The organism is Gordonia sp. UBA7860 (assembly GCF_002500165.1).
Lineage (GTDB): Bacteria > Actinomycetota > Actinomycetes > Mycobacteriales > Mycobacteriaceae > Gordonia > Gordonia sputi.
This window is the reverse complement of the sequence record NZ_DLSO01000174.1, coordinates 1-43,615: the sequence shown is the minus strand read 5'-3', so window position 1 is coordinate 43,615 and position 43,615 is coordinate 1. Positions and strand designations below refer to the sequence as shown.

Genomic DNA, 43,615 nt, shown 5'->3' with positions numbered 1-43,615 from the left:
CGAGCTTTCTGTGGCCTCAGGAGTCCCCGCGGTCGCAGAGCTCTCCGTGGTCGCAGGGCTCTCCGTGGTCTCAGGACTCTCGGTCGTTTCGGGCGTCTGCGGCTCGCCGGCGGCCGAGGTACGGCCACGGCCTGCGACGCGCGGCCGGTAGGCGGAGGGTCGACGGGACGGGCCGTTACCCGACTTGCGCGGTGGACGTACCATCAGTTCCCCCCTCCCTGTTGCTGACTGGGTTGCTGGCCGGACTGCTGACTCCCAGAGCCGGACTGTCCCGGGTCGTCGACGCTGATCCCATCGAGCGGGGAGATGTTAGACGCCTTCCAGGTGCCGTCCGTCTTGGTCATGCTGACCGAGAAGCCCATCGTCTGGGTGACGCCCGCCTCGTTCTCGCGCTTGGCCGTGGCGTCGACGTAGATCAGCACCTTGGCAGTGCCTGCGTCGGCATTGACCTCGGTCGGAGCTGAGCGCTTGAGCCGCGACGTCAGCGTCGCAGCCTGTGGCCCGGCCTGCGTGATCTGCTGATTGAGCGTCGTCACGTCCTGCGCCGTGATCTGCTCCTTGGCCTTGCCGGTCAACGAGCTGTCGACGCGACGCTTCCAGTCGGCGGTGTTCTTGGGGTCGACGGTCGTGACGTTGATGATCGCCTGCTCGGCACCCGACACCGCCTCATCGCGCGCGGTCTGGATCGGCTTCTCGACGAAGTACACCTCGTAGGCGCGGTAGCCGAAGAAGGCAACGCATGCTGCGGCGATAAGCACCGCGACGATAGCGAGCACACCGACGAGCGGGTGACTACGCCACGTGCTGTCGTTGGCATTCGTCGGCTCCGACGCCTTTGTCGGATCAGTCATGGTGGTCATCGCGCGTCACTGTATCGAGCACACCTGAGAGAGAGCCAATTCGATCGACGCACATCGTCGACGACGCGGCGCTCTCCCAGGTCAGCCACCGAATCCGTCGGTTCCGAACCCGCCCGGCTTGACCGGACGGACGCCCATCATTGCCGCCAGCTGCGTGGCCAACGGGGTCAGATTCAACTTGTCCGGATCCTTCTTCGGGGTCGAATCCCAGGGCTGGGTGATATTCGGGTTCGCGTACTCCACGCGCTTGGCGCTGCGCACACCGGTCGGATTTCCGAACGGGACGTCGCAGGAGGCCTGCGTGTTGAACGGGAACTCGTCGTAGCGGATATCGAATTTCGGGTCCTTCTTACGGATCTGGTCGATCATGGCGTCGGTCGACTCATAGCCACGCGTACACGCCGCCGGGTTATTGGTCTCGAGCACGATGCCGAAGTGGATCTGTCCATCGCCGGGCGCAGGTGAATGGCTACCCGCCGACAGCGCCGACAGCATCGCGAACGTTCCGTTCGTCATGTAGCCGGCGGGCTGGATCGTGCGTGCAACCTCGGAGAGCTGACCGACGACCTTCCCGATGTCGCCGCCGTTCTTCTGGATGAGATTCGAGATCTGCGTCGCCGACGTCGTTCCTGTGGTGAGCAATCGCCTCAGGTCCGGGTCGGACGCCGCGAGCGTCGCGGTGACCAGGTCGAGGCTGCGCGACCACGCGAGGATCTGATCGGACTGCTCGGCTTGCGTCGCCAGCACGACGTTGGCGTTGTTGATCAGCGAGATCGTCTGGTCGAGATTGTCGACACCTGCGCGCGAGAGCTTGCCAAGTGAGTCGACGAGCCGCGTCAGGTTCTCGGACTGTCCGTTGAACGCCTTGCCGAGCTCGGTGATGACCGTGTGCAGGTCGTCGATCGGGATCGACTGTGTGAAGTCGATCGCCGACGACACGACGTCTTCGAGTGGCGGCGGAACCGACGACCGAGTGATCGTCGAGTTGTCGGCGAGGTAGGGCGAGCCCGTCGACTGCGGCTGCAGGTCGACATACTGCTCACCGATCGCCGAACGGTTCGCGACCACCGCGACCGAATCCGCCGGGATCTGTGGCGAGTTCGAGTCGATGACGAGTGCGACGTTCACTCCGGTCTTGGTCAGCTCGAGCTTGCCCACACGACCGACCGGGATGCCCATGTAGGTCACCTCGGCATTGGTGAAGATGCCGCCTGAATCTTTCAGCGACGCCGTCACCGTGTACGTGCCGATTCCGACCGTCTTGTCGAGTCGTGCGTACTTGGCGCCGACAAAGGCGATCGCGACCAGGCCGACGACCACGAACAAGATGAGCTGAATCTTCGCGAGTCTGCTGATCATCTATCCGACCCCCAGGAGTTTCAGCGGACCATCGATGAACCTCTGGTCACTCGACGCCGGCGCCGGGAAGTTGGCGGGTTTGGCCGCCGACGCTCCACTGCCGCGCGGGACCGTCGCCGATGCCGGATAGCGGCCACCCGACGGTGGTGTGTTCGGACCCGGTGTCGCATTGGCGGCAGGCGGCAACAACGTGATGGTCGGCCATCCGTAGCGCGGGCCGTTTCCGTTGATGTACGGGTTGCTCTGATTCACCGGAACGTCGTGGCGCTGCGGGGGCGAGTACTTCGGCGTCCCCTGACCGACGCCCAGCGCCTCGAGCTGATTCAGCAGACGCAGGTCGAGCGTCATGAACAGGTTCGTCGAATCGCCCTGCACCGCAGGCAACAACGAGTCCGGGAACGGGTGCGTCAGCATCAACGGTGCTGCGGTGATCAGGTCCGGCGCCGCCTTCGCGAGCTCGGTGAGCACGGGACGCAGCGCCTTCAGATCGGTGATCAACGCATCGTGCGATCGTCCGAGAACGTCGGTGCCGACCTGTCCGAGCTTGTCGAGCTTGGTCAGCAGGTCGACGAACTGCGGACGCTGCTCCTCGAGCACCGCCACACCTGCAGGCAGTTCCTTGAGGATGCGGTCGATCTGCGTCGTCTGCGCAGCGGCCCTGTCCGACAACCTGTCGAGGCCGTCGATCGCCGCGAGAATCGAGTCGCGCTGGCGATTGAGACCTGCCACGAGTGAACTGGCGTTGCCGATCAGGTCGTGCACCTTGTCGGCACGACCGTCGAGCGCCTTGTTGAGCTCGGTCACGATCGGTTCGAGCTGGTTGATCCCACCACCGTTGAGCAGCATCGACAGCGCACCGAGTACCTGCTCGATATCGGTTGCGGTACGCGTGCGATCCAGCGGGATCGCCGTCGACTGGTCCTGGCGTGGCAACGAGGCACTGTTCGCAGGCTCTGTCAGTGCGACGAACTTCTCGCCGAGCAGTGACGTCTGCTGCACTGCTGCACCAGCCTGATCGGACAGATCGATGTCGTTCTTCACCTTGACGGTGACCAGCGCGAACCACTCGTTCTTCGGGATCTCGACACTGGTCACACGTCCGACGGGGATGCCGTCACGCTTGACCACCGACTGCGGAACCAGATCGAGAATGTTCGAGAACTGGATCTTGTAGGTGCGCGGGTTGTCGCCGACGTCGACGCCGCCGGGCAGCGGAATCGACTGGATTCCATTCGACCCGCAACCTGCGACCGTCAGCATCGCGGTCAGGACCACCACCGCGGCGATGACCCCACGCCACGCGCGCGGAACGAACCGACTGAGATGCCGAGTCATCAGTTACCTCCCGACCGTGGTGTGGCCGACGGCTTCGCCGATGCCGGCGTCTTGGTCGCCGGGCCCGGGTTCGCCTGCGGGTCGGGTGTCCCGGGAACAGTTCCCGGGACCGGGTACTTCTGCAGCTTGTTGTTGCTCATGATGCCGAACGGCAACACCGGCAGGATCGGGGTGAGCACGTTGTTGGTGATCTGCTTACCGATCGTCTTGCACTGGTTGATGAACGGCTTGAGCGTGTCGCTGAACTGATCTGCCGCGGGATTACCCGGAAGCAGCGCACCGAGGTCGAGGAACTGGCAGGTCGCCTGTGTCGGGTCCTGCAGGTCAGGCAGCGTCAGTCGCATGGCGATCGTGCCCGACTCCGCGTCGTACGCGTTGATCAGGTTGTTGATCGTCAGCGGCAGCACGGTCAGCGTCTCCTTGAGACTCTGTTGAGTGTTGACGAGCGCCTGGGTCGTCGGCTTGAGATCGTTGACGGTCTGGCCGATCTGCTCGCGATTGTCAGCGACGAACGTCGCGACGTCGCCGAGTGCGATCGACAGTTTGTTCAGCGCGGCCGACAGTTGCTGACGCTCCCCCGCGAGGAACGTGTTGAACGACGCCATCTGGTTGTTGAACTGGCGCACCTGGGAGTCGTTCTCCTTCAACGCTCCGACGAACACGTCGAGATTGTTGACGGTGTCGACGATGTTGCCGCGCGAGTCCGACAGGGTCGTCGTCGCCTTGGACAGATTCTCGATGGCATCGCCGAGCTTGGCGCCGTTGCCCTCGAGGTTCTGCGCGCCGACCGCGACGAGGTCGCTGACCGCGCCGTCCTTGTTGGCTCCGTTGGGACCCAACGCCTTCGACAGCTTTTCGACGCTCTCGTAGATCTTGTCGACCTCGACGGGAACCATCGTCTGCTTCTCGGTCAGCGTGATGTTTCGCGGCGCCTTCGGGCCACCCGAATAGGCGGGTGTCAGCTGCACGTAACGGTCGGCGACCACTGACGGGATCACCTGAACCGCACGCACGTCGGCGGGGAGGTCGACGCCGCGGTTGACGGTCATCGTCACCTTGACGGTCTGGCCGTCGGGGGTGACCGAGTCGACCTTGCCGACGGGCACGCCGAGAACCCGGACGTCGGAACCCTTGTAGATACCGACGGTCCGCGCGAACGTCGCGTTGATCTTGGTGGTCCCCATCGAGCTGAAGACCCACCACAGCGCGCCGGCGACAATCAGCGCGAGAATCAACCCGAGCACGATGATCACGATGTGGCGTGGGGTGAACCAACGTCCGGGACCGGAGGTCTTGGACAGATCCGGGGTGGTCATCCGGTTGCCTCCGTTCCACCGTTGTTCTGGTTCGCCTGCTTGTTGGGCAGGCGCGTCGTGTTCTGCTGCGGCAGTGCAGGCGGCAGGAGGTTGGTCACCACGGACTCGAACCACCGACCGTTGCCGAGCACGTTCGCGTAGAGCCGATAGAACGGCGCCATGTACGTGATCGTGTCCTGAAGGTTCTTGTTCTGCTCCTTGAGCAGATCGTTGACGCCCTTCAGCGAGTCGAGCGCCGGGCCGATCTGAGCCTCGTTGTCCCGAACGATCCCGCTCAGCGAATCACTCAGTGCCGTCGTCGTTTTCAGCAACGCCGAGATGTTCTTCTGGCGGTTGTTGAGCTCGTCGAGCAACTGGCCTGCACCCGCGATCAGCTTCACGAACTCCTGGTTGCGGTCAGCGAGAATCTTCGACGTGCTCTTGGTCGCTTCGAGAAGCTTCTGCACCTCTTGGTCGCGGCTGGCGATCGTCTGCGACAGACGCGTGACGCCCTCGAGCGCAGGTCCGACATCGCCCGACGTTCCGGAGAACGTGTCGGAGATCGCCTTCATCGACGTCGCGAGCTGATCGGTGTTCAAGGTCTCGACCGAGTCTGCGGCGTCGGAGAACGCCTCGATCACGTCGTAGGGCGACACCGTATCGGTGAGCGCGACACTCGGGTCGGCGATCTTGCTACCACGGGGATTGAGCGACAGATACTTCTGCCCCAGCACCGTCTTGATCTGGATCGACGCCTGCGTCTGATCGCCGATCCACGTGTTGGTCACGCGGAACTTCACGTCGACGCGGTTGCCGTCGAGCGCGACGTCGCTGACCTCACCGACCTTCACGCCCGCGACGCGCACCTCGGCGGCCTTGCGCAGCCCGGCGGCCTCGGTGAACTTGGCCGTGTACTGGGCACCCGCACCGACGAGCGGCAACGAGGTCAGGTAGAACGCCGACACCGCCATCATGAGCAGGATCAGGATACCGATCGCACCGATACTGACGGGGCTGCGATGCCCACCGAATCGCTTGTGCCCCGGCTTCTTCTGGGCTGTTCCGTCTGCCATGCTCACCCCCCTGGCTGGTTGTCTTTCCAGCAACGGCTTGCCGCGCTGGTGTAAAGGACGTGGTTGATGTACGGAAGCGGGACGAGCGGCTGCGTCAGCAGCGTCGACTTGCCGTTTCCTGCGACGACGTCGATTCCGCACAGATAGAACTGGAACCAGGAACCGAATGTCGCCGCACGGCCGATCTTCTGGAGCTTGATCGGCAGGTTGGTCAGGATCTGCGCGACGTCGTCGCGACGCTTGTTGACCTGGTCGGCCACCTGCTTGAGGCCGGCGATGTCGCCCTGGATGGACGGCCGCGTCGACGTGAGGATCGACGCCGTGACCGCTGTCAGGTTGGAGACCGACGTGATCGCCGAACCGACCGAACCGCGTTGTGCGGCAAGGCCCGTCACCAACTGCTCGGTGTTGTCGAGGAGCGCGGTGAACTGCTCGTCGTTCCGGTTGACCGTGTCGAGGACCTTGGTCAGGTTGGTGATCAGGTCGCCGATCACGGCGTCCTTGTCGGCGATCGAGTTGGTCAGATCGGCGGTATCGCTGATCAGACTCGACACGTTGCTCGACTCACCCTGGAAGACCTTGATGATCTCGTCGGAGAGCTTGTTCACGTCTTCGGGCTGAAGCTGGCGGAACAGCGGCTTGAAGCCGTTGAACAGCTGCGTCAGGTTGACCGCGGGATGCGTGTTGTTCTCGTTCGGGTTCGCACCGAAGGTGTGGCCGGGGTTCACGGTCTGCGACGCATCGCCCGCACCCTTCTCGACCGAGAGGTAACGCAGACCCGTGAGGTTCCGGTACTTGATGTAGATCTGCGCACCCTCGGGCAGCTGGCGGTCGACGTTGAACGAGACCTGCGCCCGGTTCTTGTCGTAGACCTCGACGTTGCTGACCTGGCCCACACGCACACCGGCTATGCGCACGTCGTCGCCCTTGTTGAGCATCGACGCGTCGGTGAACACGGCCTTGTAGTCGTTGTCTGCCCCACCACCGATGTTGGCGATGGTCAGCGCGAGCAACGCAGTCGCGACCACGGTGACCACCGCGAAGACGATCAGTTTGGTCAACGGCCCCACAATGGACTTCATTTGATGTGCACCTGCGCTCCCTGCAGTGGCGCAGCACCGATCATGGTGGTCCAGGTGGGCACGTCGTCGGGTTCGGTCCCGCTGGCCGCGCCGTAGATCACCTTCAGCTGCGCCCGGTAGGTCGGATCGTCGAACGAGTTCTCGCGGATTGTCCCGACAGGCGTCTTCGTGAACTGCGGTTGCGGCAGCTTCTGGACGGTCGTCGGGCCGGGGTTGCGTGACGGCGGCTGGTACGAGCCGTCGGCGAGGCTACCGCCGGGGTACTGCGGGAACGGGCGGCCGTTGGTCGGCGGGTCGTAGCAGACAGCCGGGGCATCCTGGTCGAAGAACCTTGGCTCGTCCTGGTTGGGCAGATAGCGACCGCGCGGATTGACGAACTGCAGATTCACGCGCACACCGGGGTTCTTGGTGCCCTTTCCGACGATCTTCTCCGATTCCGGGATCAGCGTCGCGAAGTTGTGGAAGGCGCAGACGAACGTCGGCGACTGCTTGGCGAGTCCGGTCAGGAACGGCTCCGAGTCGGTGACGAGATCGACGAGGTTGTTGCCATTCTGCTGCAACCAGTTGGTCGTGTCGGTCGACGCGGTCCCGAGCGTTGCGATCAACGTCCGCAGATCGCCCTGACGGTCGACGATCGTCTTGTTGGTCGTGCGGAAGTTGTCGAGTGCGTCGATGACGTCGGGCAACGCCGTCGAGTAGGTCTTCGAGAACGACGCGAGGCCCTGCAACGTGCCCTCGAGCGAATTGAGATTCTTCGGTGTCGACAGGCGACCGAAGATGGTGTTGAGCTCTTCGAGCGTCGTACCGATCTGCTCACCGCGACCCGAAAGCGCCTGCGACAACGCGGTCAGGGTCACGTTGAGGTCCTGCGGCGGGATCGCGTCGAGGACGGGCAGCAGACGGTCGAGGAGATCCTGGACCTCTTTCGCGTTGCCGCTCGTGTCGGTCTGGATCGTCGCGCCGTTAGCCAGCGTCGGACCCGACGCCTGCTCGGGCACCTGAAGTGCGACGTAGCGCTCGCCGAACAGCGTTTTGGGCAGGATGCGTGCGGTGGTGTCGGCAGGCAGTTGCGCGGCCATCTCGGGCTTGAGGCCGAGCGTCACGTTGACCGTGCCATTGCCTGCGGGTTCGACGTCGCGCACCTCGCCGACGAGAACGCCGCGCGCTTTCACGTCAGCATTCGACGGTAGCGCATTACCCACCGAGTCGGTCTTCAGCGTGACGTCGGTGAACGTCGTGAAGTCCTTGTTGAATTTCATGATCGTGAGCGTGAAGAACAGTGCGACCACGATGAAGAACACCAGTCCCAGCAACCGGCGACGAATCACTGTCATCGCCTAGCCCCCCACTCTCACAGTCGTCGTCGTCCCCCAGATGGCGAGGCCGAGAAAGAAGTCGAGCACGGCGATCAGGACCAATGCCGCTCGAACAGCGTGTCCGACGGCCACGCCGACACCCGCGGGGCCACCACTTGCGTAGTAGCCGTAGTAGCAGTGCACGAGAATGATCACGAACGCAAAGACAAGCACCTTACCGAAAGACCACAGCACGTCTTCCGGTGGTAGGAACAGGTTGAAGTAGTGGTCGTACGAGCCGCCGGACTGTCCGTTGAAGACAGTCGTCACCACTCTGGAGGCGAAATACGCCGACAACAGTCCGAGCACGTAGAGCGGGATGACCGCGATGAAGCCTGCGATCACGCGCGTCGACACCAGGAACGGGATCGACGGCACGGCCATCGACTCCAGCGCGTCGATCTCCTCCGAGATGCGCATGGCTCCGAGCTGGGCGGTGAAACCGCAACCGACCGTCGCCGACAACGCGAGACCCGCGACGAGTGGCGCGACCTCTCGGGTGTTGACGTACGCCGACAAGAAGCCGGTGAGCACCTGCGAGCCGATCTGGTCGAGTGCGGCGTAGCCCTGCAGACCGACCACGACGCCGGTGAACCCCGACATCAACACCATCACGCCGACGGTGCCGCCGATCACGGCGAGACCGCCGGAACCGAACGCCACTTCGGCGAGAATGCGCAGGACCTCGCGCGTGTAATGAACCAGCGTGCGCGGAATCCAGGCGAGCGTGCGTCCGTAGAAGGACATCTGCTCGCCCGCACCGTCGAGCAACTTCAGTGGTTTGCCGAGCTGTTTGCGCGCCTCGTACATGTAGTACTCGGGGCGGCTCTTGGCGATAGTCACTCCACCGGCCATGGTCAGCTCCCCTTCGGCGGGACGATCTGCAGGTAGACCGCAGTGATGATCAGGTTGGCCAGAAACAGCAGCAGGAAGGTGATGACGACGCTCTGGTTGACCGCATCACCGACGCCCTTGGGGCCGCCCTTCGGGGTGAGTCCCTTGTACGACGCGACGACGCCCGCGATCACACCGAAGATGGCAGCTTTGAGAAGTGAGATCCAGAGGTCGGGAAGCTGGGCAAGCGCGCCGAATGACGCCAGGTATGCACCCGGCGTTCCGCCCTGGACGACCACGTTGAAGAAGTAGCCACCCCCGATACCGACGACGGCGACCAGACCGTTGAGCAGGATCGCGACCAGCACCATTGCGAGCACACGAGGTACGACGAGGCGCTGGATGGGATTGATGCCTAGCACCTCCATCGCGTCGATCTCTTCGCGAATGGTCCGCGATCCGAGGTCGGCGGCGACGGCCGAGCCCGCGGCGCCCGCGATCAACAGCGACGTGACCAGCGGCGAGCCCTGCTGGATGACGACCAGCACCGACGCGGCGCCGGTATACGACTCCGCTCCGAGCTGCTTGATCAGCGAACCAGTCTGCAAAGACACGATGGCGCCGAACGGGATCGCGATGAGCGCAGTCGGCAGGATCGTCACGCTTGCGATGAACCATGCCTGCTGGATGAACTCGCGCCACTGGAATGGGCGCACGAAAGTCTGGCGTGCTACATCGACGAAAAGCTGGACGATATTGCCTGTCTGGGCGAGTGCACCTTCACCGGCCCGCGCGATTCTGTCGACGCCACGCGTGGTGGCATTCGTCATACCTATGAGCCCCCGCCGTAGTGACGCCCACCCTCGGGACGTTCCGACTCGATCTGCTGAGTCTTCGCTTCCTCCGGCACAGCCCACTGCTGGGTCTGCGCATCGTCACCGGCGTAATCGTTACCGGCGTAGTCGTTTCCGTACCCACCCTGATTGCGGTCACCGTGATCGATGACGTCGGTGGAGGTGTCGACCATGACGTTCTCGCTGCCTGCCTGGAGGCCACCCTCGGTGTCGGACCATTCGACGCCCTGGGTGGTTGCGGCGTGGGCGCGGGATTCCTCGCGGATCTGGTCTTCCTGCTGCATCGACTCACGGATCGCGCGCTGCGCGTTCTCCGGCAACGACGGCAACAACTCCAACACCCGCTCACGATGCCGAGCGACCGCTTTACGCTCAGGCATCCCCGGATTCGGCTGCACCTGCGGAATGATCTCCGAGAAATCATCCTTCGTACCGCCACCACCAATGCCGGCGGCCTGCATAGCCTCTTCCTGCTTCTGCACCGCCTCGTCCTTCTCCTCCGACATACCGATCGGACCAAACCGATCACCGGAGAGGAACTGCTTGACCACCGGCTGCTCCGAAGTCAACAACTGCTCACGCGGCCCGAACATCACCAACTCCTTCCGGAACAACATGCCGATGTTGTCCGGAATCGTGCGGGCGATGTTGATGTTGTGCGTCACGATCAAGATCGTCGCGTCGATCTGCGCATTGATGTCGATCAGCAACTGTGAGATATAGGCAGTACGCACCGGATCGAGACCCGAGTCCGGCTCATCACACAAAATGATCTGCGGATCGAGCACCAACGCCCGCGCCAACCCGGCACGCTTACGCATACCACCGGAAATCTCACCCGGCAGCTTGTCTTCGGCACCGGCCAAACCGACCAGATCGATCTTCTCCATCACGATCCGCCGGACATCATCTTCCTTCTTCTTCGTGTGCTCACGAAGCGGAAACGCGATGTTGTCGTACAAACTCATCGACCCGAACAGAGCGCCATCCTGGAACAACACCCCGAACAACTTGCGGATCTCATAGAGCTCCTTGGCCGAACACTGCGTGATATCAGTGCCGTCGATCACCACCGAACCCTGCTCAGGATGCAACAGACCGATCAGCGTCTTCAAAAACACCGACTTGCCGGTACCCGACGGTCCCAGCAGCGCAGACACCTCACCCGACGGCAAGGTCAACGTCACATCACGCCAGATGTTCTGAGAACCAAAAGACTTGGTGAGCCCCTCGACGCTGACCTCAACACCCACTACATCCTCCAAGAAACTCGGGTCCCGAAGCGTGGCAGCCAAGGCAAGACATCGGACATAGGCGGCACGAACGCAGGCGGACTCAACTGTGGTTGGGGTCACTCTAGCGGACTGCTCCCCCGTATCCACACCGCCTCTCGGCGGTTCTCAGGTTTGACCAATTACCGGCCGGTAACCTGACTGCCCAAGAGAGTATCCCATGCCACCGACATAACAAAAGTAGGTTGGCGGTCACATTGTGCGGCAACTGTGGGCTACCCGCGGACAGCAACGAGCCCGGGACAGCACAGCTGTCCCGGGCTCGTGTGAAGAGCGTGGCTGAAAGCCTTCGGAGACCGTCTTACTTGACGGAAGTCGACACGCAAGCGCGCTCCGCCAACCTCCGCAGGCTCCGGTTGCCTCCGCTTACTTGACGGAAACCTTGGCGCCGGCCTCTTCGAGCTTGGTCTTGGCAGCCTCAGCGGCCTCCTTGTCGACCTTCTCCAGGATCGGCTTGGGAGCACCCTCGACGAGGTCCTTCGCCTCCTTCAGGCCGAGGCCGGAAACGACCTCACGCACGACCTTGATGACCTGGATCTTCTTGTCGCCGGCACCCTCGAGGATGACGTCGAACTCGTCCTGCTCGGCAGCAGCGTCGGCGCCGGCAGCAGCCGGTGCGCCTGCAGCGGCAACAGCGACCGGTGCGGCCGCGGTGACCTCGAAGACCTCTTCGAACTTCTTCACGAAATCGCTGAGCTCCAGCAGGGTCAGTTCCTTGAACTGATCGATGAGCTCGTCAGCGGTGAGCTTCGCCATGGTGGCGTCCTTCCTGTAAGTCCCCACGCGGGGCGTCTTGTCTTGTCAATCCCCGCGCGGGGGAATGCTTGTGTGCTGACGGATGAGTACCGAGGTACTTATTCGCCTGCGGATTCCTTCTTCTCCTGCAGGGCGGCAGCGAGTCGTGCCACCTGCGACGCCGGCTGATTGAACAGTCCGGCGGCTTTTGCCAAGTTGCCCTTCATGGCACCGGCGAGCTTGGCCAGCAAGACCTCACGGGTCTCAAGGTCGGCGATCGTTTCGATCTCGGCAACGGACAGCGGCTTGCCATCCATGTACCCGCCCTTGATGACCAGAGCCTTGTTGTCCTTGGCGAAGTTCTTGATCGCCTTCGCGGCCACCACCGGCTCACCTTCGATGAAGGCAATCGCGGTCGGGCCGGAGAACAGCTCGTCGAGTCCCTCAACGCCCGCCTCAGCAGCGGCACGCTTCACCAGGGTGTTCTTGGCGACGGAGTAGGTTGCGCCCTCGCCGAGGGAACGTCGCAGATCGGTGATCTGGGTGACGGACAATCCACGGTATTCCGTGACGACCGTCGCCGTTGAGCCCTTGAACTGCTCGGCGATCTCAGCGACTGCTGCGATCTTTTCGGACTTGGCCATACTTCGCCTCCTTCCTCATCACTCGAGTTGGTCAGAGTTCGGACCAGATACCCGCAAGGAGGGGCGAAACAAATAAACGCCCCGGCACGCAGATGGCACGGGGCGTAGTTTCTCGGCGAGGCGCTCCAGGGCGCCCACCACTATTCCTCGTTCTCCCTGCGTGGGCCGCCGACCTCGCGCCTTGCGACGCTGCAGTCGTCCTTCGATCGGAATCGCTCCCGATGACCGACGGTCTCTGGTTGAACCGATACGACGTACACGTGCACGTCACACCGAAGTAATAGGCTACCCGACCATGGGGAATGCATCCAAATCGCCCGCCGGCGCCGTCTCGGATCCCAACGACCGCGCCGCAATCGCGGCCGACTCGATCCTCGGTAGGCATCTTCGACATGCGTGGTGGGTGCCCGGCACACGCATCGCAACGGTCGCATGGCCGCTGAGTCGCCTCCCGCTCGACGTTCTGCGTAGTCGCTTCGGATTCTGGCACTACTGGTGGCACGCCCATCTACTCGACCTCATCGTCGACGCCGCCATCCACCGCCCCGTCGACGACGCACCCTACGACCCCGACCTCGCCGACCTCGCCAACCGCCTCCTGCGCGGCATCCGGCTGCGCAACCTCGGACGGTGGACCAACAACTACTACGACGACATGGCGTGGCTAGGGCTTGCGATCGAGCGCGCCGACCGTCACCTCGACCTCCACCATCCGAAGGCACTGCGCGTCTTGAGCAAGCGCATGTACGACGCCTGGGAGCCTGAACGTGGCGGCGGCATCCCGTGGCGCACCATCGACACCTTCTTCAATGCCCCCGCCAACGGACCCGCGACCATTCTGCTCGCGCGGACGGGGCAGGCCGGGACCCAGCCCGGCAGCCATGCGAAGCGCGCATTGGAGATGTGTGACTGGATGAACGCAACACTCGTCGACCCCGATTCCCACCTCGTCATCGACGGCGTCAAGCCGCGCGACGGCGGGTTCGAGCGCGTCACCGCGATCTACACGTATTGCCAGGGAGTCGTCTTGGGCTCGGAGGTCGAGGCCGCGCGGCTCACCCGCGATCCCGTACACCTCGCCCGGATCGACCGTCTGCTCACAGCGGTCGAAAGCCACGAGTGCCCCGACGGCGTGATCCGTGGTGCGGGCGGCGGCGACGGCGGACTGTTCATGGGCGTTCTCGCCCGCTATCTGGCGCTCGTCGCGACCGATCTGCCCGCCGATCTCCCCGGTGCCGATGAGCTTCGTCGTCGGAGCGCGGCGCTCGTCCTCACCAGCGCCGACGCCGCCTGGCAGACGCGCACCGAGGTCGACGACGCCGTGGTGTTCAGCGCCGACTGGCACCAGCCCGCCGCGAGGCCCACCCGCGGCGGCGGGGACGCCGCATTCGTGGCGGGAGCGGTCAACTCGTCTGCGGTTCCCGAGCGAGATCTCTCGGTTCAGCTCTCGGGATGGATGGTTCAAGAAGCCGCCGCCGCGGTGGATCTCGGACTATCCGAACAGAATGTTCAGGATTGATACAACCCTGACCTGCGCCTTTGTCTACGAGGGCCAAATTGACGCCCCCTAGTTAGCGTTCCGAGACCACACATGGGCTAGTGTCGGTGTCCGGAGTGAGATGGACCACAACCGGGTGGGGTTGGGGCCATGCGCCACAACGCGGTTCAGCTTCTCCAACCGACACGATGAAGTGACGGCATCGGCGACAGCACGCCCACCGGTCGAACCGGCTGACGCAGGTGCAGTGACCTCAAAGGCAGGCTGATGCACCATGGCGTTTCAGTTGGGACCGACAGAATCCGACCGCGGTCGGGTTGAGCCACTTCCGCTCGACCCGGTTCCTCAGCGTCGATCCACGTCCGATGCGCCCGTGTTCGGAACCCTCCCCCTCGGCGATCCCACCGGCGGCGCCAGTGCGATGCGTTGGCGCGAGCAGGTCGACGGCCCGCAGGTCTACCCACGCGTCTCGATCGACCGCGATGTCACTCTGACGATGAGCGACGGCGTCGAGTTGCGGGCGACAATCGTCCGGCCCGCCACACGCTTCGGCGACGTGGTCACGACGCCCTACCCGGCGATCATCAACATCAACCCGTACAACCGCGCGGCGATCGACTTCATCGACACCACGATGCACGCCCCCGTCATCGGAGGTGCCGTGCGTGCGGCAGCACGATCGGTCGACGCGACGGGCACACCTCTCGAGGGGCTGACCACCCTGACCCAGGTACTCGCCGGCGGCGTGATCGACGTCTTCGGCATCAATCGAAACCTGGTGCGCAGCGGTTACGCCCAGATCATCGTCGACGTTCGCGGCACCGGCGCCAGCCACGGCAAGTGGGAGATCCTCGGCCCACGTGAACAGCAGGATTCCGTCGAGATCATCGACTGGGTCTCCGAGCAGGAGTGGTGCAACGGCAAGGTCGGACTCGCGGGATGGTCGTACTCGGCCATCAACTCGCTACAGGCAGCCGACAAGCGTCCGCCCCAGCTCGGCGCCGTGTTCGCGGTCGAGGGTTGCGACGACATCGTGCGCGACATCTACATCACCGGCGGCATGCCCTCGGCGTTCATCCCGGCGTGGTTGTCCGTGGTCAACATCCTGAAGTGGGTACCGAATCCGTCGACTCTGCTGCGAGATGTTGTGCGCGGCAAGCACTTCCGCTACCTTCGCGACCGTGTCGCATCTCCGGCAACCGAGATCCCGTCGCTGCTCTGGGGTTTTCTCACCGCCCGCGACGACCGCATCTTCGACGACCCGTACTTCGACGCCCGCGATCCGCAGATCGATCAGATCGAGGCGCCGACGCTCACCGTCGGGGCATGGCACGACCTCTTCGGCCGCAGTGCCACAGGCATTTACGAGCGTCTCAACCTCGAACCGGGCCGCAAGCAGTTGATCGTCGGCGACGGCTATCACTTCGACGTCGGGTCCGGCTACGGCGGCAAGTTCGCGCCACCTCGTCTCGACGTCCTCGAGCGCGCCTGGTTCGACCGCTGGCTCAAGGGACACGCGAACGGCGTCGAGCACTACGGACCGGTGACACTGCGCCAGCAGGGTGGCACGTGGACCGCCGGCCAGTCGTTCCCGCGCCAGGGCGTCGCACCGCGTCGGCTCTATTTGTCGAGTGAATGTTCTTCCAGCGCAACACATTGCGTACACGACGGCAGCCTGCAATCCACACCGTGCACCGATTACACCTCGCTGCACGTCCGCGCGGACGTCCGCGGACTCGTCTCGCGCGACATGACACAGGTGACCGCGGGCGCGACGATGGCCTTGGGTAAATACTTCACCTCCGACGCCAGATTCCAAGAGCGCGGCGCACTCTCGTTCACCAGTGCTCCCGTCACCCAACAGACGCAGATCAGCGGTTCGATGAATCTGCGCCTCAACGTCGCCACCACAGCGCATGAGGCCATCTGGGCAGTCACCGTCAACGACGTCGCGCCGGATGGAACGTCGAAGGTGCTGACCAACGGCGCGCTCTCGGCGTCGAATCGGGCGCTCGATCCCAGCAAGTCGACCTACGCCTCGGACGGCAGTCTCGTTGGCGCGCACCACTTCTTGTCGCGCAAGCGCAAACTTCCGGTGCCACCCGACGCCCCGGTGCGCATCGACGTCGACCTCGTCCCGACCGATGCCGTCCTCGAACCCGGCCATCGACTACGCGTCGACGTATACGCGGCGAGTTTCCCGCGCTATCTGACCGTCGTGCCCGATCTGGTCAAGGCGCGCGGCCGCAGACAACGCCTGGTCCTCGACCCTGAGCACCCGAGCCACCTGACGTTCCTTGCAGGCGAAGGCTTCTGAGCCAGGTCGCCGGACCCCTCACAAACCCGAATCCGCGAACACCACGCGGTAGACGAACTCGGCCTCCGGGCCGAGGACCACTCCGACGAGCTCGGTCAGCGTCGTCGCAAACTCCCGACCATGCGCCGGCCCGTCCGAATCGTCAAGGTGATGCGCGATCTCGTGCAGCACGACCAGTTCGCGCAGCGCCCAGCGGCCCTCCGTGGAGTCGGGGATCGCGATCTCACGCTGATCCGAGTCCACGCGTCGTGCGTAGTGGGCCGAGCGATGTCCGCGGCGTGCCCGCACCGACACCGGCGTCGACGCGGCGTCGAAGCGCTGCTTCACCGACGGCATCGACAGCACACGACCGACGTAGTCGCGCACGGAGTCGACCGAGGCGAACTGGACCTCGACGGGCAGCGTGAGCTCCGTGCCCGCGAGCTGCACCGTGTGCGTACCGCCTGCACGCTCGAACATCCGGAACACCATGCGCTCGGCCTCGTAGAACCGTTCGCGCCGAGTGTCACGCGGCGGCATGACGCTCCCCGACCTGTCGCACCCCGATATGGCGCATGCCGCGGGCTGCCCCGCCATGACTAGGCTCGACGACGTCAGCATTTCGCACCTCGACACGCAGGGAGTCCACGCGATGACGCCGCGCTCGCACACCATCGGGAAGTCCGCCGCGACCGCGATCGTCGGCGCCGCGATCGTCGGGGTTGCGCTGACCGGCTGCAGTTCGTCGGCGGGTGAGGTCACAGCGGTATCGGCGCCCTCGACGTCGTACGTCGACAATCCCGTCGACCCCGCCCAACTCAACCAGGTACTCGACCGCATCGCCGCCACCGGACTGCCCGTCACCGGTCGTCACGACGCGACTGCCGCGCGATGTCCCGAAGCCGGGTGCAGCAGAGCTGTCGAATCCGACCAAGTTGTCCTCATGCAGTTCCCCACCTCCGGCCGTGCCCAGCTCTACGCGGGTGCACATCCGGGAGACTTTCAGGTCGTCGACCTCGTCATGACCTTTCCCGAGGGCACCGACGCCGCCCAGAACGCGCGCTACAAAGACGCCCTGCAGGGCGAGATGCGCTGAGCCGCACACCCTAACCCTCGAGTGCCCCACGGGGAGCGCCGAATTCGCGGTCGGCACCGATCTTTGCTCGACGCCCCGCGCGGTCGCCCGCTTTGCGCGCGCCCTCCGAGTACCCCGACGACGCGGTCGTCGGGCGCCAGGTGCCACGCGCCGTCGACTCGGTTTTGTGGAAGCTGGTGACCTCGAGTTCTTTGTCGCGCAACGCAAGTGCGGTCGACGTCGAGCCCGCGGGAAGTTCGCGGGAGTTGTCACGCTCCACCGCCTCCGCCCGTGCGGCATCGCGTGCCTCGGTCAGCCGCACGCCGATCCGCTCGGCGAACGCCGACTGGAAGTTCAACCGCGCCGTGATCGGGGCGAGCGGCTTACGTTCGACGACTCTCCGCGACCGCCAACCCGTCCCCTTGCGCACCACCCGCGCCGACGTCTCGCCCCGGTAGTCGCCCGAGCGCAGGTAGGCGTCGCTCGCCGCGACCATCTGGATCAGCAGCGACGTGTAGAGCGCCTCACACGTGTCGATGTCGGCCTCGTATCCGTACGCCAGCACGAACGTGTTGTTGCCCGCGACGTCGACGGTCACGTCGTTGGCACGCGCGATCGCGACGAAAAGCTGCACGTACGTGCGCAATCCACGTTTTCCGGTTTCGCCGATCGCGACCTGTCTGGTGATCGGCGTCGTCTTGCGTCTGGCCGCGGGGTCGTGGGCACGGGCGACCGCAAGATCGATCGAGGCCGACGTCGCCAACCGTTGCGCGGCCTGCATGAACGTCTCGGCCTCGTGCTCGTTGTCGGTGTTCTCGGCCTGCCGCAGCAACCCCGCGATCCGGGTGAGGAGTTTGTCGTCGCGCATACAGATCAGACTAGATCGATGGCCGTTTGGTTCCACTCCACGGAGGATTTGTCGAATCTGTTGACTTTCCCAGGCGAGTGGGCGGGTGAGCACACCGAGATTCGACGAGTTGATCCATCCGAGCACCCGACTGCCCATTCGACGCCCGAGCCAAACCCTGACCTCGCGCGCGCCGGAGAGCGCCGCTACAGCCCGGCTACAGCCCGAACTTGTCCTGCATCTCCCGCAGCGTCTCGGCGGACTTCATCAGTCCCTCGCGCTCGGCGTCGGACATCTTGATCTCGAGTCGGCTGCCCGCACCGTTGCGGTCGACGAGCGTCGGCAGTGACAGGCACACGTCGTCGAGTCCCTCGTACCCGCCCGTGACAGTCGAGATCGGCAGCACGCGGTGTTCGTCGTTGAGCACCGCTTCGACGATGCGCGTCGTCGCGAGCCCGATGGCGTAGTTGGTCGCGCCCTTGCCCTCGATGATCTTGTAGGCCGCGTGCACCACCTCGTGCTGGATGCGTTCGCGCGCCGGCGCGTCGATGGCCTGGCCGCCCGGCAGGGGCTTCCACTCCAGCAGCGGTACGCCACCGATCGACGCCGAACTCCACAGCGGGATCTCCGAGTCGCCGTGCTCGCCGACGATGTAGCCGTGCACGTTCTGCACCGCGACGCCGACGTGCTGCGCGATGAGGAACCGCAGGCGCGACGAGTCGAGCACCGTGCCCGAACCGAACAGCTGATTGCTGGGCAACCCGCTGCACTTCAGCGCCGCATAGGTCACGATGTCGACGGGGTTGGTGACCATGATGTAGACCGCGTTGGGTGCGACCTTGATGACACCGGGCAGGATGTTCTTGGTCAGATTGATTGTGGCTTCGGCCAATTCGAGCCGCGACTGCCCCGGCTTCTGTTTTGCCCCCGCGGTGAACACGACGACGTCGGCGTCTGCGCAGACCGACACGTCGTCGTCGCCGATGATATCGGCGCGTGGCACGAATTCGAGTCCGTGCGAGAGGTCGAGAACTTCCGCGGTCACCTTCGAGGTGTTGATGTCCATCAGCGCGATCGTGCGCGCCACACCGCGAATCAACGACGCATACGCGATCGCGGTACCCACAGCGCCTGCCCCGATGATGGCCAGCTTGCTCGGTCGGGCTTGTCTCACGTTCACCGCCTGTGTCTCGTGCTGCCCCGAAATCCTCGCCCCTGCGGTTGATTATCGTCGGCCGACGCCATGCCCGCAGCCCGATCGTCGATCATTTCACCCGCCGTCCATACCGCAGTTTCGTGAGGGGAACGACCATCACACTCATGAATTCGTCGCCATGTCCGTTTCTGGCATGCGAAATCACCACGAAGAGCTTATGTTCTGCTGGTCTGCGCATCGCAACGGCGCGTCGCACCATCACTTACCCGGGGGAGCACACCCATGCCAGAAGGCCATGACACCGTTGCCGAGGATCTTTCCGACGACGAGGCCCACCTCGCGAGACTCGGCTACACCCAGGAGCTGCACCGCTCGTGGTCTGGATTCTCCAACTTCGCGATCTCGTTCTCGATCATCTCGATCCTGTCGGGTTGTTTCACGTCGTTCGGGCTCGGATGGAACAACGGCGGACCGGCCGCGATCGCATGGGGCTGGCCGATCGTCTCGATCTTCATCCTGCTGATCGGCTTCTGCATGGCCGAACTCGTCTCGGCATACCCCACATCCGGCGGAATCTATTGGTGGGCAGCCAAACTCGGCGGCGCCAAGGCGGGCTTCTACACCGGGTGGCTCAACCTCATCGGCCTCATTGCCATCCTGGCATCGGTCGCGTACGGCGCGGCGACATTCCTCGACCTCACCATCGGCACGTTCAGCCAGTCGTGGCTCGACGGGTACAGCCTGACCAGAGTGTTCATCATCTTCCTGATCATCTTGGCGTGCTCAGCGCTGATCAACATATTCTCCGGTCACCTGCTCTCGATGCTCAACAACATCTCGGTCTGGTGGCACGTATTCGGTGCTGCCGCAGTCATTCTCATCCTCCTGCTCCCCGATCAGCACGCATCCTTCTCCGACGTCTTCGCCAAGACCGTCAACAACAGCGGCATCTTCGACGGCAAGACGTCGGGCTTCGGCTTCATCCTCTTCGTGCTGCCCATCTCGGCGATCCTCACCCAGTACACAATCACCGGCTACGACGCTTCCGCCCACCTCTCCGAGGAGACCAAAGGCGCGGCCAACGCTGCGGCACAGGGCATTTGGCGCTCCATCGCCTACTCGGCCGTCGGTGGATGGATCCTGCTGCTCAGCTTCCTGTTCGCAGTCCAGGACGCAGATGGCGTCTCCAAGAGTGGCGGCGCGGTCGCGACGATCTTCACCCAGGCGCTCACCTCGAAGTGGGCAGGCGTCGTGCTGATCATCTCCACCGCGGGCCAGCTCTTCTGCACCGCCGCGTGCCAGACGAGTGCGTCGCGAATGATGTTCGCGTTCAGCCGCGACGGCGCCGTACCCGGCCACAAGCTCTGGTCCAAGGTCCGCTCGAATGGCATGCCCGCCAACGCCGTTGTCGCGACGGCCACCATCGCCGCGATCATCACCCTGCCCGCGCTGGTGTCGGTCGACATCAACGGCGCACCCGTACCCGTCGCCTTCTATGCCGTCGTCTCGATCGGCGTCGTCGGGTTGTACCTGTGCTTCGCGGTCCCGATCTACTACCGCTGGAAGGCGGGCGACTCGTTCGAGGCGGGCTCGTGGACGTTGGGCTCCAAGTACAAGTGGATCGCGCCACTCGCGCTGATCGAGATCGCACTGACCTCGCTCGTCGCGATGTTCCCGACCTCGCTCGGCGGCATGCCATGGGACGCGAGCTTCGAGTGGAAGTACGTCAACTACACCCCGCTGCTCGTCGGCGGTGCGCTGATCCTGCTCTACGTGTACTGGCACGTGTCGGTGAAGAAGTGGTTCACCGGACCGATCAAGCAGGTCGACGCCGAACCCGTCGACGCCTGACCTGGTCATCCCTCGCGCCTTCCCGTGCAACCCCGTTGCACGGGCAGTCGTGCGACTTCGGTGCACCGAACGTCGTACAACGTCGCACCGCCCGGCGCCCAGTGACCTACAGTCGCCGCATGGGCTACCGCTGGCCGTGGTCGACGCGGAGCGCGGAGACCGCACGAATCAGAACCGAACTGTTGACCCCGTCCGGTGACTTGTTGCTGCTCCGTGGACCGGCTGGGTGCGGAAAGACCCGACTGGCGCGTGAGGCCGTGGCGGGTCTGCCCCTGCCTGTGCACTGGATCTCTGGCACCGCCTCGAGTCCGCAGGTGCCGTTGAGCGCATTCGCCGCGTGGATCGACTACGAGGTGACCGACCCGCTGCGGCGGATCTCCGATCTGGTCGCCAGATTCTCCGCACATCCCAGGCAGATCCTCGTCATCGACGACATCGATCGCGTCGACGAGCAGTCGATGCTGGTGGTGCACCGACTACGCAGCAGACCATCGGTGACGATCCTCGCCGTTCTCCGCGACGGGGCACCGCCGACCACCTCCGTGACCGACCTGCTGCGCGAGGGCACCATCCCGGTGATGACCGTGCCGCCGCTGACCGTCGAGGAGACCGAGGAGTTTCTGCGGGTCGGATTGCGGGGTCGGGTATCGGCACCGTTGGCCGCACGTCTGTGGACCCTGACGCACGGAAATCCGCTGTATCTGATCGCGCTGTGTGAGGCCAACATCGAGCAGGGCGCCATCGTCCGACGCGGTGGCTTCTGGGTCATCGATTCCGAACTACGCGTGCCGGATTCGTTGTCGACCACCGTCGAGGCCCAGTTGAGTGGAGCCTCGGATTCTGTACTGGAGGTCGTCGACTCGGTCGCACTCGCCGAACCCCTTGCCATGTCGGTGCTCGAGCGATTGTGCTCGCTCGAGGACGTCGAAGCCGCAGAGTCGGCGGGCTACATAGTCGTCGACGACACCGAGCCGTTCGGCGGCGACCCGCACGTGCGGATCGGACATCCCCTGTACGCCGAGGTGAGGCTGGCGCGAGCGAGCGTGGCGCGACTCCGTCGACTGCGTGCGCGCCTGGCCGAGCGGATCACGGCCGATAACACCACCGACAGCACCGCATCGATCCGTCGAGCGCTACTCGCCGTCGACGCCGACATCGATCCCGCGACAAGGGATTCACTGATCCTCGACGGAGCGTCGGCAGCCCTTCACCAACTTAACCTGAAACTCGCGCGCGAGCTGAGCGCGTAGGCACTCGACGGTCCGATCGCGATTCCCGCAACCATCCAGCACGGGTATTCGCTCTCGGTCTCGGGTTGGGGTGACGCGGCCGAGGCGACACTGGCGCCGCTCGCCGACATCGACGACGCCGAAACGCGCGACACGGTCGCGTTCCTGCGTGCGGCCAACCGCTTCTGGGTTTTCGACGATGCCGCAGGCGCCCGTTCGATGGTCGATGACGATGGTGTGGGCGAACAGCCGAAGACAATGATCGACTTTCTCTGCGATGCGGTCTCGGGCAACCCCGGTCGTGCCCTGGAGCTCGATTCGTCCTTCCCCGCCATGGACTCCCTGCCGCCTCTGTTCGGCATGTTCGTGGGGTGGGGCAGAATTGCCGCGCTGGGTAGCCTCGGGCGGGTCCGGGACATGAACGACACCGCCAAGGCGTCGTACCAGATCGCCGACACGTTCCGCGCCGCGGCATACCACCGCGCCGAGGTCGGGTACATGCACGCATACTTCTGCGCGCTCACCGGCGATCTCGTCACTCTCGACATGATCGCCTCCGACGTCGCCACCGTCACCGAGGACATCGGAGGCATCGCGGTGTATTGGGCGTGGGGCATCCGCGGTCTCACCGCAGTGGCGCATGGCGATGCCCGCGACGCCGCACTCAGCCTCGACGCAACCCTCCGGGACATGCTGGCCTGCGGCGGCCCCGACTTCATGCGGTTGCCCTTCTACATCGAGCGCGGATACGCCGCGGCCCTCGCCGGCGATCTGGCGACACTGAGCGAATGCGTTGACCGTCTGCCCAACCCTCCTTGCGGCGCACTCGGTTACGGTCGCGACCGGATCGACCTCCTCGCCTGCTGGCGCTCTGCTCTCGAAGGAGCGGTCTCCGTCGCGATCACCGACGCCGTCGAGATCGGCCAGCGGGCACGCGAGGGCGGGCTACCCGCACCCGAACTATTCGCACTCCACACCGCGTTGCGCTGGGGCGACGCCAGCCACGCGCAGCGAATCGTCGAACTCGCAGCAGAGCTGTCCGACGTTCCGCGCGCGCAGGCCACCGCCGACCACGCTCTCGCCCTGGCGCAGCGTGATGGTGACGCGCTGTGCCGCGCCGCGGCGTCATATCGCAGTGTCGGTATGCTCGACGCCTCCGCCGACACCTACGCCCACGCGGCCGCCGCCTACGCCGCAGCCGACCGCAACGGCGCACGTCTGTCGGCCCTAGAACACCTCGGCGAACTGCGCGAACGCCTCGGACTGAACACACCGGCGATCATCGCCGCGACGTCTGACGCCCCGATGCCGACCCGACAGCAGGAGATCGTCACCCTCGCACGCCGCGGGATGTCCAACAAAGCGATCGCGGAACGGCTCTCGCTGTCCGTCCGCACGGTGGAGGGCCACATCTACCGCGCGGGTCAACGTCTGGGTGAGCCGATTCGACGACGCGACCACGAGGACTGACTCCGGCACCGACGTTCGGAATCACTCCCGACACCGGACCGATCAAGCAGGTCGACGCCGAACCCGTCGACGCCTGACCCGCACGCCCGAGGGCCGAGCTCGGCAACCGATCACGACGCGGCGTCGCCGTCCTGGCGGCGTCGCGCCTGCTCGCGCGCGATACGTCGTTGCTCCTCCGCGCGCGCACGCACCGCGGCGAGAAACTCGCGATCGGCCTCGGGGTCTTCGGGGATGTAGCGACCCGGACGGTCGTATTCCGGGAACTCCGCGGCGACCGAACCCGGTGCAGCAGCGCGCGGGCGATCATCGGCGGTCGGACGTCCGAACGCCAGCCACAGGAGCGCGCCGATGAGGGGCAGCAGGACAACGAGGAGAATCCAGACCAGCTTCGGCATTCCGCGCACGAGTGCGTCGTCGGTGTTGATGATGTCGATCAGGGCTATGACCAAGATCGCCACGTAGATCAATCCGAGATACGGCATGTACCGGCTCCTGAGTTCGTCCGAGTGGATTCTTCGCAAAAGAAAACAACCGGTTGATTCTGGCATACCTGACACGTGCCCGCCAGGAGAAATCGAGGTCTAACCTCGATAACCGACCGCACCCACGCCGCGCACGCGGCCCGTCGGAAGAGGACAGCGTTGTCACTTCACGAAATCGAGTTCACGTCGGCCAACGGTCGCGACACCATCTTCGGTTGGGTTTATGAGTCCGCCACCAAGACGCGCGGCATCATCCACATCGTCCACGGACTCGGTGAGCACTCGCGCCGCTACCTTCGACTGATCACCAAGCTGCTCGACGCCGGGTTCGTCGTCGTCGCCGACGACCACGCCGGACACGGCAAGACGGCCATGACCTCGGGAGTTTGGGCCGACGCCGGAGACGACGCCGACCAGGTCGTCGTGGCAGATGAACGCACCCTGCGCGACAAGGTGCGTGAGCTCTACCCCAACCTGCCCTACGTCGTCTTCGGACACTCGTGGGGTTCGATGATCGCGCGCGGTCTCGTGTCCGACGACAGCGACTGGCTCAAGGGACTCATCCTCTGCGGCATCGCGGCCCAGATCCACGGCATCGACGAAGTCCTCGACCGCGACGCCCTCGCCGCGGAGTCCGACCCGACGTCGACGTCGACGCAGACCTACGCGGGGCAGATGTTCGACGGCTTCACCGCGCGCTACGGCCCCGACGCCTTCCCCACGGCATGGGTGGCGCGCGATCCCGGGGTCGTCCGCGACCACGCCCGCGACCCCTTCAACAACTTCGGCGCACCCATGTCCGTGCGATTCATCCGCGGCTTCGTCGACCTCTACGACGCCGTCAACGCCGACACCTGGTATCCGACAGTCCGCTCCGACCTCCCCGTCCTCATCCTCGCGGGCGACGCCGACCCCGTCGCCAACTTCGGCGAGGGCGCCTACCACGTCGGCAATCAGCTCGCCGCGAGCGGCCACTCCGACGTGCGCACCCGCATCTACACCGGCTACCGGCACGAGGTGCACAACGAACCCGAGATCCGCGACGAGGTAGCCGACGAGATCATCGCCTTCGCGCAGCGCTGCGGTGGATAGTCACCAATCCGCAGCCTCAGACGCAGAAGCCCCCGAGCACCAGTGGTACTCGGGGGCTTCGAAGCTGTTGCGCTACAACAGATGACGCTCTCAGTCCTGAGGAGCCTCGGTGAAGTTGCGCGTCACGGCCGGGTCGACCGGGATGCCCGGACCCGTCGTCGTCGAGACGGTCACCTTCTTGATGTAGCGGCCCTTCGCGGCCGACGGCTTCGCGCGCATGATCTCGTCGTACGCTGCGCCGTAGTTCTCGGCGAGCGCGGTCGGCTCGAACGACGCCTTGCCGATGACGAAGTGCAGGTTGGCTGCCTTGTCGACGCGGAAGTTGATCTTGCCGCCCTTGATGTCGTTGATCGCCTTGGTCACGTCGGTGGTGACCGTGCCGGTCTTCGGGTTCGGCATCAGGCCGCGCGGTCCGAGGACACGCGCGATACGGCCGACCTTGGCCATCTGATCAGGGGTGGCGATCGCGGCGTCGAAGTCGAGCCAGCCGCCCTGGATCTTCTCGATCAGGTCTTCGGCGCCGACCTCGTCGGCACCCGCTGCCACGGCCTCAGCGGCCTTGTCGCCTGCGGCGAACACGATCACGCGGGCAGTCTTACCCGTGCCATGAGGCAGGTTGACGGTGCCTCGAACCATCTGGTCTGCCTTACGCGGGTCGACGCCCAGCCGGATTGCGACCTCGACGGTCGAATCGGTGTTCTTCGACGACGTTTCCTTCGCCAGCTCAGCAGCCTCCAGCGGGCTGTAGAGCTTGTCCTTGTCGACCTTCTCGGCCGCGGCCTTGTAGGCCTTGCTGCTCTTGCTCATTGCTCTGTTCTTTCTCCGTATTGATGATTCGGGTTGGTGGTGTGTGGGCCGAGCCGGCCCTCCCACTCAGCGGGCTGATCAGCCCTCGACGGTCAAACCTGCGCGAGTTCGCAAGCTCACTCGGTCAAACCTGCGCGAGTTCGCAAGCTCACTCGACGGTGATACCCATCGACCGTGCAGTACCGGCGATGATCTTCGCGGCCTGGTCGATGTCGGTGGCGTTGAGGTCTTCGGCCTTGGTCTTGGCAATCTCGCGGACCTGGTCCATCGAGACCTTGCCGACCTTCTTGGTGTGCGGCTCACCCGAACCCTTCTGCAGACCGGCGGCCTTGAGCAGCAGCTTCGCTGCGGGCGGGGTCTTGAGCTTGAAGTCGAACGAGCGATCTTCGTACACGAAGATCTCAACCGGCACGACGTTGCCACGCTGCGACTCGGTCGCGGCGTTGTACGCCTTGCAGAATTCCATGATGTTCACGCCGTGCTGACCGAGCGCCGGACCCACTGGCGGGGCCGGGTTTGCCTGGCCTGCCTGGATCTGGAGCTTGATGATCCCGGCGAGCTTCTTCTTCTTGGGAGGCATCCTTGTTCCTTGTTTGTTTCTTGCAGATCCACGTCCGCTGGAGGCGTGGAAGTTCATATTCGGTGTGTCACCCGCTCCCTGAGGAGCGAGCTTGCGAGCGTCTCGAAGGGCGCGCGACTAGATCTTCTCGACCTGGTTGAAGCCGAGTTCCACCGGCGTCTCACGACCGAAGATCGACACGAGCACCTTGACCTTGCGCTGCTCGGCGTTGACCTCGCTGATCGACGCGGGCAGCGTGGCGAACGGGCCGTCCATGACGGTGACCGACTCGCCGACCTCGAAATCGACCTCGACGACCGACGTCGCAGCCGCTGCGGCCTGCTCGACACTCTCGGCGCCCTTGGCCGTGGCCTTCTTCGCGGGGGTGCGCGGCAGCAGGAACTGCAGCACTTCGTTGAGACTCAACGGCGACGGCTTGCTGGTCATTCCGACGAAGCCCGTGACACCCGGGGTGTTGCGCACCGCGCCCCACGACTCGTCGTTGAGGTCCATGCGCACCAGGATGTAGCCGGGCAGCACCTTGCGGTTGACCTTCTTCTGCTGGCCGTTCTTGATCTCGGTGACCTCTTCGGTCGGGACCTCGACCTGGAAGATGTAGTCGCCGACGTCGAGGTTCTGCACGCGGGTCTCGAGGTTGGTCTTGACCTTGTTCTCGTAACCGGCATAGCTGTGGATGACGTACCACTCGCCGGGTGCGCGACGCAGTTGCTTGCGCAGTTCCTCGGCAGGGTCGACCTCTTCCTCTGCTTCGGCCTCTGCGGCGTCGGCATCAGCTGCGGCGTCCTCGGCAGCTTCTGCCTGCTCAACGGCCTCTTCGCCGCCGTCGACGGCTGCGGCGTCGTCCTGTGCGGCCTCGACCTGCGCCTCGGTGCCCGGATCGTCGGTCTCGTCCACGGTCGCTTCGCTCCCGGCGTCGGTGACGTCGGTCTCGACCGTGTCGGTCGGGTCGAACTCGTTATCCGGGGTGCTCACTGCAGCCCACGCTCCTCTTTCATGAAGTTGGTCGTCCGTCGGATGACCCGGTCGGGAGCGGGCTCACCTGAGTGAGCCCGAATCAGCCGAGGATCCAGAGAACTAGCTTGGCGAAGCCGATGTCGATCCCGAAGATGAACGCGGTCATCACCACCACGAACACGAGCACGATGATCGTGTACGTGATCGTCTCGCGCCGCGTCGGCCAGATGACCTTCTTCATCTCCGAGACGACCTGCTGCATGAACACCCAGATCCGCACAAACGGATTGCTGCTCTGCTCGGACGCCTTCTTTACCTTGCGTTCCTTGACGGCGACTGCGGATCCACCGTCGGAATCCGCATCGCCGTCTGTCGTGTCGACGGCAGCCGCCGACGAGCGACGACGCCCCGAACGCTTACCCGTCGGGCGAAGATCGCCCGACGACGCATCCGAGGCTCCGCCATCTGCGTCCTCGACGGCGTCGTCGCGGGTCTCGAGCTCCTCCGCTGCCGAATCGGCGGCGGTGGACTGCCCGTCGTTTTTGGCGCGGGCTGCTCGATCTCGCTTGCTCACCTTCGAGGTCCTCTCGTCAACGTATGCCCTCTCCAGGGCAGGGGCGACAGGACTTGAACCTGCAACCTGCGGTTTTGGAGACCGCTGCTCTGCCAGTTGAGCTACGCCCCTTTGCGGCTGCGCTCACTCTCGCGAGTTCTGCAACCACCGGTCATGGTCGACCTGCCGGAACCAGCCTACCGATCCGAAACCGATGGGCCGTCGCCGACAAAACCAACGCGCCACCCTATGGGCGGCGCGCAAGTCAAGGGTAAACCTGACACTTCAGTGTAGAACACCCGCCCCGGTTAACCCAAAACACTTCCTGCACCGACCCATCCCGACCAGCACGGATCCGCGTGATTCTCCGGTTGCCCAGACGCTCGGATTCCGCGCCTCTGGGCAACCGCAAGTTTGCGGCTCCCGGCGCGGAACCTCCGGACATGGAACCTCAGGGCATCCCGCTGCGTCCGAAACCGCATGACCACGCTCGCGCAGCACCTGTCCACGCACGACGGCGTCATCACTCTCGCACAGGCGCGAGCGCTGGGCGTCAACAGGCATTCGGTGCGGCGTCGACTCTCCGCGGGCACGTGGGTGCGCGAGGCGGAGGCGACGTTTCGGGCCGTCGACCATCCACGCACAGCACGCGTCCGAGTCCGGGTCGCGGTCGCATCGGTCGGCAAGTCCGCTGTGCTCGTCGGGTCGTCGGCCGCATGGTGGCACGGCCTGACCGGCACGTTTCCGTCGAAGATCACCGTCGCCACCCAGGTCAAGGGCCGCCACTCCGGTGCGTCGTCGGGCGTAAAAGTCACGCATCGCCGCCTGCACGAACCCGACATCGTCGTGGTCGACGGGCTGCGCGTGGCATCGGTGGCAACCACCCTGCTCGACGTCGCCGCCGACGGCGACACCTCGACCGTCGACAACGCCCTCCTCAAACACTGCGTCACCATCACCGAACTCGACGACGCCCTGCGCCGCTACCCGCGGCGTCGCGGCGCACCCGAGGCACGACGACTCTTCGACGCACTGCGCTCCGGTGCGCGATCCGAGGCCGAACGCGCGGCCACCGCACTGTTCGACGCCCACGGCATCACCGGGTGGACGGCCAACACCGAGGTCCTCGGGTACTTGCTCGACTTCGTGTTCCGCGACGCGCGACTCATCGTCGAGATCGACGGCTTCGCGTTCCACCGCGACGCCAAGACCTTCCAACGTGACCGGACCAAACGCAACGCACTCCTCACCGACGGCTGGCGGATGTTGAACTTCACCTGGGACGACATCACTCGACGCCCCGACGCCACGGCCCGCCAGATTCTCGACGCCCTCGACGCATCAGCCGCTTAGTGGGCGCACGCTTAGCTGCAGCACCCCGACTTCCGGTTGCCCAGGCGCGCGGATTCCGCACCTCTGGGCAACCGCAAGCTCACTCGCCCGCCAAACACCGACTAACACGACGCACCGACTAACACGACCCCGCGAGGATCTCGACGGCCTCGGCGTAGCGGTCGGGTCCCGCGGCGGCGTAGCTGAGTCGCACATACGGACCGGTCGGCTCGGCCGGGAACCACTCGCGGCCGGCCACCACCGACAGCCCGCGTGCCAGCGCCCGAGCCGCGACCACGTCCGGGTCGGTGGGCACATCCCCGACGCCCCTGTCTGGCACCCGAATACTGTCGGGCAGTCGGACCCACAGGTGCAGCCCGCCCGGCGGTGGCGTGGCCGTCAGCGACGGTTCGGCGCGCAGCGCGTCGAGCAGGGCGTCACGCCGCGCGCCGAGCCCGCGTCGCAGCCGCTGCAACGATGTGCGCCATGCGGGCCTGGTCACGACGTCGAGCGCGGCGAGCTGCAGGATCGGCGACACGTACAGATCGGAGAGCGCCAGCGCACTCTCGATGCGCTGACGCACCGGTCCGCGCGCCATCACCGCGGCGACCCTGATCGACGACGACATGCTCTTCGTCAACGACCTGAGGTAGACGACGTGACCGTTCTCGTCCGCGGAGACGAGTGTTCGCGGCACGGTGTCGACGCCGAAGTCGTGCGCCCAGTCGTCCTCGACGACGAATGCCCGATGCGCCGCGACGACGTCGAGCACCTCGGCCCGCTGCTGCGCCGACCACTGCTCGCCGGTCGGATTGGCGTAATTGGGCTGGGCGTAGAAGACGCGCGCACCTGATGTCGCGAACGCGGTGTCGAGGTCGACGGCGCTCGGTGCGCCCCCGGTGCGGGCGACGGGCACGATCACCAGCCCTGCCTGGCGTGCCGCGGCGATCGCACCCCAGTAGGTCGGCGACTCCATCACGATCGCCTCACCCGGAGCGGCGATCGCCCGCATCGTCGCGGCGAGCGCGGCCTGTCCGCCCGAGGTGATCACGACGTCGGAGTCGCGCCAACCGCGATCGCCACCCTCTGCGAGCTCGCTCACAAACCAGCGACGCAGTTCCGGAACGCCCGCGACCGGCGGTCGCGTGAACGCCTCGGCCTGCCTCGACACACGACGCACCGCGGCCGCGACAGGCTCCTGCGGTAGCAGCTCCTGGTCGGGGTATCCGCCGTGCATGGCGATGGTGTCGTGCGGGACCATCCGCAGCGTCGACCCGGTCGCGGGGATTCCGGAACGCTCCGGTCCGAGCGCTGCGGTCTGCCACCCGATGTCACGTCTTGTGGCGAGGCGTCGAGCAGCAACGAATGTTCCCTCACCCGAACGTGTTTCGACGATGCCGTCGGAGACCAGCGTGGCAAGTGCTCGCTGCACGGTCACCGGACCGGCCCCGAACTGCTTGGCCAGCGCCCGCGTCGACGGCAGCCTCGAGCCCGGCTGCTCACGCTCGGCCAGCACTCTGAGGTGTTGCGCGATGCGCGAACTGCTATCGTCGAACATGAGAGACAATAGTAGCGCTATCGCGTCAAGTTCGACGCCGCTATCACTCCAGACGTCAACCAGCGGCCTGGCCTGGGGCTTCGTCGGGGTGGCCGCGTTCTCCTTCTCGGTGCCGCTGACCCGCATCGCCGTCGGTTCGGCAGGCACGCCAGGACTCGACCCGCTGCTCGTCGGATGCGGTAGGGCCGTCGTCGCGGCTGCGCTGGCCGTCGTCGCGCTCGTTGTCGCGCGCACCCGCTTCCCCACCGCCCGTCAGTGGCTTCGTCTGATCCCGGTCGCCGCGGGCGTCGTCGTCGGATTCCCGCTGTTCACCTCGCTTGCCCTGCGACATTCCGATTCCGGTCACGCCGCGGTGATCGTCGGACTGCTTCCCGCGATGACAGCCGTCGTCGCGGTCACACTCACCCGCGAACGTCCCGGCGCGCGGTTCTGGATCGGTGCGTCCGCGGGCGCCATCGCGACGGTCACGTTCGCGCTCCTCGCGCACGGCGGAGCGTCGGCGAGCAGCATCGACGACGTCTACCTGCTCTGCGCCGTCGTGCTGGGCGCGATCGGGTATGCCCAGGGCGGAATTCTCGCGCGCGAACTCGGCGCGTGGCAGACCATCTGCTGGGCCCTGGTGCTCGCGCTGCCGGTCATGGCGATGGCATCTGCCCGCTCGATCCACCTGCGACCGCCGACAGACATCAGCGCGGCACAGTGGACGTCATTCGGATATCTCTGTGCCGTCAGCATGTTCCTCGGATTCTTCGCCTGGTACCGCGGACTCGCGATCGGGCCGATGACCGTCGTCAGTCAGACTCAACTCGTCCAGCCCGTCCTCTCGGTGGCGTGGGCGGCGCTGCTGCTGCGTGAGTCGGTGTCGCTCGGTGTCGTCGCCGGCGGCATCGCGGTGATCGCCTGCGCTGCGTTCACCGTCAGGAGTCGAACCCGCGACAGTTCCGTGCGTCCCGGCCCGTTGTCCCGCCTCACGACTGGTCGGCTGCGTATCGTGGGCGGATGACACAATCTGCGGGACAACGACGCGGTTTTGCCATCCTCTCGCTCGCCTCGGGCGCTCTCGGCGTGGTGATCGCCATCGTCTCCGCGGGTAACCAATTCCCCGTCGGACTCATCGCACTCGTCCTGCTCCTTGTCGCCGCGGGACTCGCCGTCGACGGCTTGTTCAACATCGGGAACCGACGCCTAGCCGAACTGATCATCGCGGTGATCCTGGTTGTCGTCGCCATCGTCATCGTCGTGCTGCGCAGCTGGTGGCTGCTGATCGGCACACTTGTCGTGATCGCGCTGTTTGCGATCGCCGTCGCAGCGGCGTCGCGAGCGTTCCGGGTCTCGGTGCCGTTGCCCATCGTCGCACCCCCGAGCGCTCCCGTGCTCATCTACAACCGACGGTCCGGCGACGGCAAAGCCGACCGGCTCCACCTCGCCGATGAAGCGGAACGTCGGGGTTACCGGACCATCGAACTGGTCAAGGGAGACGATCTGCGAGCCCTCGCCGAGGGCGCCGTCGCCGACGGTGCCGACGCACTCGCGATGGCTGGCGGCGACGGTTCGCAGGCGGTCGTCGCCGACGTCGCTGCGTCGCACGATCTGCCTTACGCGTGTATTCCCTCGGGCACCCGCAATCACTTCGCACTCGACCTCGGCGTCGACCGCGACGACGCCGTCGGAGCCCTCGATTCCCTCGTCGAAGGTGGAGAACGTCGCGTCGACCTCGGCGTCGTCAACGGACAGGTCTTCGTCAACAACGTCTCGCTCGGTGTCTACGGCGAAGCGGTCCAACGCGAGAGCTACCGCAACGCGAAAGCCAAAACGCTGCTCGACGTCGCGTCGCAGGTCCTCGGACCCAACGCCGACCAACCGTCGGTCTCCTGGCACGACCCCAACGGCACAGAACACGAGTCGGTCGCGGCAATCATGGTGTCCAACAACCAGTATCGCCTCGGACACATCATCGGATCGGGCACCCGCCCGAGCATCGAGGACGGGCTGCTCGGCGTCGCAGTCATCGCCGATCCGGCATCACGTCCCGGTTCGACTCGGCTACAACACCTCTGGAGCGAATGGGTGGCGCCGACGTTCGAGATCGATTCGGACACCGACCTCAACGCCGGAATCGACGGCGAGGCCGCCACACTGACCGCGCCCGTGCGCTTCGAGATCCGCCACCAGGTGCTGCGCGCCCGCATCGCTCGCCAGCACCCCGGCGCCTCGCCGTCGGCCGACGTACCGGACGGCGCCCTGGCTTCGGTCCGCGCCCTCTTCCGCATCGCGCTCGGGCAGCCGGTCCACGTAGCGACGCGTCGGGCCGCCTGACCACTGCAACCCGCCTGCCGAGCGCCCCAACCGCTGGTCGAGCGCCTCACCCCGCTGGTCGAGCTTGTCGAGACCACTCAGCCGAGCCGCGGGCGTCAGTTGAACTGCACGTGCGCCTGGGCGCGGCCGAAGATCTTTCGGTCGCCCTGCTTGGCGACGATGCTGATCACGCCGCGTCGGGTGTCCGGGTCGAGCGACTTGATCTTGCCCGTGAAGTCGACGTTGGCGTAGGTGTCGGGGTAGACGTACACCGGGCTGGTGAAGCGCACGTTGTACTCGTAGATCGCCGCTGGATCACCGACGAACTCGGTGATGAAGCTCGCGCCGAGGCCCATCGTCTGCATGCCGTGCGCCACGACAGTCTCGAGTCCGATGACCTTGGCCAGCTCGTCAGAAAAGTGGATCGGATTGGGATCTCCCGCGACGCCCGCATAGTTGACCAGGTTGCCCCGCGTGAGGGTCTTGGTCATCGGGGTCAGCTCCTGGCCGACCTCGAGGTCGTCGAAGTTGATTGCCGAGTACGGCTTCGGCGCAACCACCGGGTCCGGATCTTCGTAGCGATCGAACGGTCCGTGCACGCTGCGCGGCAGCGTCGGCTCCTTGTCGACCTTCATCATGACGTGCTCGAGCTCGTCGAGGACCTCGGGATCGGCGTCGACGGCCGCCCGTGCGACAAGGCTGGTGAAGGTCGTCATGACCGGCTCGTCGTGCTGGTTCCAGATGATGTTCTTGGTGACCATCACGTCTGCCCCGCCCATCTGCCGGAACGACTCCAGCGAGACGTCGCAGATCAGTCGGTCGCCCACCTTGATCGGCTGGTGGAAGATCAGCCGCTGGTCGGTCTGCATGATCTGCCACAGGTCGTAGCCGGTGACGATGTCTTCGAAGAGCCGACGCTGCGCGATGATCCCGAGCACCGAGACGAAGGTCGGCGCTGCAATCAGGGTGTCGTGACCCATCTCCGCAGCCGCTGCCTCGTCCCAGTGGACGGGATGTGCGTCCTGCACGGCGCGAGCGTGCTTGCGGATCTCTTCGCGGCCGACCTCGTAGTAGTCGTCGACCGTGTAGTTGAAACCGACCATCGACGTGGTGTGCGCCGCGATCTCTTCCGGAGTCAGTTTCACACCGTTCTTCAACGCATCGATCCGGTCTTGGATCTCGCTATCGGTGATCTGTGACATCGGTTGGACTCCTCACGCTGCACTGGGCGGTATGCCCGACGGACGGGGGGCTGACCGCTCATCGTCGAGACACATACTCGCTGGCAACTGTACTGAATTACTTCATCGGAACGACAACTGCGGACTGCCTCGTGTGAGGCAGCCCGCAGTTGCACAAACTTGTGGGTGCGCATCTCGCGACGACGCACAATGCCGAACTACGCAAACCGGATTCGAAGGTGCGTTCTCGGCGGAGACCTACCCCGATACGACCGTTATTCGACGACGCTCCGGGGCCATCGGCCTCGGGGAAGAATCAGCGCGACTCCGTCGGCGAAGCCGACTCAGCGCGACTCCGTCGGCGAAGCCGACTCAGCGCGACTCTTTGTGCGCCTGGTGCTTGCCGCAGTTCGGGCAGAACTTCTTGATCTCGAGACGATCGGGATCGTTACGACGGTTCTTCTTGGTGATGTAGTTGCGGTGCTTGCACACCTCGCAGGCCAAGGTGATCTTTGGCCGGACGTCAGTTGAGGAAGCCACTGGGTTCGCCTTCTTTCGGGTGGGTCTGGGTCGTCGGAGCACTAGGCGCCGCCTCGCCCGACCCGGGCCGCGCGACAAGCCTTACGTGTAGCGGTGGAGGGACTCGATCCCTCGACCTCACGATTATGAGTCGTGCGCTCTAACCAGCTGAGCTACACCGCCATGGTGACATGAACGCCGTCAGCGTGGACGCAGTCCTCGCGGTGGCGTTGCGGCGTCGGGCGTTCAAGTCCTACCGAGCCCCCTGACGGAATCGAACCGTCGACCTTTTCCTTACCATGGAAACGCTCTGCCGACTGAGCTAAGGGGGCGTTTCCGGCTGCCCTTTCGGGCGTCCGGAGAGCCTTAACGAGGTTACACACCGATGCGGCGGCTCACCAAATCGCTGCTCTACCAGCTCTCCGATGGACCGCCGACTGCACGTTCACCTCGCTGTGGCAGGTATAGGATTCGAACCTATGTAGCTTGCGCGACGGATTTACAGTCCGCTCCCTTTGGCCGCTCGGGCAACCTGCCGTGCCGTTCTGAGCAGGCCCCGCGAGGCCGCACGAACAACGCCGAGAAGAATACAACGAATCCCGGCCATTGACGCAAACCCGCAGGTCAGCCCGACGCCGCGCCGGGCCGTCGAGCCGGCCCGGTGGTTGAGCGAGCCTCCCAACCGATAGTCGACCCAGCCTCCCCACCGGTGGTTGAGCCGGCCCCTCCCCACCGGTGGTTGAGCCGGCCCCTCCCCACCGGTGGTTGAGCCGGCCGCGAGCGAAGCGAGCAGCCGTGTCGAAACCACCCCACACAAGCCTCCGCCAACACCCCGCCCCGACCGCGAGCGGCGTCGGGCTACGCTGTGATCCATGGCTGATTCATCGTTTGACGTGGTGAGCAAGATCGACCGCCAGGAGGTCGACAACGCCCTCAACCAGGCCGCGAAGGAACTCTCGCAGCGCTACGACTTCCGCGGCACCAACACCGGGATCGACTGGTCCGGCGAAGAGACGATCGTCATCACCTCCGACGCCGAAGAGCGCGCTCAGGCCGGGCTCGAGGTGTTCAAGGAGAAGCTGATCCGCCGCGACATCTCGCTCAAGGCGTTCGACGCCGGCGAGGTGCAGGCGTCGGGCAAGACGTACAAGATCTCCGGGAATCTCGTGCAGGGCATCGACTCTGAGCACGCCAAGAAGATCTCCAAGAAGATCCGCGACGAGGGCCCCAAGGGCGTCAAGGCGCAGATCCAGGGCGACGAACTACGCGTGTCGAGCAAGAAGCGCGACGACCTCCAGGCCGTGATCGCGCTCCTCAAGGGCGAGGACTTCGGCATCGCCCTACAGTTCGTCAACTACCGATAGCGCCCGACCCGATCACCCCAGCGCAGAAAGTGACAGCTCTGGGGACCTCGACCTGTACCGGTACACCCGCAGGGCCCGATGGGCGCAATTTTCTGCGCGAACTCCAGCCTCGAAGCCGACCACGCGACCTCGCTACACTCCCCGCCGCGCCATTTCCTGCAGCCGTCGGATGCGCTCCTCGGTCGGCGGGTGCGTCGAGAACATCTTGGCCATGCGGTCCGTCGCGCGGAACGGACTCTCGATCATCGCGTGGCTCTGCGCGGCGATGTCGGGCTGCGGGGGTAGCGGCGCCACCTGGATGCCGCCGGAGATCTTGGCGAGCGCCGACGCCAGCGCCAACGGGTCATTCGTGAGTTCAGCACCCGACTTGTCGGCCTGAAACTCCCGCGACCTCGACACCGCAAGCTTGATCAACGTCGCGGCAAACGGTCCGAGCAGAGAGATGAGGATCAGCGCAATCGGGTTCGGTCCGTTGTTGCGGTTGCCCGACATTCCGAAGAACATCGCGAAGTTCGCCAGACCGCTGATGATCGCGGCCATCGCGCCCGCGACCGAACTGATCAGGATGTCGCGGTTGTAGACATGCGAGAGCTCGTGACCGAGCACCGCGCGTAGTTCCCGTTCGTCGAGGAGTCGCAGGATCCCCGCCGTGCAGCACACCGCCGCGTTCTTCGGATTACGTCCCGTCGCAAACGCATTGGGCGACTCCGTCGGACTGATGTACAACGCAGGCATCGGCTGCCGCGCCTGCGTCGCAAGCTCGCGCACCACGCGGTACATCACCGGAGCCTCGACCTCCGTCACCGGCTGCGCATGCATCGCCTTCAGCGACATCTTGGCGCTGTTGAAGTACACGTAGCCGTTCACGGCGATCGCAAGGATCACCGACCCCCACAGAATCGTCGGACTCCGGAAACAAGCACCGATCGCGACGATCAACGCCGACATCGTGCCGAGCAGAAGTGCCGTCTTCACACCGTTTCGCATCAGATCCTCGTTCGAACTCGCCTCCGACGCGATGCCGGAGCTCTCAGTTTCTCAAACGATCCAGGGTCCGGTTGGGTTTCCGTGCGGCGTCGGCGAGTTACCCCGTGCGCGCGATCGTGTAGTCGACCAGTGATGTGAAGGCAGAATGAGCGGGCCCCTCGGGAAGCGCACCGAGCACCTGCCCCGCCTCGTCTGCGTATCCGCGCAGCGTCGCGTTCGCCTGGGCCATGCCACGCGACTCGACGAGCAGTCCGAGCGCCTCGGCAACCTCGGCGTCGTCGGTCAGCGGCTTGGCCGCACCGCCGTCGTCGACGAGCAGTTCTCGCAACCTGTTCGACGCAGCGTCGTCGTCGGCAAGTGCGTAGAGCACCGGCAGCGTGTGCACGCCCTCACGCAGGTCGGTTCCGGGGGTTTTGCCCGAATCGCCTGTGGCAGAACTGATGTCGATGATGTCGTCGGAGAGTTGGAATGCGGTGCCGACGATGTCGCCGAGCCGGGAGAGCCGCTCGACGTCGTCCAACGTTGCACCCGAGGTCATCGCGCCGAACCGACCGGCAGCCGCGATGAGCGAACCGGTCTTCTCCCACACCACCTTCAGGTAGTGATCGATCGGGTCGACGTCGCGGGCACCGATGGTCTCGCGCATCTGACCCGTCACCAGCTCGGCGAAGGTCTCGGCGATGATGCGCACCGGGTCAGGTCCCAGCGTCGACACCAGGCGCGACGCGCGGGCGAACAGGTAGTCGCCGGAGAGGATCGCGATGCTGTTGGACCACCGCGCATTGGCGCTCTGCGCGCCGCGTCGCATCGGGGCCTCGTCCATCACGTCGTCGTGGTAGAGCGTCGCGAGGTGGATCATCTCGACGACCGTTGCGGCCGTGATCACCTCGCTCGCATCCGGACGCGGCCCGAACTGGGCGGCCAGGATCGCGAACATGGGACGAAAACGCTTGCCACCAGCCTTGGCCAGGTGGCTCGCGGCTTCGGTCATGACGTCGTCACCAGATGCCAGCTCAGACAGCAACAACTCTTCTACCTGGGCCAACGAGGTCCGCACGGTACCGGCGAACTCTTCGGAACCCAGATCCAGACCCGCGAAAGTCGACTTCACTCCGCCGAGCCTAGTCGGTGGGCGCGTGCGGCGAGCGTGCCGGGAGGCCACATACTGGTCGAGTGACGAGCCAGATCCCCGAGAGCACCGACGTCCTCGTCGTCGGAGCGGGACCGGGCGGGTCTGCCGCCGCCGCCCACGCCGCCGCTGCCGGTCATGACGTCGTACTCCTCGACGCCGCCACCTTCCCCCGCGACAAGACATGTGGCGACGGCCTGACGCCGCGCGCGACCGCCGAACTCGTCGCGCTCGGATTCGCCGACCGCCTCGCCGCCAGTCCCCGCATCGACGGTCTCGAACTGCACGGCTGGGGCGCCACCCAGCGCGTGCCGTGGCCAGCGGGCCGCTTTCCGGCGTACGGCAGCGCCATCACCCGAATGGAACTCGACGACGAGCTGCGCGCCCTCGCCGTCGCCCGCGGCGCCAAAATGTTCCAGGGCGCCAAGGCCGTCGACGTCGAGATGTCCGGCGAGCGCATCTCGACGGTCACCGTCGACGACGCCGACGGACCGCACACCATCCGCGTGCGCGAGGTCATCGTCGCCGACGGTGTGCGCTCGACTCTCGGCAAGAAACTCGGCCGAGAGTGGCACCGCGACACCGCATTTGGCGTCGCAGCACGCGCCTACGTCCCGTCGACACGCGCCGACGACAACTGGATGGGCTCGCACCTAGAGCTGCGCGCCCCCGACGGCGAGCTCCTGCCGGGCTACGGGTGGCTCTTCCCCCTCGGGGGCGCTGCGGGCGATACGGATCAAAACAGCACCGTGAGCGGCCTGCTGAACGTCGGCGTCGGCGCACTCGCGACGTCGAAACGCCCGGCGCACATGGCTTTACGACCCATCCTCGACCACTATGCGCGGATGGTCGGCGACGAGTGGCAGATCACCGGGAAGCCCGCTCGGCTCACGTCGGCGCTGCTGCCGATGGGTGGCGCGGTGACGGGCGTGTCGGGGCCCAACTGGATGCTCATCGGCGACGCCGCCGCATGCGTCAATCCGCTCAACGGCGAGGGCATCGACTACGCCCTCGAGACCGGTCGTCTTGCCGCGCAGCGCCTCGGCAGCCCCGACCACACCGCGCAGTGGCAGCAAACCCTCGTCGAGCATTACGGCCTGGCGTTCTCGGCTGCTCGACGCCTCGCCGGCGTGCTGACCGTCCCACGCGCGGTACCGCTGCTCGGCCGGCCGGGCATCCGATCGGCAAAGCTGATGTCGCTCGTCGTACGCGTGATGGGCAACCTCATCACCGACGACGACGCCGATCTGGTCGCCCGGGCCTGGCGTGCGGCCGGGCACGTCTCCACGCGCATCGACCACCGGCCCCCGTTCGCCTGAACCCACCCCGGTAGCCCCGGGGCGGAGCATCGACCATTGGTTTGAGACGTTCTGCGTGATACGTTTCATCGAGAATGTGTCATGCACCACAACGTCGACAAGGAAGCACCCATGCCTCTGCGGACACTGCCTTCGCGGCTTCTGGGCACGATCTCCGCGCGTCGACGCGAGCGTTACCGTCGCCGCGACGAACTCGCCGCCGTCGACCCCGCCGAGGAGCCACGCACCTACGCCATCGAACTGTCGAGCAAGGAATTCGTCTGGGCCACAACGCAAGCGCTCAGCTTTGCGCTGTTCCGCACGTACGCGGTGCCATCGATCGGCGAATTGCTGTACAAGACAGTCCAATTCACCGAGGAAACCCAGAAGCGCTACGACGACACGGTGCTCCTCCTGTCGGCGCCCGTCGAGCACGGTTTTGCTCCGGGCGGCCAGGGGCACGCGGCGGTTCGTCGGATCAACCAGATGCACGGCCGCTACGACATCTCCAACGACGACATGCGCTACGTCCTTGCGACATTCGTCGTCTGCCCACCCCGCTGGATCAACGCATACGAGTGGCGCACACTCAGCCAGCGTGAGATCGACGGACTCACGAATTACTACCGCCTATTCGGAAAGCACATGGGAATCAAGGACATTCCCGATACCTACGCCGAGTTCGAGTCCCTGATGGACTCCTACGAGCGGCAGCACTTCGACTTCCGCGAAGGCTCCCGCGCAGTCGCCGACTCGACCCTCGACCTGCTGACCACCTTCATGCCGTACCGACTGCTCCCCGCACCCCTCGTCCGACGTCTCGCCCGCGCACTCATGGACGAACCCCTCCTCGACGCCTTCGGATACCCGCACCCCACACGCGCCGAGCGTGTACTCGTCACCGCAGGACTGAAGGCGCGCGGCCTGGCGATCCGCTACTTCGCCACACCCCGAACCGAGCCCGTCTTCGGCATCGACACCGCCGAGGTCCGCGGCTACCCAAACGGCTACCGCGTCGACGACCTCGGCACCTTCCCCACGGGATGCCCCGTCGCGCACAAGAGCTCGGCTTAGCAGCACCGAGCGGCCACATGTGTGTCGTATCGAAGGATCTGTGTGCTGCAGCACCCACATCCTTCAACAAGACACACCTTCAGCGACGAGCCCGTCGCAGCCACGCCAGCCCGCCGCACGCCCGAACCCGGCCCGCTGTACACAACTCGGTCCTCAGCGCGACGCCGAGACAATAATCTCCTCGGCCCCCGCTCACGTCACGATTGTGTACGCACCCCGGCTCGAGCTAAGCTTTGCGGCCCGTGTGCACCGCGGCGATGCCGCCAGTCAGGTTCTGCCAGCGCACGTCGGTGAACCCCGCGTCGCGGATCAGGTCGCCGAGGCCGAACTGGTCGGGCCACGCCCGAATCGACTCTGCCAGATACACATACGCCGCAGGATTGCTCGACACCTTGGTCGCCACCGCGGGCAGCGCCTTCATCAGGTACTCCATGTACACGGTGCGGAAAGGCCCGAAAGTCGGGGTCGAGAACTCGCAGATCGCAAGTCGCCCACCGGGTTTCAGCACACGACTCAGTTCGGACAACGCGAGTGGTACGTCCTGCACGTTCCGCAGCCCGAACGAAATCGTTGCGGCGTCGAACGATCCGTCGGCAAACGGCAACGCCAGCGCGTCGGCCGCGACCTTGGGAACGTCGCGGTCGGCACCAGCTTTCAGCATGCCCAGCGAGAAATCGGCGGCGATGCACGTCGCTCCCGACTCCCCCAGCTCGACAGTCGAGACCGCGGTCCCCGCCGCGAGATCCAAGACCACGTCCGACGGGCCCAGTGCCAATGCTTTGCGTGTCGCCTTGCGCCACCGACGATCCTGCGCGAAGGAGAGCACGGTATTCGTGATGTCGTAGCGCTTCGCAACGCCGTCGAACATCGCGGCGACCTCGGCAGGCGCCTTGTCGAGACCTGCGCGGTCGGTGATGGCCATGCCGACCACGCTACTACCCGGCCAACAGCTCCGAATCGGTCAGTCCGCTCTGTCCTGCGATCACCGCGCGATAGTGCCCGACCAGCTGCTCACAGATCGCGGGCCAGGTCCGATCGTGCACCGCCGCAAGCCCTGCCCGACCCATCGCCGAACGATGCGTGTCATCGCGCAGCACATCGATCACCTCGGGCAACTTCGCCGAGTACGACGCCGGCTCGAGCAGATATCCCGTTCGCCACGCCGACACCAGATCACGCGGTCCACCTGCGTCCGGCCCGACGACCGGCAGCCCACTGGCCATCGCCTCCTGGATCGCCTGGCAGAACGTCTCGTGCTCACCCGCATGCGTGAAGACGTCGAGGCTCGCGTACGCACGAGCCAACTCGACGCCGCGCAACTCCCCGGTGAACACCGCGTCGGGCAGCAGCCGCGTCAACCTCGCACGCTCCGGTCCGTCGCCGACGATCACCACTCGCACCGAGTCGTCGTGCGCGAGCGAAGCCAACCGCTCGACGTGCTTCTCCGGCGCCAACCGCCCGACGAATCCGACGACCAACCGCTCCCGATCACCCATCCACTCACGACGCAGCGCCTCGTCACGTCGCGTCGGATTGAACAATTGCGTGTCGACGCCGCGCCCCCACCGATACAAGCGCGGAACACCATGTGCACCCAGCGATTCCAGTGTCGCACTCGAGGGAACCAGCGTGCGGTCGCACATCTCGTGCAGTCGCCTGGTGTACCGCCACGCCGCGCGCGAAGCCATCCCGAGCCGGTATGCGTCGGCGAACCCCGCGATGTCGGTCTGAAACACCGCCACCGTCGGGATGTCGAGGCGCCGAGCAACCATCGCCGCGGCCCCGCCCACCACGAACGGCGACGCGAGATGCACGACGTCGGGCTGAAAGTCACGCAACGTCCGATACAGCACGGGCGCGGGCACCCCCACCGGCAACGAAGACACCCGCGGCACCTTCACCGACGGCAACAGATGCACCGGCGTGCGCCGACCCACCAGTCGCGGACCACGTTCGACGCCGCGCGCCGAGTCGGGAGCGATCACCACGGCCTCGTGGCCGTGGCGTTCGAGGTGGTCGATGACCCGGAGAACCGAGTTCACGACCCCGTTGACCTGCGGAAGGAAGCTCTCGGCGGCGATTGCGACGCGCATGCCGCAAGAATCAGCGGCCGAGGTTTCCGGCAACCTCGGCCGACGTGTCGGGTCTCGAAACTCCGCGTGAAGTCTCGGCGGTCGACGATCCGGACGCTGAGCGATCAGACTGAGCCTCGGCCTCCGCCTGAGCGTCGACGGACTGGGCGTCGGGCTTAGCCTCCGCCTGGGCGTCGG

At 65.3% G+C, this 43,615-nt stretch carries 40 protein-coding genes and 4 tRNA genes; 13 read left to right on the top strand and 31 right to left on the bottom strand.

Features of this window, described 5'->3' with window-relative positions:
* Nucleotides 1-203: 203 nt before the first annotated feature.
* The 12 genes from B3T59_RS21350 to rplJ all read right to left on the bottom strand — a co-directional run bounded on the left by B3T59_RS21350 (nt 204) and on the right by rplJ (nt 12,718).
* Nucleotides 204-860 carry a hypothetical protein gene (locus B3T59_RS21350; RefSeq protein ID WP_287005070.1) on the bottom strand — a complete coding sequence of 219 codons (657 nt, stop codon included), beginning with the start codon at nt 858-860 and terminating at the stop codon, nt 204-206.
* A gap of 81 nt (nt 861-941) precedes the next feature.
* Nucleotides 942-2,219 (bottom strand): MCE family protein, encoded by a 1,278-nt coding sequence (locus B3T59_RS21345; protein ID WP_064905841.1) that lies wholly within the window; start codon nt 2,217-2,219, stop codon nt 942-944.
* Nucleotides 2,220-3,554, bottom strand: coding sequence for an MCE family protein (locus B3T59_RS21340; protein WP_064863206.1), 1,335 nt, complete (start codon nt 3,552-3,554; stop codon nt 2,220-2,222).
* Entirely contained in the window at nt 3,554-4,870 is a 1,317-nt protein-coding gene (locus tag B3T59_RS21335; protein ID WP_064863205.1) for an MCE family protein, read from the bottom strand. Before B3T59_RS21335 ends, B3T59_RS21340 begins: the two co-directional genes overlap by 1 nt.
* Entirely contained in the window at nt 4,867-5,922 is a 1,056-nt protein-coding gene (locus tag B3T59_RS21330) for an MCE family protein (RefSeq protein ID WP_287005069.1), read from the bottom strand. Before B3T59_RS21330 ends, B3T59_RS21335 begins: the two co-directional genes overlap by 4 nt.
* A gap of 2 nt (nt 5,923-5,924) precedes the next feature.
* Nucleotides 5,925-7,004, bottom strand: coding sequence for an MCE family protein (locus B3T59_RS21325; protein WP_064863203.1), 1,080 nt, complete (start codon nt 7,002-7,004; stop codon nt 5,925-5,927).
* Nucleotides 7,001-8,338: an MCE family protein gene (locus B3T59_RS21320; protein ID WP_064863202.1), complete on the bottom strand. Its 1,338-nt coding sequence runs from the start codon at nt 8,336-8,338 to the stop codon at nt 7,001-7,003. The genes B3T59_RS21325 and B3T59_RS21320 overlap by 4 nt, the downstream gene beginning before the upstream one ends.
* Nucleotides 8,339-8,341: 3 nt before the next feature.
* Entirely contained in the window at nt 8,342-9,214 is an 873-nt protein-coding gene (locus tag B3T59_RS21315) for an MlaE family ABC transporter permease (RefSeq protein WP_005209184.1), read from the bottom strand.
* A gap of 2 nt (nt 9,215-9,216) precedes the next feature.
* A complete protein-coding gene (locus B3T59_RS21310) occupies nt 9,217-10,023 on the bottom strand; it encodes an MlaE family ABC transporter permease (protein WP_005209182.1) in 807 nt (268 codons plus the stop codon).
* Nucleotides 10,024-10,025: 2 nt separating this feature from the next.
* Nucleotides 10,026-11,300 (bottom strand): ABC transporter ATP-binding protein, encoded by a 1,275-nt coding sequence (locus B3T59_RS21305; RefSeq protein WP_064863201.1) that lies wholly within the window; start codon nt 11,298-11,300, stop codon nt 10,026-10,028.
* Nucleotides 11,301-11,705: 405 nt separating this feature from the next.
* The gene (gene rplL, locus B3T59_RS21300; protein WP_039857022.1) at nt 11,706-12,095 is read right to left on the bottom strand and encodes a 50S ribosomal protein L7/L12; all 390 of its coding nucleotides are present in this window, start codon (nt 12,093-12,095) and stop codon (nt 11,706-11,708) included.
* 98 nt (nt 12,096-12,193) lie between these two features.
* Nucleotides 12,194-12,718 (bottom strand): 50S ribosomal protein L10, encoded by a 525-nt coding sequence (gene rplJ, locus B3T59_RS21295; protein ID WP_049698686.1) that lies wholly within the window; start codon nt 12,716-12,718, stop codon nt 12,194-12,196.
* A 295-nt stretch (nt 12,719-13,013) separates the two neighbouring features.
* On the opposite strand from rplJ, the gene B3T59_RS21290 reads away from it, so the two are divergent.
* Nucleotides 13,014-14,237 (top strand): glycoside hydrolase family 76 protein, encoded by a 1,224-nt coding sequence (locus B3T59_RS21290; protein WP_287005068.1) that lies wholly within the window; start codon nt 13,014-13,016, stop codon nt 14,235-14,237.
* 253 nt (nt 14,238-14,490) lie between these two features.
* Complete coding sequence (locus B3T59_RS21285; protein ID WP_064863199.1) at nt 14,491-16,533, top strand: CocE/NonD family hydrolase; 2,043 nt, start codon at nt 14,491-14,493, stop codon at nt 16,531-16,533.
* A gap of 18 nt (nt 16,534-16,551) precedes the next feature.
* On the opposite strand, the gene B3T59_RS21280 is transcribed toward B3T59_RS21285, so the two are convergent.
* A complete protein-coding gene (locus tag B3T59_RS21280) occupies nt 16,552-17,052 on the bottom strand; it encodes a TIGR04338 family metallohydrolase (RefSeq protein ID WP_064863198.1) in 501 nt (166 codons plus the stop codon).
* Between B3T59_RS21280 and B3T59_RS21275 the strand changes: the two genes are divergently transcribed.
* On the top strand, nt 17,051-17,608 hold the full coding sequence (locus B3T59_RS21275) for a hypothetical protein (RefSeq protein ID WP_082933679.1): 558 nt from the start codon (nt 17,051-17,053) through the stop codon (nt 17,606-17,608). The two genes, B3T59_RS21280 and B3T59_RS21275, sit on opposite strands and share 2 nt — an antisense overlap.
* Nucleotides 17,609-17,618: 10 nt before the next feature.
* Here B3T59_RS21275 and B3T59_RS21270 read toward each other — a convergent pair whose 3' ends face one another.
* Nucleotides 17,619-18,455: a DUF2786 domain-containing protein gene (locus B3T59_RS21270; protein ID WP_287005067.1), complete on the bottom strand. Its 837-nt coding sequence runs from the start codon at nt 18,453-18,455 to the stop codon at nt 17,619-17,621.
* 196 nt (nt 18,456-18,651) lie between these two features.
* The gene (locus B3T59_RS21265) at nt 18,652-19,608 is read right to left on the bottom strand and encodes an L-lactate dehydrogenase (RefSeq protein WP_287005066.1); all 957 of its coding nucleotides are present in this window, start codon (nt 19,606-19,608) and stop codon (nt 18,652-18,654) included.
* A 264-nt stretch (nt 19,609-19,872) separates the two neighbouring features.
* Between B3T59_RS21265 and B3T59_RS21260 the strand changes: the two genes are divergently transcribed.
* The 3 genes from B3T59_RS21260 (at nt 19,873) to B3T59_RS21250 (ending at nt 24,140) form a co-directional block, all read left to right on the top strand.
* Nucleotides 19,873-21,441: an amino acid permease gene (locus B3T59_RS21260; protein WP_287005065.1), complete on the top strand. Its 1,569-nt coding sequence runs from the start codon at nt 19,873-19,875 to the stop codon at nt 21,439-21,441.
* A gap of 119 nt (nt 21,442-21,560) precedes the next feature.
* Nucleotides 21,561-22,691 carry an ATP-binding protein gene (locus tag B3T59_RS21255; RefSeq protein ID WP_287005064.1) on the top strand — a complete coding sequence of 377 codons (1,131 nt, stop codon included), beginning with the start codon at nt 21,561-21,563 and terminating at the stop codon, nt 22,689-22,691.
* A 198-nt stretch (nt 22,692-22,889) separates the two neighbouring features.
* Nucleotides 22,890-24,140: a sigma factor-like helix-turn-helix DNA-binding protein gene (locus tag B3T59_RS21250; protein ID WP_287005063.1), complete on the top strand. Its 1,251-nt coding sequence runs from the start codon at nt 22,890-22,892 to the stop codon at nt 24,138-24,140.
* Nucleotides 24,141-24,250: 110 nt separating this feature from the next.
* Here the strand turns inward: B3T59_RS21250 and B3T59_RS21245 are convergent, their stop codons facing one another.
* Nucleotides 24,251-24,622, bottom strand: a complete 372-nt coding sequence (locus B3T59_RS21245; protein ID WP_064863194.1) for a PLDc N-terminal domain-containing protein — start codon at nt 24,620-24,622, stop codon at nt 24,251-24,253.
* Between the two features lie 159 nt (nt 24,623-24,781).
* Between B3T59_RS21245 and B3T59_RS21240 the strand changes: the two genes are divergently transcribed.
* Nucleotides 24,782-25,714, top strand: a complete 933-nt coding sequence (locus B3T59_RS21240) for an alpha/beta fold hydrolase (RefSeq protein ID WP_287005062.1) — start codon at nt 24,782-24,784, stop codon at nt 25,712-25,714.
* A 90-nt stretch (nt 25,715-25,804) separates the two neighbouring features.
* On the opposite strand, the gene rplA is transcribed toward B3T59_RS21240, so the two are convergent.
* From rplA to B3T59_RS21215, 5 genes are all read right to left on the bottom strand, one after another.
* The gene (gene rplA, locus B3T59_RS21235; RefSeq protein WP_064863699.1) at nt 25,805-26,521 is read right to left on the bottom strand and encodes a 50S ribosomal protein L1; all 717 of its coding nucleotides are present in this window, start codon (nt 26,519-26,521) and stop codon (nt 25,805-25,807) included.
* 148 nt (nt 26,522-26,669) lie between these two features.
* Nucleotides 26,670-27,101, bottom strand: a complete 432-nt coding sequence (gene rplK, locus B3T59_RS21230; protein WP_005209147.1) for a 50S ribosomal protein L11 — start codon at nt 27,099-27,101, stop codon at nt 26,670-26,672.
* A 117-nt stretch (nt 27,102-27,218) separates the two neighbouring features.
* On the bottom strand, nt 27,219-28,073 hold the full coding sequence (gene nusG, locus B3T59_RS21225; protein ID WP_064863700.1) for a transcription termination/antitermination protein NusG: 855 nt from the start codon (nt 28,071-28,073) through the stop codon (nt 27,219-27,221).
* Between the two features lie 82 nt (nt 28,074-28,155).
* Nucleotides 28,156-28,629, bottom strand: a complete 474-nt coding sequence (secE, locus tag B3T59_RS21220) for a preprotein translocase subunit SecE (RefSeq protein WP_064863701.1) — start codon at nt 28,627-28,629, stop codon at nt 28,156-28,158.
* A 38-nt stretch (nt 28,630-28,667) separates the two neighbouring features.
* Nucleotides 28,668-28,740 (bottom strand) — tRNA-Trp (locus B3T59_RS21215).
* 348 nt (nt 28,741-29,088) lie between these two features.
* Between B3T59_RS21215 and B3T59_RS21210 the strand changes: the two genes are divergently transcribed.
* Nucleotides 29,089-29,961 (top strand): type IV toxin-antitoxin system AbiEi family antitoxin domain-containing protein, encoded by an 873-nt coding sequence (locus tag B3T59_RS21210; RefSeq protein ID WP_064863702.1) that lies wholly within the window; start codon nt 29,089-29,091, stop codon nt 29,959-29,961.
* 118 nt (nt 29,962-30,079) lie between these two features.
* On the opposite strand, the gene B3T59_RS21205 is transcribed toward B3T59_RS21210, so the two are convergent.
* Nucleotides 30,080-31,498 carry a PLP-dependent aminotransferase family protein gene (locus B3T59_RS21205; RefSeq protein ID WP_287005061.1) on the bottom strand — a complete coding sequence of 473 codons (1,419 nt, stop codon included), beginning with the start codon at nt 31,496-31,498 and terminating at the stop codon, nt 30,080-30,082.
* Between B3T59_RS21205 and B3T59_RS21200 the strand changes: the two genes are divergently transcribed.
* Nucleotides 31,497-32,501, top strand: a complete 1,005-nt coding sequence (locus tag B3T59_RS21200; RefSeq protein ID WP_287005060.1) for a DMT family transporter — start codon at nt 31,497-31,499, stop codon at nt 32,499-32,501. The genes B3T59_RS21205 and B3T59_RS21200 overlap by 2 nt on opposite strands.
* Nucleotides 32,498-33,814 carry a diacylglycerol/lipid kinase family protein gene (locus B3T59_RS21195; protein WP_064863704.1) on the top strand — a complete coding sequence of 439 codons (1,317 nt, stop codon included), beginning with the start codon at nt 32,498-32,500 and terminating at the stop codon, nt 33,812-33,814. Before B3T59_RS21200 ends, B3T59_RS21195 begins: the two co-directional genes overlap by 4 nt.
* A gap of 95 nt (nt 33,815-33,909) precedes the next feature.
* On the opposite strand, the gene B3T59_RS21190 is transcribed toward B3T59_RS21195, so the two are convergent.
* The 5 genes from B3T59_RS21190 to B3T59_RS21170 form a co-directional block, all read right to left on the bottom strand.
* Complete coding sequence (locus B3T59_RS21190) at nt 33,910-34,995, bottom strand: fused (3R)-hydroxyacyl-ACP dehydratase subunits HadA/HadB (protein WP_287005059.1); 1,086 nt, start codon at nt 34,993-34,995, stop codon at nt 33,910-33,912.
* Between the two features lie 351 nt (nt 34,996-35,346).
* The gene (gene rpmG / locus B3T59_RS21185) at nt 35,347-35,514 is read right to left on the bottom strand and encodes a 50S ribosomal protein L33 (protein ID WP_003929651.1); all 168 of its coding nucleotides are present in this window, start codon (nt 35,512-35,514) and stop codon (nt 35,347-35,349) included.
* Between the two features lie 88 nt (nt 35,515-35,602).
* Nucleotides 35,603-35,676: transfer RNA gene (locus tag B3T59_RS21180), tRNA-Met, on the bottom strand.
* Nucleotides 35,677-35,752: 76 nt separating this feature from the next.
* Nucleotides 35,753-35,825: transfer RNA gene (locus tag B3T59_RS21175), tRNA-Thr, on the bottom strand.
* A gap of 124 nt (nt 35,826-35,949) precedes the next feature.
* Nucleotides 35,950-36,030: transfer RNA gene (locus tag B3T59_RS21170), tRNA-Tyr, on the bottom strand.
* 335 nt (nt 36,031-36,365) lie between these two features.
* On the opposite strand from B3T59_RS21170, the gene B3T59_RS21165 reads away from it, so the two are divergent.
* Nucleotides 36,366-36,857 carry a YajQ family cyclic di-GMP-binding protein gene (locus B3T59_RS21165; protein ID WP_005169630.1) on the top strand — a complete coding sequence of 164 codons (492 nt, stop codon included), beginning with the start codon at nt 36,366-36,368 and terminating at the stop codon, nt 36,855-36,857.
* A gap of 132 nt (nt 36,858-36,989) precedes the next feature.
* Here the strand turns inward: B3T59_RS21165 and htpX are convergent, their stop codons facing one another.
* Nucleotides 36,990-37,844, bottom strand: coding sequence for a zinc metalloprotease HtpX (gene htpX / locus B3T59_RS21160; protein WP_005209130.1), 855 nt, complete (start codon nt 37,842-37,844; stop codon nt 36,990-36,992).
* A gap of 97 nt (nt 37,845-37,941) precedes the next feature.
* Entirely contained in the window at nt 37,942-38,955 is a 1,014-nt protein-coding gene (locus B3T59_RS21155) for a polyprenyl synthetase family protein (protein WP_064861861.1), read from the bottom strand.
* 62 nt (nt 38,956-39,017) lie between these two features.
* Between B3T59_RS21155 and B3T59_RS21150 the strand changes: the two genes are divergently transcribed.
* Nucleotides 39,018-40,292 (top strand): geranylgeranyl reductase family protein, encoded by a 1,275-nt coding sequence (locus B3T59_RS21150; protein WP_251723594.1) that lies wholly within the window; start codon nt 39,018-39,020, stop codon nt 40,290-40,292.
* Between the two features lie 111 nt (nt 40,293-40,403).
* Nucleotides 40,404-41,345, top strand: coding sequence for an oxygenase MpaB family protein (locus B3T59_RS21145; RefSeq protein WP_287005058.1), 942 nt, complete (start codon nt 40,404-40,406; stop codon nt 41,343-41,345).
* A gap of 226 nt (nt 41,346-41,571) precedes the next feature.
* Here B3T59_RS21145 and B3T59_RS21140 read toward each other — a convergent pair whose 3' ends face one another.
* Together B3T59_RS21140 and B3T59_RS21135 are read right to left on the bottom strand one after the other, a co-directional pair.
* On the bottom strand, nt 41,572-42,267 hold the full coding sequence (locus B3T59_RS21140) for a demethylmenaquinone methyltransferase (protein ID WP_064861255.1): 696 nt from the start codon (nt 42,265-42,267) through the stop codon (nt 41,572-41,574).
* Between the two features lie 13 nt (nt 42,268-42,280).
* Complete coding sequence (locus B3T59_RS21135; RefSeq protein ID WP_287005057.1) at nt 42,281-43,438, bottom strand: glycosyltransferase family 4 protein; 1,158 nt, start codon at nt 43,436-43,438, stop codon at nt 42,281-42,283.
* Nucleotides 43,439-43,615: the final 177 nt, after the last annotated feature.

What these genes read in the sequence shown, in the direction of transcription:
- B3T59_RS21350 (WP_287005070.1), bottom strand. Translation starts at nt 860, where the DNA reads ATGACCACCATGACTGATCCGACAAAGGCGTCGGAGCCGACGAATGCC.
- B3T59_RS21345 (WP_064905841.1), bottom strand. Translation starts at nt 2,219, where the DNA reads ATGATCAGCAGACTCGCGAAGATTCAGCTCATCTTGTTCGTGGTCGTC.
- B3T59_RS21340 (WP_064863206.1), bottom strand. Translation starts at nt 3,554, where the DNA reads ATGACTCGGCATCTCAGTCGGTTCGTTCCGCGCGCGTGGCGTGGGGTC.
- B3T59_RS21335 (WP_064863205.1), bottom strand. Translation starts at nt 4,870, where the DNA reads ATGACCACCCCGGATCTGTCCAAGACCTCCGGTCCCGGACGTTGGTTC.
- B3T59_RS21330 (WP_287005069.1), bottom strand. Translation starts at nt 5,922, where the DNA reads ATGGCAGACGGAACAGCCCAGAAGAAGCCGGGGCACAAGCGATTCGGT.
- B3T59_RS21325 (WP_064863203.1), bottom strand. Translation starts at nt 7,004, where the DNA reads ATGAAGTCCATTGTGGGGCCGTTGACCAAACTGATCGTCTTCGCGGTG.
- B3T59_RS21320 (WP_064863202.1), bottom strand. Translation starts at nt 8,338, where the DNA reads ATGACAGTGATTCGTCGCCGGTTGCTGGGACTGGTGTTCTTCATCGTG.
- B3T59_RS21315 (WP_005209184.1), bottom strand. Translation starts at nt 9,214, where the DNA reads ATGGCCGGTGGAGTGACTATCGCCAAGAGCCGCCCCGAGTACTACATG.
- B3T59_RS21310 (WP_005209182.1), bottom strand. Translation starts at nt 10,023, where the DNA reads ATGACGAATGCCACCACGCGTGGCGTCGACAGAATCGCGCGGGCCGGT.
- rplL (WP_039857022.1), bottom strand. Translation starts at nt 12,095, where the DNA reads ATGGCGAAGCTCACCGCTGACGAGCTCATCGATCAGTTCAAGGAACTG.
- rplJ (WP_049698686.1), bottom strand. Translation starts at nt 12,718, where the DNA reads ATGGCCAAGTCCGAAAAGATCGCAGCAGTCGCTGAGATCGCCGAGCAG.
- B3T59_RS21290 (WP_287005068.1), top strand. Translation starts at nt 13,014, where the DNA reads ATGGGGAATGCATCCAAATCGCCCGCCGGCGCCGTCTCGGATCCCAAC.
- B3T59_RS21285 (WP_064863199.1), top strand. Translation starts at nt 14,491, where the DNA reads ATGGCGTTTCAGTTGGGACCGACAGAATCCGACCGCGGTCGGGTTGAG.
- B3T59_RS21275 (WP_082933679.1), top strand. Translation starts at nt 17,051, where the DNA reads ATGACGCTCCCCGACCTGTCGCACCCCGATATGGCGCATGCCGCGGGC.
- B3T59_RS21280 (WP_064863198.1), bottom strand. Translation starts at nt 17,052, where the DNA reads ATGCCGCCGCGTGACACTCGGCGCGAACGGTTCTACGAGGCCGAGCGC.
- B3T59_RS21270 (WP_287005067.1), bottom strand. Translation starts at nt 18,455, where the DNA reads ATGCGCGACGACAAACTCCTCACCCGGATCGCGGGGTTGCTGCGGCAG.
- B3T59_RS21260 (WP_287005065.1), top strand. Translation starts at nt 19,873, where the DNA reads ATGCCAGAAGGCCATGACACCGTTGCCGAGGATCTTTCCGACGACGAG.
- B3T59_RS21255 (WP_287005064.1), top strand. Translation starts at nt 21,561, where the DNA reads ATGGGCTACCGCTGGCCGTGGTCGACGCGGAGCGCGGAGACCGCACGA.
- B3T59_RS21250 (WP_287005063.1), top strand. Translation starts at nt 22,890, where the DNA reads ATGGTCGATGACGATGGTGTGGGCGAACAGCCGAAGACAATGATCGAC.
- B3T59_RS21245 (WP_064863194.1), bottom strand. Translation starts at nt 24,622, where the DNA reads ATGCCGTATCTCGGATTGATCTACGTGGCGATCTTGGTCATAGCCCTG.
- rplA (WP_064863699.1), bottom strand. Translation starts at nt 26,521, where the DNA reads ATGAGCAAGAGCAGCAAGGCCTACAAGGCCGCGGCCGAGAAGGTCGAC.
- rplK (WP_005209147.1), bottom strand. Translation starts at nt 27,101, where the DNA reads ATGCCTCCCAAGAAGAAGAAGCTCGCCGGGATCATCAAGCTCCAGATC.
- B3T59_RS21210 (WP_064863702.1), top strand. Translation starts at nt 29,089, where the DNA reads ATGACCACGCTCGCGCAGCACCTGTCCACGCACGACGGCGTCATCACT.
- B3T59_RS21200 (WP_287005060.1), top strand. Translation starts at nt 31,497, where the DNA reads ATGAGAGACAATAGTAGCGCTATCGCGTCAAGTTCGACGCCGCTATCA.
- B3T59_RS21205 (WP_287005061.1), bottom strand. Translation starts at nt 31,498, where the DNA reads ATGTTCGACGATAGCAGTTCGCGCATCGCGCAACACCTCAGAGTGCTG.
- B3T59_RS21195 (WP_064863704.1), top strand. Translation starts at nt 32,498, where the DNA reads ATGACACAATCTGCGGGACAACGACGCGGTTTTGCCATCCTCTCGCTC.
- B3T59_RS21190 (WP_287005059.1), bottom strand. Translation starts at nt 34,995, where the DNA reads ATGTCACAGATCACCGATAGCGAGATCCAAGACCGGATCGATGCGTTG.
- B3T59_RS21165 (WP_005169630.1), top strand. Translation starts at nt 36,366, where the DNA reads ATGGCTGATTCATCGTTTGACGTGGTGAGCAAGATCGACCGCCAGGAG.
- htpX (WP_005209130.1), bottom strand. Translation starts at nt 37,844, where the DNA reads ATGCGAAACGGTGTGAAGACGGCACTTCTGCTCGGCACGATGTCGGCG.
- B3T59_RS21145 (WP_287005058.1), top strand. Translation starts at nt 40,404, where the DNA reads ATGCCTCTGCGGACACTGCCTTCGCGGCTTCTGGGCACGATCTCCGCG.
- B3T59_RS21140 (WP_064861255.1), bottom strand. Translation starts at nt 42,267, where the DNA reads ATGGCCATCACCGACCGCGCAGGTCTCGACAAGGCGCCTGCCGAGGTC.
- B3T59_RS21135 (WP_287005057.1), bottom strand. Translation starts at nt 43,438, where the DNA reads ATGCGCGTCGCAATCGCCGCCGAGAGCTTCCTTCCGCAGGTCAACGGG.